Origin of the sequence: Streptococcus australis, assembly GCF_019930045.1 — a bacterium.
GTDB lineage: Bacteria > Bacillota > Bacilli > Lactobacillales > Streptococcaceae > Streptococcus > Streptococcus australis_D.
Genome location: NZ_JAHZQQ010000002.1, coordinates 1 through 57,671, shown reverse-complemented (window position 1 = coordinate 57,671; position 57,671 = coordinate 1). Strand labels below are relative to the sequence as shown.

51 protein-coding genes and 1 pseudogene (1 of these 52 running past the window's edge) are annotated in these 57,671 nt (G+C 42.3%); 15 read left to right on the top strand and 37 right to left on the bottom strand.

What is annotated here, in order from left to right; translation table 11 throughout:
• A protein-coding gene (gene prfB, locus K1J10_RS01020; protein WP_125329848.1) for a peptide chain release factor 2 occupies positions 1-775 on the bottom strand; the annotation gives its coding sequence in 2 pieces (ribosomal slippage) (positions 1-702 and positions 704-775; 1,095 coding nt in all) (it extends 321 nt beyond the left edge of the window).
• A 197-nt stretch (positions 776-972) separates the two neighbouring features.
• Here prfB and K1J10_RS01015 point away from each other — a divergent pair.
• On the top strand, positions 973-1,830 hold the full coding sequence (locus K1J10_RS01015) for a metallophosphoesterase (protein ID WP_061564178.1): 858 nt from the start codon (positions 973-975) through the stop codon (positions 1,828-1,830).
• A 56-nt stretch (positions 1,831-1,886) separates the two neighbouring features.
• Here the strand turns inward: K1J10_RS01015 and K1J10_RS01010 are convergent, their stop codons facing one another.
• The 3 genes from K1J10_RS01010 to K1J10_RS01000 all read right to left on the bottom strand — a co-directional run bounded on the left by K1J10_RS01010 (position 1,887) and on the right by K1J10_RS01000 (position 5,941).
• Complete coding sequence (locus K1J10_RS01010) at positions 1,887-2,555, bottom strand: MIP/aquaporin family protein (protein ID WP_006595935.1); 669 nt, start codon at positions 2,553-2,555, stop codon at positions 1,887-1,889.
• A 123-nt stretch (positions 2,556-2,678) separates the two neighbouring features.
• A complete protein-coding gene (locus tag K1J10_RS01005; RefSeq protein WP_223355589.1) occupies positions 2,679-5,363 on the bottom strand; it encodes a cation-translocating P-type ATPase in 2,685 nt (894 codons plus the stop codon).
• Between the two features lie 194 nt (positions 5,364-5,557).
• Positions 5,558-5,941, bottom strand: a complete 384-nt coding sequence (locus K1J10_RS01000) for a DUF1934 domain-containing protein (protein WP_061564180.1) — start codon at positions 5,939-5,941, stop codon at positions 5,558-5,560.
• A 110-nt stretch (positions 5,942-6,051) separates the two neighbouring features.
• Here K1J10_RS01000 and K1J10_RS00995 point away from each other — a divergent pair, with 110 nt between their 5' ends.
• The 4 genes from K1J10_RS00995 to K1J10_RS00980 are packed head-to-tail and all read left to right on the top strand — an operon-like array spanning position 6,052 to position 10,559.
• On the top strand, positions 6,052-7,362 hold the full coding sequence (locus K1J10_RS00995) for an HD domain-containing protein (RefSeq protein WP_061564181.1): 1,311 nt from the start codon (positions 6,052-6,054) through the stop codon (positions 7,360-7,362).
• Positions 7,352-8,161 (top strand): sugar-phosphatase, encoded by an 810-nt coding sequence (gene yidA / locus K1J10_RS00990; RefSeq protein WP_061564182.1) that lies wholly within the window; start codon positions 7,352-7,354, stop codon positions 8,159-8,161. The genes K1J10_RS00995 and yidA overlap by 11 nt, the downstream gene beginning before the upstream one ends.
• Entirely contained in the window at positions 8,161-9,375 is a 1,215-nt protein-coding gene (locus K1J10_RS00985; RefSeq protein WP_223355588.1) for an aminoacyltransferase, read from the top strand. Before yidA ends, K1J10_RS00985 begins: the two co-directional genes overlap by 1 nt.
• A gap of 8 nt (positions 9,376-9,383) precedes the next feature.
• The gene (locus K1J10_RS00980) at positions 9,384-10,559 is read left to right on the top strand and encodes an aminoacyltransferase (RefSeq protein WP_223355587.1); all 1,176 of its coding nucleotides are present in this window, start codon (positions 9,384-9,386) and stop codon (positions 10,557-10,559) included.
• A gap of 233 nt (positions 10,560-10,792) precedes the next feature.
• Here K1J10_RS00980 and tpiA read toward each other — a convergent pair whose 3' ends face one another.
• The 4 genes from tpiA to ftsW all read right to left on the bottom strand — a co-directional run bounded on the left by tpiA (position 10,793) and on the right by ftsW (position 17,314).
• A complete protein-coding gene (tpiA, locus tag K1J10_RS00975) occupies positions 10,793-11,551 on the bottom strand; it encodes a triose-phosphate isomerase (protein ID WP_006595928.1) in 759 nt (252 codons plus the stop codon).
• A gap of 163 nt (positions 11,552-11,714) precedes the next feature.
• Positions 11,715-12,911 (bottom strand): elongation factor Tu, encoded by a 1,197-nt coding sequence (gene tuf, locus K1J10_RS00970; protein WP_048717371.1) that lies wholly within the window; start codon positions 12,909-12,911, stop codon positions 11,715-11,717.
• A 310-nt stretch (positions 12,912-13,221) separates the two neighbouring features.
• Positions 13,222-16,047, bottom strand: coding sequence for a phosphoenolpyruvate carboxylase (gene ppc / locus K1J10_RS00965; protein WP_223355586.1), 2,826 nt, complete (start codon positions 16,045-16,047; stop codon positions 13,222-13,224).
• 28 nt (positions 16,048-16,075) lie between these two features.
• Complete coding sequence (gene ftsW / locus K1J10_RS00960) at positions 16,076-17,314, bottom strand: cell division peptidoglycan polymerase FtsW (protein ID WP_048717375.1); 1,239 nt, start codon at positions 17,312-17,314, stop codon at positions 16,076-16,078.
• Between the two features lie 256 nt (positions 17,315-17,570).
• On the opposite strand from ftsW, the gene K1J10_RS00955 reads away from it, so the two are divergent.
• The 3 genes from K1J10_RS00955 to K1J10_RS00945 all read left to right on the top strand — a co-directional run bounded on the left by K1J10_RS00955 (position 17,571) and on the right by K1J10_RS00945 (position 19,632).
• Complete coding sequence (locus K1J10_RS00955; RefSeq protein ID WP_223355585.1) at positions 17,571-18,434, top strand: GH25 family lysozyme; 864 nt, start codon at positions 17,571-17,573, stop codon at positions 18,432-18,434.
• Positions 18,435-18,520: 86 nt separating this feature from the next.
• Entirely contained in the window at positions 18,521-18,994 is a 474-nt protein-coding gene (locus K1J10_RS00950) for an aminoacyl-tRNA deacylase (protein WP_223355584.1), read from the top strand.
• 14 nt (positions 18,995-19,008) lie between these two features.
• Positions 19,009-19,632 (top strand): histidine phosphatase family protein, encoded by a 624-nt coding sequence (locus K1J10_RS00945; protein ID WP_223355583.1) that lies wholly within the window; start codon positions 19,009-19,011, stop codon positions 19,630-19,632.
• 36 nt (positions 19,633-19,668) lie between these two features.
• Here the strand turns inward: K1J10_RS00945 and lysS are convergent, their stop codons facing one another.
• From lysS to K1J10_RS00925, 4 genes are all read right to left on the bottom strand, one after another.
• Entirely contained in the window at positions 19,669-21,159 is a 1,491-nt protein-coding gene (gene lysS, locus K1J10_RS00940) for a lysine--tRNA ligase (protein WP_048717380.1), read from the bottom strand.
• A 183-nt stretch (positions 21,160-21,342) separates the two neighbouring features.
• Positions 21,343-22,695, bottom strand: coding sequence for an ABC transporter permease (locus K1J10_RS00935; RefSeq protein ID WP_129821891.1), 1,353 nt, complete (start codon positions 22,693-22,695; stop codon positions 21,343-21,345).
• The gene (locus K1J10_RS00930; RefSeq protein WP_006595919.1) at positions 22,695-23,390 is read right to left on the bottom strand and encodes an ABC transporter ATP-binding protein; all 696 of its coding nucleotides are present in this window, start codon (positions 23,388-23,390) and stop codon (positions 22,695-22,697) included. The genes K1J10_RS00935 and K1J10_RS00930 overlap by 1 nt, the downstream gene beginning before the upstream one ends.
• Entirely contained in the window at positions 23,374-24,531 is a 1,158-nt protein-coding gene (locus K1J10_RS00925) for an efflux RND transporter periplasmic adaptor subunit (protein WP_223355582.1), read from the bottom strand. Before K1J10_RS00925 ends, K1J10_RS00930 begins: the two co-directional genes overlap by 17 nt.
• A gap of 200 nt (positions 24,532-24,731) precedes the next feature.
• Between K1J10_RS00925 and gorA the strand changes: the two genes are divergently transcribed.
• The gene (gorA, locus tag K1J10_RS00920; RefSeq protein ID WP_223355581.1) at positions 24,732-26,081 is read left to right on the top strand and encodes a glutathione-disulfide reductase; all 1,350 of its coding nucleotides are present in this window, start codon (positions 24,732-24,734) and stop codon (positions 26,079-26,081) included.
• Between the two features lie 211 nt (positions 26,082-26,292).
• Here the strand turns inward: gorA and K1J10_RS00915 are convergent, their stop codons facing one another.
• Both K1J10_RS00915 and K1J10_RS00910 read right to left on the bottom strand, forming a co-directional pair.
• Positions 26,293-27,024 carry a cyclase family protein gene (locus tag K1J10_RS00915; protein ID WP_048689477.1) on the bottom strand — a complete coding sequence of 244 codons (732 nt, stop codon included), beginning with the start codon at positions 27,022-27,024 and terminating at the stop codon, positions 26,293-26,295.
• A 338-nt stretch (positions 27,025-27,362) separates the two neighbouring features.
• Positions 27,363-27,575, bottom strand: coding sequence for a YdbC family protein (locus K1J10_RS00910; RefSeq protein WP_006597402.1), 213 nt, complete (start codon positions 27,573-27,575; stop codon positions 27,363-27,365).
• A gap of 90 nt (positions 27,576-27,665) precedes the next feature.
• Between K1J10_RS00910 and K1J10_RS00905 the strand changes: the two genes are divergently transcribed.
• The gene (locus tag K1J10_RS00905) at positions 27,666-27,995 is read left to right on the top strand and encodes a hypothetical protein (RefSeq protein WP_040803002.1); all 330 of its coding nucleotides are present in this window, start codon (positions 27,666-27,668) and stop codon (positions 27,993-27,995) included.
• A 40-nt stretch (positions 27,996-28,035) separates the two neighbouring features.
• On the opposite strand, the gene K1J10_RS00900 is transcribed toward K1J10_RS00905, so the two are convergent.
• Together K1J10_RS00900 and K1J10_RS00895 are read right to left on the bottom strand one after the other, a co-directional pair.
• Complete coding sequence (locus K1J10_RS00900) at positions 28,036-29,322, bottom strand: peptidase U32 family protein (RefSeq protein ID WP_223355580.1); 1,287 nt, start codon at positions 29,320-29,322, stop codon at positions 28,036-28,038.
• 162 nt (positions 29,323-29,484) lie between these two features.
• The gene (locus K1J10_RS00895) at positions 29,485-30,414 is read right to left on the bottom strand and encodes a peptidase U32 family protein (protein WP_223355579.1); all 930 of its coding nucleotides are present in this window, start codon (positions 30,412-30,414) and stop codon (positions 29,485-29,487) included.
• A gap of 131 nt (positions 30,415-30,545) precedes the next feature.
• On the opposite strand from K1J10_RS00895, the gene K1J10_RS00890 reads away from it, so the two are divergent.
• Entirely contained in the window at positions 30,546-30,842 is a 297-nt protein-coding gene (locus K1J10_RS00890; RefSeq protein ID WP_223355578.1) for a DUF3270 family protein, read from the top strand.
• A 102-nt stretch (positions 30,843-30,944) separates the two neighbouring features.
• Here the strand turns inward: K1J10_RS00890 and K1J10_RS00885 are convergent, their stop codons facing one another.
• From K1J10_RS00885 to K1J10_RS00855, 7 genes are all read right to left on the bottom strand, one after another.
• A complete protein-coding gene (locus tag K1J10_RS00885) occupies positions 30,945-31,415 on the bottom strand; it encodes a YtxH domain-containing protein (RefSeq protein ID WP_223355577.1) in 471 nt (156 codons plus the stop codon).
• A 15-nt stretch (positions 31,416-31,430) separates the two neighbouring features.
• On the bottom strand, positions 31,431-31,814 hold the full coding sequence (locus tag K1J10_RS00880; RefSeq protein ID WP_223355576.1) for a DUF948 domain-containing protein: 384 nt from the start codon (positions 31,812-31,814) through the stop codon (positions 31,431-31,433).
• Positions 31,815-31,825: 11 nt separating this feature from the next.
• Complete coding sequence (gene lgt, locus K1J10_RS00875) at positions 31,826-32,608, bottom strand: prolipoprotein diacylglyceryl transferase (protein WP_135782580.1); 783 nt, start codon at positions 32,606-32,608, stop codon at positions 31,826-31,828.
• On the bottom strand, positions 32,605-33,537 hold the full coding sequence (gene hprK / locus K1J10_RS00870) for an HPr(Ser) kinase/phosphatase (RefSeq protein ID WP_223355575.1): 933 nt from the start codon (positions 33,535-33,537) through the stop codon (positions 32,605-32,607). The genes lgt and hprK overlap by 4 nt, the downstream gene beginning before the upstream one ends.
• A gap of 390 nt (positions 33,538-33,927) precedes the next feature.
• The gene (locus K1J10_RS00865; protein ID WP_048689503.1) at positions 33,928-34,203 is read right to left on the bottom strand and encodes a PspC domain-containing protein; all 276 of its coding nucleotides are present in this window, start codon (positions 34,201-34,203) and stop codon (positions 33,928-33,930) included.
• A gap of 60 nt (positions 34,204-34,263) precedes the next feature.
• Complete coding sequence (locus tag K1J10_RS00860; protein WP_223355574.1) at positions 34,264-34,716, bottom strand: SprT family protein; 453 nt, start codon at positions 34,714-34,716, stop codon at positions 34,264-34,266.
• Positions 34,703-36,829 carry a Tex family protein gene (locus tag K1J10_RS00855; RefSeq protein ID WP_223355573.1) on the bottom strand — a complete coding sequence of 709 codons (2,127 nt, stop codon included), beginning with the start codon at positions 36,827-36,829 and terminating at the stop codon, positions 34,703-34,705. Before K1J10_RS00855 ends, K1J10_RS00860 begins: the two co-directional genes overlap by 14 nt.
• A gap of 119 nt (positions 36,830-36,948) precedes the next feature.
• On the opposite strand from K1J10_RS00855, the gene K1J10_RS00850 reads away from it, so the two are divergent.
• From K1J10_RS00850 to zwf, 4 genes are all read left to right on the top strand, one after another.
• Positions 36,949-37,095, top strand: coding sequence for an SPJ_0845 family protein (locus tag K1J10_RS00850; RefSeq protein WP_223355572.1), 147 nt, complete (start codon positions 36,949-36,951; stop codon positions 37,093-37,095).
• Positions 37,092-37,997 (top strand): permease, encoded by a 906-nt coding sequence (locus K1J10_RS00845; RefSeq protein ID WP_223355571.1) that lies wholly within the window; start codon positions 37,092-37,094, stop codon positions 37,995-37,997. The genes K1J10_RS00850 and K1J10_RS00845 overlap by 4 nt, the downstream gene beginning before the upstream one ends.
• On the top strand, positions 37,994-38,809 hold the full coding sequence (locus tag K1J10_RS00840; RefSeq protein ID WP_223355570.1) for a TIGR03943 family putative permease subunit: 816 nt from the start codon (positions 37,994-37,996) through the stop codon (positions 38,807-38,809). Before K1J10_RS00845 ends, K1J10_RS00840 begins: the two co-directional genes overlap by 4 nt.
• A 164-nt stretch (positions 38,810-38,973) precedes the next feature.
• Positions 38,974-40,440, top strand: coding sequence for a glucose-6-phosphate dehydrogenase (gene zwf / locus K1J10_RS00835; RefSeq protein ID WP_223355569.1), 1,467 nt, complete (start codon positions 38,974-38,976; stop codon positions 40,438-40,440).
• A 64-nt stretch (positions 40,441-40,504) separates the two neighbouring features.
• On the opposite strand, the gene ftsY is transcribed toward zwf, so the two are convergent.
• From ftsY to ccpA, 14 genes and pseudogenes are all read right to left on the bottom strand, one after another.
• Positions 40,505-42,166, bottom strand: coding sequence for a signal recognition particle-docking protein FtsY (gene ftsY, locus K1J10_RS00830; RefSeq protein WP_223355568.1), 1,662 nt, complete (start codon positions 42,164-42,166; stop codon positions 40,505-40,507).
• A complete protein-coding gene (locus K1J10_RS00825; protein ID WP_223355567.1) occupies positions 42,166-42,987 on the bottom strand; it encodes a Cof-type HAD-IIB family hydrolase in 822 nt (273 codons plus the stop codon). The genes ftsY and K1J10_RS00825 overlap by 1 nt, the downstream gene beginning before the upstream one ends.
• Positions 42,984-43,781 carry a Cof-type HAD-IIB family hydrolase gene (locus tag K1J10_RS00820; protein ID WP_223355566.1) on the bottom strand — a complete coding sequence of 266 codons (798 nt, stop codon included), beginning with the start codon at positions 43,779-43,781 and terminating at the stop codon, positions 42,984-42,986. The genes K1J10_RS00825 and K1J10_RS00820 overlap by 4 nt, the downstream gene beginning before the upstream one ends.
• On the bottom strand, positions 43,771-47,316 hold the full coding sequence (gene smc / locus K1J10_RS00815) for a chromosome segregation protein SMC (RefSeq protein ID WP_223355565.1): 3,546 nt from the start codon (positions 47,314-47,316) through the stop codon (positions 43,771-43,773). Before smc ends, K1J10_RS00820 begins: the two co-directional genes overlap by 11 nt.
• A complete protein-coding gene (gene rnc / locus K1J10_RS00810) occupies positions 47,307-48,008 on the bottom strand; it encodes a ribonuclease III (RefSeq protein WP_223355607.1) in 702 nt (233 codons plus the stop codon). The genes smc and rnc overlap by 10 nt, the downstream gene beginning before the upstream one ends.
• A gap of 158 nt (positions 48,009-48,166) precedes the next feature.
• The gene (locus tag K1J10_RS00805) at positions 48,167-48,529 is read right to left on the bottom strand and encodes a YbaN family protein (protein WP_023023915.1); all 363 of its coding nucleotides are present in this window, start codon (positions 48,527-48,529) and stop codon (positions 48,167-48,169) included.
• 85 nt (positions 48,530-48,614) lie between these two features.
• Complete coding sequence (locus K1J10_RS00800; RefSeq protein WP_223355564.1) at positions 48,615-49,424, bottom strand: MBL fold metallo-hydrolase; 810 nt, start codon at positions 49,422-49,424, stop codon at positions 48,615-48,617.
• Positions 49,425-49,432: 8 nt separating this feature from the next.
• A complete protein-coding gene (gene vicK, locus K1J10_RS00795) occupies positions 49,433-50,779 on the bottom strand; it encodes a cell wall metabolism sensor histidine kinase VicK (protein ID WP_223355563.1) in 1,347 nt (448 codons plus the stop codon).
• Complete coding sequence (yycF, locus tag K1J10_RS00790; protein WP_048689541.1) at positions 50,772-51,473, bottom strand: response regulator YycF; 702 nt, start codon at positions 51,471-51,473, stop codon at positions 50,772-50,774. Before yycF ends, vicK begins: the two co-directional genes overlap by 8 nt.
• 230 nt (positions 51,474-51,703) lie before the next feature.
• On the bottom strand, positions 51,704-53,647 hold the full coding sequence (thrS, locus tag K1J10_RS00785; RefSeq protein ID WP_223355562.1) for a threonine--tRNA ligase: 1,944 nt from the start codon (positions 53,645-53,647) through the stop codon (positions 51,704-51,706).
• A 33-nt stretch (positions 53,648-53,680) separates the two neighbouring features.
• Positions 53,681-53,865: pseudogene (locus tag K1J10_RS10790) on the bottom strand (hypothetical protein).
• A gap of 165 nt (positions 53,866-54,030) precedes the next feature.
• Entirely contained in the window at positions 54,031-55,353 is a 1,323-nt protein-coding gene (locus K1J10_RS00780; RefSeq protein ID WP_223355561.1) for a glycosyltransferase family 4 protein, read from the bottom strand.
• 1 nt (position 55,354) lies between these two features.
• A complete protein-coding gene (locus K1J10_RS00775; RefSeq protein ID WP_006597024.1) occupies positions 55,355-56,353 on the bottom strand; it encodes a glycosyltransferase family 4 protein in 999 nt (332 codons plus the stop codon).
• Between the two features lie 95 nt (positions 56,354-56,448).
• Entirely contained in the window at positions 56,449-57,453 is a 1,005-nt protein-coding gene (gene ccpA / locus K1J10_RS00770) for a catabolite control protein A (protein ID WP_117744504.1), read from the bottom strand.
• Between the last annotated feature and the right edge of the window lie 218 nt (positions 57,454-57,671).

Sequence of the window (57,671 nt, the reverse complement as noted above, 5' to 3'; positions counted from 1 at the left end):
AACACCTGTAGAAACCTTGTTGACATTTTGTCCACCAGCTCCACCCGAACGGAAGGTATCCATCTTGATATCATCATCTCGGACTTCCACTTCAATGGTATCATCCAATTCTGGCATGACTTCAACTGATGTGAAGGAAGTATGGCGACGTTTAGCTGAGTCGAATGGCGAGATCCGTACCAAACGGTGAACGCCCATTTCAGATTTCAACAAGCCATAGGCATGCGGTCCTTCGAAAGACAAGGTAACGGATTTAATCCCAGCCTCGTCTCCTGCCTGGTAGTCCAAGACTTCCACCTTGAAACCATGAGAATTTCCGAAGCGGGTATACATCCGAAGAAGCATATCTCCCCAGTCCTGAGCCTCAGTACCACCAGATCCCGGATGGATTTCCAAGATTGCATTATTATTATCATAGGGTTCTGATAAGAGAAGCGTCATCTCATAACTGGTCATCATCTTATCCAACTCTGTCAACTTCTCTTCTAGCTCTTCGTGAACGGATTCATCTTCTGAGAGAAACTCAAGAAGGATTTCGGATTCATCAAACAAGTCTGTCATTTGATGGAAATTCTCATAGGTTTGTTTCAACTCATTTAATTCCTGGGACGTTTTTTGCGCCGCAATATTATCATCCCAAAAATAAGGTTCTGTCATTTTGTTTTCCAAAATGGCAATTTCTTCTTCCAGACCCTCTAAGTCAAAGAGACCCCCTGAAAGAAGCTAATTTTTCACGATTCGCGTCAATTTTCTGACGGATTTCTGAAATATCCATAAGTACCTCTTTCTAAGTATCAGTCTATTATACCACAAACCCCGTCATTTGCACATAGTAAGAGATAGTAAGGATGGTTTACCCTACAAAAATCGCATAAAACCAGGTCGTTGTCACCTCCCTTGTTACATAATTGTTAGATTTGTTACATGTTGGTTACCTTTCTCTTTCTCATCAACTTATGATACACTAGTGATATGACACGTATTGGTTTTATGAGTGACCTGCACCTGGATTCCAATCAGTTTGGCGAGGCCGAACGCATGCAACTCCTGCAGGTCCTACAAGAAGAACAGATTAATCACCTTCATCTAGCTGGTGACATTTCCAATGACTTTAAACAGATAAGCCTTCCCTTCATTCGGGACATCCAAAGACAGCTTCCTGTCTCCTTTAACCTGGGCAATCACGATATGCTATTTCTTTCAGAAGAAGAAATCAAACAGTACGATTTTCAGGTCCAGACCTTTGGGGATAACCATTTAGTATCTCTTGCTGGATGGTACGATTATAGCTTTGTTCCTGAAAAGAGCAAGGAGGCCCATCTACGTACCAAGAATACTTTCTGGTTTGATCGAAGATTGGAACGTCCTTTAGATGATCCAAGGATCACTCAAGAAGTCCTCTTCCGATTAGATCAGCTCCTCGCTTCTTTAGATGGTAGAATCATCGTCGCTCTTCACTTTGTCCCCCACAAGGACTTCCTCGTTAGCCACACCTACTTTCAGAAATTTAATGCCTTCTTAGGTAGTCAAGCTTTTCACGATCTCTTTGTAAAGCACGAGGTAGCGGATGTCGTCTTCGGACACTTGCATCATCGCCATCCTTCGAGAGCCATCGATAACGTCCATTATCACATGCGGCCTCTTGGCTATATTCGAGAGTGGCAACTGACAGAAGACTTTTTCAAGGCCTATCCACAGTACAAGATCCCTGACATGTATCGTCTTCATAAACGCTACAACGCTGTGAAAGACTTACCTGAATTTCATCAATACAAAAGACAGCAGTTAGCAAGCGAATTTCGTCAGGCTTTAACCATCCTTGACTGCTAAAAAGAAAAAGATTTCGACCCCACAGGGAATCGAAATCTTTTTTTCGTTAAAATGGCTTAAGCTTCTGTTTCAAGGAGATTCTTTGCAACAAGCGCTGCCAAGACACCACCAACAATTGGAGCAAGGATAAAGATCCAAATTTGTTGGAGGGCTGCACCACCTACAAAGAGTGCAGGAGCCAAGCTACGAGCTGGGTTAACAGAAAGACCTGTAATGTTCAAACCAACAAGAATAATCAAGGTCAAGCTCAAACCGATGACAAGACCAGCAATCTTCCCGTTTCCTTTAGAAGCTGATGTCACTGTCATGATGACCAAGATAAAGATAAAGGACGCGATTACTTCAAACAAAAAACCGCCAAATGGAGTTACTCCTTTAGCCAAGGCATTTTCACCAAGACTAGCTGTTGACATCCCTGAATTAGACAAAAGGAAGAAGACAGAAGCAGTCGCAAGGAAAGCTCCTACTACTTGTGCTACAATGTAGTTAACCAAGTCTTTAGATGACAAGCGTTTGTTGACAAACATAGCAATCGAAACAGCAGGATTCAAGTGAGCACCAGAAACAGTCCCGATAGAGTATGCAGCTGCAACAATTGACAAACCAAATGCCAAGGCAATTCCTAAATGCCCAAGACCTTCAGTTCCATTTCCAAAAACAACAGCGCCGGTCCCGATAAAGACAAGCATAAATGTGCCGATTACTTCAGCAAAAAACTTTTTCATAATATAAGTTTCCTTTCTTCAAACTGTTGTCTAGTTTATCAAAAATCTAGTCTTGCCTCAAGAAATATGCCCAGACATTTCTGTACACAAAAAAGCCATCCGAAGATGACTTTTCATAATTGTTTAAATAGCGTTTTTATCTTTTCCAAGTGCTCGTTGGACTGCTTTAACAATCTCAACAAGGACTACAATCATAAGCGCTCCTACAGCGACCACCATCCATTGAGTCAAACTCAAATGTGACACGTGGAAGAGATTATTAAATCCAGGAACCAAAATTGTCACCACAAAGAGGACGAAGGCAACTGGGATAGACCAGTTAAATGTCTTGTTCGTAAAGAGTCCCACTTTAAAGATAGATTGGTAAACCGACTTAACGTTAAAGGCATGGAGCAATTGGATCAAACCGAGAGTTGCAAAAGCCATGGTAAGGGCATCCGCATGGATTTCAGTATGACTTTGGTGCTCTGGGAAGAGAAGAGCCCAACCATAAACACCTAAAACGAGCATGGTTTGGAAGATCCCTTGATAAATGATTGCTCCGAAGACACCACCATCAAAGAAGTTAGACTTACGCCCACGAGGTTTGTGAGTCATGACGCCTGGCTCAGCTGGTTCCACACCAAGGGCGATGGCTGGGAGCGTATCTGTTACCAGGTTAATCCATAGCAAATGCACTGGTTGAAGCACATCCCAACCCAACAAGGTTGCAAAGAAGATGGTGAAAACTTCAGCCATATTAGCAGACAAGAGGTATTGGATGGATTTTTGGATATTCGAGAAGACCTTACGTCCTTCTTCTACCGCTACGATAATGGTTGCAAAGTTATCATCAGCAAGGACCATATCAGAAGCTCCCTTAGAAACTTCTGTACCTGTAATCCCCATACCGATACCAATGTCAGCTGTCTTAAGTGAAGGCGCATCGTTGACCCCATCACCCGTCATAGCGACAACCTTACCTTCATTTTGCCATGCTTTCACGATACGAACCTTGTGCTCAGGTGATACACGAGCATAAACAGAGTATTGCTTGAAGACTTTTTGGAATTCTTCATCAGTGAGTTCATTCAACTCAGCACCCGTGAAGACATGGTCTTCTGTATCATTTGGATCGATGATTCCCAAACGTTTGGCAATGGCTTCAGCTGTATCTTGGTGGTCACCTGTGATCATGATCGGACGGATACCTGCTTCCTTAGCGACACGAACAGCTTCTGCTGCTTCTGGACGCTCAGGGTCAATCATGCCGACCAAACCAGAGAAGATGAGGTCAGACTCAACGATTTCAGATTCCAAGGTTGGGATTTCCTTGCTTGTCTTATAAGCCATCATCAAGACACGAAGGGCTTGTTTGGCCAAGTCTTTATTGGTTGCAAGAATAGCTTTCTTGTCTTCTTCTGTGATTGGGCGAACTTCCCCATTGACTTCAATACGCGTCACACGCTTGAGCAATTGGTCAGGCGCACCCTTGACAGCGATAAAGTAAGAACCGTCTGCTTCCTTATGAATGGTAGACATGAGTTTACGGTCTGAGTCAAATGGCAATTCAGCTACACGTGGCTCATCCTTCAAGACTTCACGAACATCAAAGTTGTGGTCCAAACCAAACTGTACAAGAGCTGTCTCCGTTGGATCCCCAATCAGCTTTCCAGATGGATCCACCTTGGTATCGTTGGCAAAGTTCATGATACGTAGCGTATTGTTGTTAGCCGCAATTTCTGTTGCAGAGCTTTGCAATTGACCGTTGGTATAAACTTTTTCAACCGTCATTTGGTTCATGGTCAAAGTACCTGTTTTATCAGATGCGATGATTTCTGTTGAACCAAGAGTTTCAACCGCTGGTAATTTACGAACAATCGAATTACGTTTGGCAAGGGTTGTTGTTCCCAAAGATAGAACGATGGTTACAATGGCAGGGAGACCTTCTGGAATCGCAGCAACCGCAAGAGCAACCGCAACCATCAAGCCTTCTAATGGATGTTCACCACGAACGAATACACCAACCAAGAAAGTAATAACGGCAATCACAATAATCAAGTAAGTCAAGGCCTTAGATAATTGTTCCAAGCTTTGCTTCAATGGTGTTTCAGTTTCGTCTGCATTGGCTAACATATCCGCAATCTTACCAACTTCTGTATACATACCAGTGTTGGTCACGACCCCAATACCACGACCGTAAGTTACGTTTGAGTTTTGGTAACCCATGTTAACACGATCCCCGATACCAGCATCTGCTTCAACAAGTCCTGTCACATCTTTTTCAACTGGGACAGATTCCCCTGTAAGAGCTGCTTCTTCGATTTTAAGGGAAGCTGCTTCAAACAAGCGCATATCAGCAGGCACAACATCCCCTGCTTCTAGCAAGACGATGTCCCCAGGCACCAATTCTTTTGAGTCAATCTCAATGACATGACCATCACGACGAACACGGGCCATCGGGCTAGACATATTTTTAAGCGCTTCAATAGCTGCTTCAGCTTGACCTTCTTGGTAAACCCCAAAGGCTGCATTCAAGACAACTACGGCCAAGATAATAAGAGCATCTGTTAAACCATCCATTCCTTCTGTAATGACAGAAAGTGCCGCAGCCGCAAGCAAGATAATAATCATCAAATCCTTAAATTGATCAAGGAATTTAGCTAGTAGGCTACGTTTTTCGCCCTCTTCCAACTCATTACGACCATAAGTCGCTAGGCGTTCTTGAGCTTGAGCAGTTGACAAACCTTCGATAGATGAGTCCAAATTCTTTAGGACTTCTTCTGAGGTCTGTGTATAAAACAAGTCTTTATTTTGTTCTTTTGACAAAATAGTCTCCTCCTTCTTGGCCTCTTTTTACAAAAAAAGAGACCTGTTTTTTAAAAAAACAAGTCTCGCTGTTTAATATAGTGCCGGAAATAATTCGGAATGACGACACTATCGCGGGAAATCCGCCAGCTACTCCCTTGAGTGGTTTCATTATACCACACCTTGTAGAAAAATCAAGAAAAACTACTGATAAACTAGTCTCCCCATGTCAATTCTAAGCGATAGGTTGCGAATTGTTGACTTCCATCTGCCGTTAACAACTGATAGGACAAACCAAGCTTATTTTGCTCCAATCTATATTCCTGAGTATCAATCACAAACTGCTGCATGCCTAGGGGAGTTGGAATGAGCGCATGACCTTTCTCTGAAACTATAAATTTCATGATGGATTTTGGCGTTGAAAAGCGAGTCATAGTCAATTCTTGATCATGAAATTTCAAAGCGACTTTTTCCCCTTCTTCGTTGGTGTAAAGCAGATAGTGATAGCCGCCTTTTTCCTTCCATTCCCCTTCGTAATATTGGTCCATCACTTCCAGTTGATCATCAAATTGAATCTGATTTTGTATTCTAATCTTCAAAAGTTCCCATCCTTTCCCTCTTTCCTTTATTTTACCAAAAACTTCTTTCTTTTTGCTATTGCAACCATCTCTCGATACCAATTTAGGCCGTTTTCTGCTATAATAGAGGCATGAATGAAAAAGTATTTCGGGATCCTGTGCACAACTATATTCACGTGGATCACCCAGTCATTTACAAGCTCATTAATACAAAAGAATTTCAACGACTACGTCGCATCAAACAGTTAGGAACCTCTGGGTTTACCTTTCATGGGGGCGAGCATAGTCGTTTTTCGCACTGTCTAGGAGCCTATGAAATTGCTCGGCGCATCCTATCAATCTTTGATGAGAAATACACCGACCAATGGGACTCAAGCGAATCCCTTCTCACCATGGTTGCCGCCTTGCTCCATGATATCGGACACGGCGCTTATTCGCATACCTTTGAAGGGCTATTTGATACTGATCATGAAAAAATGACCCAGGAAATTATTACCTGTCCTGAAACAGAAATCTACCAGATATTAATTCAAGTAGCACCAGACTTCCCTCAAAAGGTAGCTAGTGTTATCGACCACACCTACCCTAATAAACAAGTGGTGCAGTTAATCTCTAGTCAGATTGATGTCGATCGCATGGATTACCTTCTAAGAGACGCCTACTTCACTGGGGCTTCTTACGGTAATTTTGATTTAACTCGTATCCTGCGTGTCATTCGCCCAGTAGAAAACGGAATTGCTTTTCAGGTCAATGGGATGCATGCGGTTGAAGATTATGTTGTTTCTCGCTACCAAATGTATATGCAGGTCTACTTTCATCCAGCTACCAGAGCAATGGAAGTCCTATTGCAGAACCTGCTCAAGCGGGCACGTCATCTCTACCTTGCGCATAAAGAGTTCTTTCAAGTGACTTCTCCTCGACTGATTCCTTTTTTTGAGCACCAAGTTAGCCTGGCCGATTACTTGGCTTTGGACGACGGCGTTATGAATACCTACTTTCAATCTTGGATGGAGAGTCCTGATTCTGTTCTCTCTGATTTGGCCCAGCGTTTTATCAATCGCAAGGTTTTCAAATCCATTCTCTTTCAAGATAAGGATGAAAAACAATTAGCTGCTCTCAAACAACTGATTCAAGAGGTTGGTTTTGATCCGATCTATTATACAGCTATCCATCGAAACTTTGACCTTCCTTACGACGTTTACCGACCAGATTCAGAAAAACCTCGTACTCAAATTGAGATCATCCAAAAGGATGGTAAATTAGCTGAGCTATCCTTACTCTCTCCTATCGTTGCTTCCTTAGCCGGTAGCAGACAAGGTGATAACCGCTTCTATTTCCCAAAAGAAATGTTGCTTGAAAATAGCTTGTTTACACCTCAACTACAATTATTCCAGTCCTATATTGTTAACGATACCTTCACAGGAGAAAAAGATGAACATTAAACTTGTTGCCCTTGATATCGATGGGACCCTTTTAACATCTGACGGCCAAGTAACCCCCGAAGTTTTCCAAGCCATCCAAGATGCCAAAGCTCAAGGGGTCCATGTTGTCTTAGCAACTGGTCGTCCTCGTTCTGGTGTCCTTCAATTGTTAGAAGAACTTCATTTGGATCAGCCGGGTGATCTCGTCATCACCTTCAATGGAGGGCTCATTCAAGACGCCCACACTGGTGATACTCTCTATGAAGAACACCTCTCCTACAATGACTATTTAGATATTGAAGCACTAGCTCGCAAATTAGCTGTTCCTATGCACGCTAGTACCAAGTCTGGCATTTATACAGCTAATCGTAACATTGGTACCTATACCGTCCATGAAGCCAAATTGGTCCACTCTGATCTTTTCTACCGGACTCCAGAAGAAATGAAGCAGCATACGGTTCTCAAGTGTATGTATGTCGACGAACCGGAAGTCTTAGAAGGAATCATCTCCTCTATTCCAGATAGTTTTTACGACCGTTTTACGATTGTGCGTTCCGCACCTTTTTACCTTGAAATCTTGCCTAAAACAGTTGATAAAGGCCGGGCGCTCTTACACTTAGCGTCTAAGTTACACTTAAGTCCAGACCAAGTGATGGCGGTCGGCGATCAAGAAAACGACCAGGCCATGCTAGAAGTTGCTGGCTTCCCAGTCGCGATGGACAACGCTAGTCCTGAATTAAAAAAGATTGCGAAAGTTGTTACGCGATCCAACGATGAGTCGGGTGTTGCTTACGCCCTTAGAAAGTGGGTACTCCATTAATGTATACATACAAAATCGGCATTACTGCCGAAGAACATGATGAATTCGTTAAAACTAGCCCCCAAACCAATTTGCTTCAGAGCTCCGATTGGGCAAAGATCAAAGACAACTGGGGCAATGAGCGCCTTGGCGTTTACCAAGATCACAAACTAGTCGCTGTCGCAAGTATTTTAATCCAGCCACTTCCACTTGGTTTTACCATGCTCTATATCCCACGTGGACCTATTATGGATTACAAAAACAGTGAATTAGTAGCCTTCATGCTCCAATCCATCAAAACATATGCTAAAAGCAAGCGTGCTGTCTTCGCCAAGTTTGATCCCTCTCTTTTCCTAAGAAAAGGATTAATCGGCCAAGAAACAAGTGATCAAGAGGCTACTTTGGCGATTATCCAATCCTTAAAAGAATGTGGAGTGGAATGGGTTGGACGGACAGAAGACATGGGAGAAACCATTCAACCACGTTTCCAGGCCAATATCTATAAGGAATACTTCACTGAGGACCAACTGTCCAAATCCACCAAGCAAGCCATTCGGACTGCTCGAAATAAAGGAGTTGAAGTCATCTTTGGAGGCACTGAACTCTTAGACGAATTTGCAGCTCTGATGAAAAAGACAGAAGCACGAAAAGGCATCCATCTTCGTGGAAAGGACTATTATGAGAAACTGCTAACAACCTATGCAGGACAATCTTACATCACTCTATCAAGAATTAACTTGGCTCAACGCCTTGCTTCACTCAAAGAGCAACTTGAAAAAAATCAAGCAGAAGCTAGTCGTTTTAACGAAAAAACAAAACCAGGCAAGATTGACAACAACCGTCAAGAAAAAGAACGTTTGGAAGAAGAAATCCAATTTCTCCATCAAGAGCTAAAAGGCGGCCAAGAAATCGTTTCTCTTTCTGGAACCTTGACTCTTGAATTTGGAGGCACTTCAGAGAATGTCTATGCAGGGATGGATGAGAACTTCCGCCGTTATCAACCAGCCATTTTGACCTGGTATGAAACAGCCCAGCATGCCTTTGACCGTGGAGCTGATTGGCAAAATATGGGAGGAGTTGAGAACCATTTAGATGGAGGACTCTACCACTTCAAGTCAAAATTTAATCCAATGATTGAAGAATTTGTTGGCGAATTCAACCTCCCAACAAGTATTCTTTATCCCCTTGTTAACAAGGCCTATCAATTACGAAAAAAACTAAGAAATAAACAGTAAGGTGACCTATGACATTCAATATTATTAGTAGGGAAGAATTTTACCAACACTCTCTCACTACTTCCAATCACTCTTTTTTACAGAGTATTGAAATGGCTGATTTGCTTCAAAAAAGAGGCGCAACTATTCAATATATTGGATGGGAAGAGCAAGGAACATTAGCTATCTCTGCCATTTTATATAGTCTACCCATGACGGGAGGCTTGCATTACGAAATCAATAGTGGACCAATCGTGACGGATGCTCGCTACCTACCAGATTTTTATAAAGCATTACAGGATTATGTAAAAGAAAATGGTGGTATCGAATTTCTTTTAAAACCCTATGACCACTATCAAGTTTTCGATAGCAATGGAAACCCGACCGAAGAAGAGCAAAAACAACTTCTCCATTCATTACTGGATCTTGGCTATCAATTTGATGGCTTACAAGTAGGCTATCCGGGAGGAGAACCTGTTTGGCATTATCTGAAGGACCTAACTGATTATGATGCGAAATCTCTCCTAAAATCCTTCAATAAGAACTGTAGCCGGAATATCACGACTGCCCTCAACTATGATATTTCCATTCGAAATATTAGGAGAGAGGAAATCCCTCAGTTTAAACAAATTATTGAGGAAACTGGAAAACGTCAAGGCTTTGAAGACAAGAGCCTGGACTACTACTACGATCTCTATGATACCTTTGGAGACAAGGCAGAATTTCTCATTGCTGAAATCAATACAGCAGATGCACTCGCTTACTTAGACCAGAAGATTTCCTTGCTCAATCCTTCATCCAAACAATATGAGCAACAATTGCAAAAATTAGAGAAACAAAAGACAATTGTCCGGGAGACCTTGGCGGACGAAACAGCTGAAACAGTGCCCTTGGCCTGTGCCCTAATCATCTATAATCCATCAGAAGTGACCTATTTGTTTGGTGGTTCGTATACCAAATATCAGAAATTCTCTGCAGCCTTCTTGATTCAATACCATGCCATGAAGCGTGCACTAGAAAAAGGAATCACCTTATACAATTTCCTTGGTATTCAAGGGATCTTCGACGGTTCAGACGGCGTTCTTCGTTTCAAACAGAACTTCAATGGCTACATCGTCCGTAAGATGGGAACCTTCCGTTATTACCCAAATCCTCTGAAATTCAAAGCCTTGTCCTTGATCAAACGAATCTTAGGACGCTCATAAAAAAACAAAACCAGCCTTCTAGCTGGTTTTTTTAAGACAAGAAAAGAGACTGGGACAAAAGTCCTAGCCTCTCAATTGTTTTTGGATTGTCGAGCAAGACGCAGTGGTTGAGTGGGCTCTACTACGCTGATTTCATCAGCTTTTACAGCCCTACTCAACTGTGCGAAGGTGGGACGACGAAATCGAATTCTAACGAATTACCGATTTCTGTCCCACTCTCTTTTTATGTTCGATTAGTTTACGAAGTTCAACAATGCCAAGAAGCTTTCTGGATCAAGTGATGCACCACCAACAAGAGCTCCATCAACGTCTGGACAAGCCATGTATTCAGCAACGTTTTCAGGTTTCACTGAACCACCATATTGGACACGTACTTTGTCAGCTACTTCTTGACCGAAGTCAGCAGCTACAACGTCACGAACCACTTTACACATTTTTTGTGCATCGTCTTGTGATGCAGATTTACCAGTACCGATCGCCCAGATTGGCTCATAAGCGATAACAGATGCAGCTACTTGCTCAGGAGTCAAACCAGCCAAAGCAGCAGATACTTGAGCACCTACGAATTCAGCCGCTTTACCAGCTTCGTAAGTTTCAAGGCTTTCACCACAACAGATGATTGGAAGCAAACCATTTGCAAAGATAGCTTTTGCTTTTTTGTTGATGTCTTCGTCTGTTTCGTGGAAGTAATCACGACGTTCTGAGTGCCCGATCACAACATAGTCAGTACCGATTTCTTTCAAAACTTGTGGGCTAGTTTCACCAGTGAAGGCCCCAGCGTTTTCAAAGTAGCAGTTTTGAGCAGCAACTTTAAGGTTTGAACCTTTAGCAGCAGCAAGAACAGTTGTCAAGTCAAGTGCAGGAGCTGCAATCCCAGCTTCAACAAGATCAGATGAAGGAAGTTTTGATGCTACTGCTTCAACGAATGCTTTTGCTTCTTCTGGATTTTTGTTCATTTTCCAGTTACCAGCAATAAATGGTTTACGTGACATTTCACATACCTCGTTTTTCTAATTTTATACAACCTATTTTACCATAAATTTCGTCATAATGAAAGGTTGCACAAACTCTTTTACTTTTTAAAACAATAAAAACCCCGTCTTCACGGGGTTTTCTGTCTGTCTATATAATTGTTAATCTGGGAACTAGATCGAATTAAGCTTCGATTTCAGTAACCATACCTGAACCAACAGTACGTCCACCTTCACGGATAGAGAATGTAGTACCTTGTTCAACGGCGATTGGGTGGATCAACTCAACGTCGATAGTCACGTTATCACCAGGCATTACCATTTCAGTTCCTGCTGGAAGTTCGATAGATCCAGTTACGTCAGTTGTACGGAAGTAGAACTGTGGACGGTAGTTGTTGAAGAATGGAGTATGACGTCCACCTTCTTCTTTAGTAAGGATGTATACTTCACCTTTGAATTTAGTGTGTGGGTTGATTGAACCTGGTTTAGCGATAACTTGTCCACGTTCGATTTCATCACGTTGGATACCACGAAGAAGCACACCAACGTTGTCCCCTGCAAGACCTTCGTCAAGTTGTTTACGGAACATTTCAACACCAGTAACAACCGCTTTTTGGATTTCTTCTTTAATACCAACGATTTCGATTTCGTCGTTGACTTTAACGATACCACGGTCGATACGTCCTGATGCTACAGTACCACGTCCAGTGATTGAGAATACGTCTTCGACTGGAAGAAGCAATGGTTTGTCAGTATCGCGTTCTGGTTCTGGGATGTACTCATCAACAGTGTTCATCAAGTCCATGATGATGTCTTCGTATTTAGAATCACCTTCAAGAGCTTTAAGAGCTGAACCTTGGATAACTGGAAGGTCATCACCTGGGAAATCGTATTCTGAAAGAAGGTCACGGATTTCCATTTCAACCAATTCAAGCAATTCTTCATCGTCAACCAAGTCAACTTTGTTCATGAAGACGATCAAGTGTTTAACACCAACCTGACGTGAAAGAAGGATGTGCTCACGAGTTTGTGGCATTGGTCCGTCAGTTGAAGCTACTACAAGGATAGCTCCGTCCATTTGAGCGGCACCAGTGATCATGTTTTTAACGTAGTCCGCGTGTCCTGGAGCGTCGATGTGAGCGTAGTGACGTTTTTCAGTTTCGTACTCAACGTGCGCAGTGTTGATGGTGATACCGCGTTCGCGTTCTTCTGGAGCAGCATCGATAGACGCATAGTCTTTAGGTTGGTTAACTGATGAAGGCAAGCGACGTGCCAAAACAGTTGTGATAGCTGCAGTTAGGGTAGTTTTACCGTGGTCAACGTGTCCGATAGTACCAATGTTAACGTGTGGTTTACTACGATCGTATTTTTCTTTTGCCATTTGAGTAAAAGCCTCCAATAAAATATATTTTATAGATAGACAGTAGGCAATACAGTCTAACTTTCCTTACTATTTTATCAAATTTCGTCTAAATTGCAAGTGTTTTACTAGCTTTTTTTCTTATTTCTTTTTTCTTAAAGGAATTTACCCAAATGAAAGTTTGTGAAATCTTATTTCCACTTCTTTTTTGAAATAAACAGCTAGATTTTTCATTTTTTGCGACCAATTTTCGAGTTTTTTCACAATCATTTTCACTTTATTCCAGTAAAAAACCAATCCCTTTAATCGGGATTGGTTTTATGGTTCACGATTAACCAGAATTACGCAATCCTGTCGCGACACCATTGATCGTGATATGAATCAACTTGTCCTGATCAGCAGGCAATTCACCGCGTCTTTGGCGTTTAATTAATTCTAATTGAATATAGTTCAGAACATTAAAGTATGGCATACGATAATCTAAACTATCTTTTAGATAAGGGTTCTCAGCCAAGAGTTCATCGTGACCTTCAATCTGTAAAATAACATCCTTAGTCAATTGCCACTCGTCCAGGATAATATTGAAGATGTCACGAACCTCCTCTTCTTCACACAGCTTGGCGTATTCAAAAGCAATGTTCATATTGGCTTTTGAGAGCACCATGTCTACGTTTGAAAGAAGAGACTTGAAGAATGGCCATTTTTGGTACATATAACGCAAGGTTTCAATGTTTTCTGGATCTGCATCGATAAATTCCTTAAAGCTAGAACCAACACCGTACCAACCAGGGAACATCACCCGACTTTGTGACCATGAGAAGACCCAAGGAATGGCACGCAGGCCACCGATTTCTTTGATGGTCTTACGGGCTGCTGGACGGGAACCAATATTGAAACTAGAAATCGCCTTAATCGGACTGGATTCGAAGAAGTAATCATAGAAATGCTCATTACCAAACACCAGTTCACGATAAATATCGTAGCTACGATTGACAATCTGGTCCATTATCTCATTGTACTGATCGGACATGCTCTTTTCACTCTTCTGCTTAGCAATCATCCGGTTAATCGTTGCAGATACCAACATTTCCAAGTTGTAATAAGCTGCATCCTTGTTCCCATATTTATTGCCAATTACCTCACCTTGCTCAGTCAAACGAATGCGGTCATTAATGGATCTCAATGGTTGTGAGGTGATGGCTTCATAGGTTGGACCACCCCCACGACCAACCGTTCCCCCACGGCCATGGAAAAAGGTAATTTTGACACCAAACTCGTCGCCAATCGCTGTTAATTGTTGCTGGGCCTTATAAAGAGTCCAACAAGAAGATAGATAACCACCGTCTTTGTTACTATCTGAATAACCAAGCATAATTTCTTGGTAGTTATTCTTAGAAGCAATCCAGCGCTTAGCAATTGGAAGTGATAGATACTTTCTCATTGTATCTTCTGATTGATCCAAGTCTTCGATGGTCTCAAAAAGAGGAACAATTTGCACACGTGCGCTTTCTTTGTCAATCAGTCCCACTTCTTTCAACATGATAGCCAACTCAAGCATATCCGATACACTGGTTGCGTGAGAAATAATGGTTTGGCGAATGACATCTTCTCCTAAGCGGTCTTTTAATTCACGCGCTGTTTGGAAAATAGCTAATTCTTTTTCAAGCAATTCTGATTTTTCTGCATGGGTAGCAGATAAAATCCGAGGATCTTCTAACAACTCTTGTAAAAGCAACTCGCACTTTTCGTCTTCTGACAAATCACTATAATGGTCATTGATTCCAGCTTCTTTGAGAAGTTCCGCAACACAGGCTTCATGTACACTCGAATCTTGACGCATATCGATTGAAGCCAAGAAGAATCCAAAGACTTCTACTGCTTCTAATAACTCAGCAAACTCTCCTGAGATTAAGGCTTCTGCCTTATTTTCAATCAATGATTCTTGAATAAGGGTCAAATCCTGTTTAAATTCTTCAACTGTTTCGTAATAAGGAGGACGATCTTCTGCCAACTCTTGGATAGCTCCACTGATGCGATTACCAATATAATCAGAAACCACTCCTTGTTGATGGGTGTGAGCACCGAGAAGACGTTCAACCGGATGACGGTCATCTACTGTTGAGCCAACGACAGACCATTCCTTAATATTCAATAAGGTTTGGACCAACTTGGATTGAATATAATGGAAGGCCCGACGGTAAGGCTCCTTCTCTCTAAAGACAGATGTATCACTGGAACGAGCTGCCATCTCTTCAACCGCTTGACTGGTTTTTGAAAGATTGGTAGAGAGGGAGAAGTTCCGATAAAGACTAGAGATTTTCTGAATATAATAGTTCAGAATGACTTCACTTTGAATCGTAGCTGATCGCTTCAAGGTCTCTGCAGTTACAAAAGGATTCCCATCCCGGTCTCCACCGATCCACATTCCCATCGTAATCGGTTTGGGGTGTTGCAACTCAATCCCTTGCTCTTTGGCAAGACGTTTGTATTCCAACATTAAGTTGGGAACAGCCTGAAGGAAGGAGCTATTATAGTATTCCATGACGTTGGTAATCTCATTGGTTACCTTGAGTTTCTTTTCACGGATCATATCGGTTTGCATCATAATTTCAATATTACGACGCAAATTATTGTACCATTTGGTCTCGTTCATCAAGCCAGCTTTTACATCCCGGTGTTGGCGCAAAAGACTGTGAATGTGAGTGGTTAAGTCCAACATGGTTTTCCGTTGTACTTGGGTCGGATGAGCGGTCAATACCGGTACCACATTGAGGTGTTCCAAGATTTCCTGAGCATTTTCAGTCTCAGCCACCTGGCGAATGGTGGACGACAGCTTTCCAAGATAGTCTTGTCCCACATTATTTTGATGATTGATTTCAAAAGCCAAATCGACGTCTTCAGAGATATTAATCAACAAGGGAAGAATGGCAAAGTAGCGAGAAATCACAGTCATCTCTTCATTTGATAGATCTTTGACAATTTGATCCAAATTTAAATAATCTTTTGAAACAGATAGTTTTTTCAATTCAAGAATCTTATCAAAGGTTTCTGGACTCACCAAATTTTTAGCAATATCTTCTAAAATAGTTGTTAAAATCTCAGCTTCTTCTTTGATAATCTCTTTGTTGGTGTAGCTCTCTAGTTTTTGTAAAGTCATGATAACTCCTTTCTTTACTCACTCCGATTTAGTAATAGCTCTGAATTTTCTGAGGCTTCTCGTAAGAAGGGGCCTCTTGAGTAGCTAGGGCGCGCTTTTCACTCGCATCAATATTCAAGACAAGGGCAATCGCAATGGATAAGACCCACAAACTATTTCCTCCTTGTGAAAGGAAGGGGAAGGTCACCCCTGTCGAAGGAATCAGCCCAGAAATCCCACCAATGTTGATGAAGGTTTGGGTCAGGAGCATCCCTCCTATACCAATCGCCATCATTGAATTAAATGGATCTCTTGCCCGAATCCCGACAAGAATAATGCGTAAAATTAAGAAGAACAACAAGGCTAGGATGAGACTAGCTCCCACAAAACCAAGTTCTTCAATAACGATTGAAAAGACAAAGTCTGTATGAGCTTCTGGCAAGTACCCTTGCTTTTCAATCGAATTTCCAAGCCCAAGGCCAAACCAGCCCCCATTACTCATGGCGTAATAAGAATTGGCTAGTTGGTGTCCCGAATCTGATAAATCATTAAAGGGGTTGTAAAAAGCACTGAATCGTTTCGCTACATATCCAAAGACAGGGATTTTAGAGAAACGCTCTACCCCGATAAGCTGAATAGAATAAAGAAGAACGGTTGAACCTCCTACGAGGATAGCTAATAAGCTTGAGAACCAGCGGTAAGCTATGCCACTTGCACTAATCATAATTAAGGTTGTCAGTGCAAGAATGGTCGCATTTCCTAAGTCTGGCATGATGACCACAATAGCAATCAGGAAGAGCACCATCCAACGCCAATCCGACAAATCTCGAGGAAGCCATTGATTGTGGGTTAACGCTTGGTAATCATATCGTTGAATTTCTTCTTGCTTTTTAGAGAAGACCAGGGCCAAGTACCAGACGATGATAATCTTCAAATACTCAGCTGGCTGAATCGAGAAACCTCCGAAACTCAACCATCCATGCGCACCATTCACCGTATCTGTGATGAAACGCGATAGCAAAAGAAGGATCGTCTCAGCTATAATGAAAATTCCAATGAAGCCCTTTTTCTTAAGGACATTTAATTTCACCTTATAGGTAATCAGAATAGTGATCAAACTTAGAACAAAAAAGATCCCCTGGCTTCTGATCATTCCGAAAGGACTAACCCCTTTTTGGATGGCTAAGGCACTCGTTGTCGAGTAGACTACAATCAATCCCAATACTGACAAAAGGAGGTAAGGGATCAGGATTGAATAGTTTAAAAAATGACGTTTTTCTAATTTCATGTAACACCCATACTTCTAATTTTCAAATTTCATTATATCACCTTTCAATTGTAAAAAAAAGGAAAGACCAAATAAGATTCGGTTTTCACTTTCAAAAGATGATCAAACAGACCAGTCTAACTCTTATTTCTACTTCAACTATTGTGAGGAAGCAAGGAAAATCAATCCTCTGATTCACTATAATATCATCTTGTTTTTCCTGTTTTCGGACCCTTTGTTTTGCCTTTTTCCATCTTTTACGGTAAAATGATTCTGTATGAGAAAAAGGATTAAACCAATTGTCCTCTTTGTCTTTTTCGCAAGTATCTTTTCCTTTTTGATAATTTCTAAAACAGTAGCAGATATCCAAAGGAATCAACTTGCTAGAAACAAGACCCTACAAGAGGCAAAGACAACCAATCAAACAAAAATCCCATCTTCCTCTTCTTCTGACTCAGTTGAAGAATTAGATCAAGAATTTTTGAATCGACCAATTATTGATATCTCTGGTTGGCAATTGCCAAGCGAGATTGATTATGATCTCTTAGCACAGAATGTTTCTGGAGTCATTGTTCGAGTTCATAGTGGCGCTCAAGCTAAAAAAGAAAATGCTGCGACTTATTTAAATGGAATTGACAAATCATACGAAACTCATATTAAAGAGTTTCAAAAACGAAATATTCCAGTTGCGGTATATGCTTACGTAGCTGCCAAGGACAAAAAAGAAATGGAAAAGGAAGCAGAAGAGTTCTATCAGGCATCCAAAAAATACAAACCAACCTACTATTGGCTGGATGTAGAAGAAAAGACGATGGGTGATATGAACGCTGGAGTGGAAGCCTTCCGTGCCAAGCTAGAATCATTGGGAGCCAAAAATATCGGAATCTATATTGGGACCTATTTCATGGAAGAACATAGTATCTCCACTAATAAATTTACCGCCCTCTGGATTCCAACTTATGACTATGATGACGGCTACTACAATGCAGCCCCATCTACTGATGACGAGTATGATCTTCATCAGTACACCTCTCAGGGGCAATTGAATGGCTTCACCCACTACTTGGACTTGAACCAGATTGCGCCCACACAAGATCAAGAAAAAATCTACCGAAAACTATTTACTATAGAAAAGAATTAAAAGAGGCAACTGCCTCTTTTTCTCTTGAACGGAAACTCAAAGAGTATGATATAATGTTAGGAAATTAAGAGAAAGAGAAGAGTGAGATGGCAAAAAAACAAAAAGTAAAAAAAACATTGGTTGAACAAATACTGCAAAAAGCAAAAATCGACCATGCAGGATTACAAATCAATGTCCTTGAGGGAATCATTCCAGAAGGGATTACGACTGACCAAATCTATAAGACACTAGCCTTAACAGGTGATAAAACTGGTCCTGTCATCGGAATTGTTCCCATCTCTGCCCATTTGTCAGAGAAAAAATTAGCCAAACTATCTGGCAATAAAAAAGTTAGTATGATTCCGCAAAAAGATTTAGAAAAAACGACGGGCTATGTCCACGGGGCTAATAATCCTGTTGGAATTCGACAAAAACACAACTACCCTATTTTCATTGATCAATCCGCCCTGGACCTAGATCAAATGATTGTCTCTGCAGGTGAAGTTGGTCACAGTATTCAAATCAAGGCGCAAGATTTAGCTGATTTTGTCAAGGCTAGCTTCGAGGACTTAGTCGAATAAAGGATAAAACCAATATGAAATTATATTTTGTCCGTCACGGACGTACTGAGTGGAATGAGGAGGGCCGTATCCAAGGGGCAAATGGCGACTCTCCGCTGTTAGAATCTTCCATCCAGCAGTTGGAAGCCTTGGGCCAGCATCTATCTCAAACATACTTTGACGCAGCTTATTCAAGCGACTTGCCAAGAGCCGTCCATACTGCTCAAATCCTCCTCAAACAAAATCAGCATCCCATCACCCTTCAAGAGGTTCCTGCTCTCCGGGAATGGCGACTTGGTAGGCTAGAAGGTAGAAAAATTAAGGAGCTGAAAGCTCTCTATCCGGAGGAAATGAAGGCCTTTCGTCATAATTTAGCTGAGTTTCACCACGATATTTTCGGAGCAGAATCCGTTGAAGAAACCACCCAACGGACCGGAAATTTTATCAAAAGTTTAAAAGACCAGTCTGGCGAGGCCATTCTAATTGTTGGCCATGGCGCTAATTTAACAGCTTCTATTCGGACTCTTCTAGGCTATAAACCAGAGGAACTCCGAAAAAATGGCGGTCTCGACAATGCCAGTGTGACCATTTTGACAACAGATGATTTTGAGCACTTTGATCTCTTACAATGGAATGATACTTCTTATTTGGAAGACTAAAAAACACTGATCTTGTGATCAGTGTTTTCTTTTAGCTTATTTCATAGTTGGGAAGAGCAATACGTCACGGATAGTAGTCGTATCAGTAAGGAGCATGCAGAGACGGTCGATACCGATTCCCAATCCTCCTGTTGGTGGCATACCATATTCAAGAGCTTCTACATAATCGTAGTCAATTCCAGTTGCTTCGTCGTCTCCCAATTCTTTGGCGCGTGCCTGCGCTTCGAATCGTTCCAATTGGTCGATTGGATCGTTCAATTCTGTAAAGGCATTAGCATATTCCTTGGTCATGATGAAGAGCTCGAAACGATCTGTGAAACGAGGATCCTCGTCATTCTTCTTAGCCAATGGTGATACAGCTACAGGGTGTCCATAGACAAAGGTTGGTTGTGTCAAGGTTTCTTCCACATATTCTTCGAAGAAGGCATTGATAATATGCCCCACTTCAGTGTAGTGTTTTTCAACTGGCACATGTTTTTCTTTAGCAAGGGCTACTGCTTCTTCAAAGCTCATTTCCTTCCAGAAGTCAACACCAGCAATTTCCTTGATCGCATCCACCATGTGGACACGCTTGAATGGTTCATTGATCTTGATTTCAGTTCCTTGGTAGTTAACAGGACCATCCCCATGAATAGCTTTCGCAGCGTGTTGGATAATCCCTTCCGTCAAGTCCATAATATCTTGGTAGTCAGCATAGGCTTGGTAGACTTCGATGGAAGTAAATTCTGGATTGTGGGTAGCATCCATCCCTTCATTACGGAAGATCCGTCCGATTTCATAGACGCGCTCCATTCCACCAACGATCAAACGTTTCAAGTGAAGCTCGGTCGCGATACGAAGGACCATGTCAATGTTTTGGGCATTGTGGTGAGTGATAAACGGACGCGCAGATGCTCCACCAGCTTCATTGTGAAGAACAGGGGTTTCTACCTCAAGGAAGCCTTGACCATCCAAGTAACGACGGATTTCTGAGATGATTTTCGAACGGGTAACAAAGCGGTTAAAGCTTTCACGGTTCGAAATCAAATCCAAGTAGCGTTTGCGGTAGATGGTTTCCACATCAGACAAGCCATGGAATTTTTCAGGCAAGGGACGAAGGGCTTTAGACAAGTGTGTGATGTGAGTAGCTTTGATGGAAAGCTCACCCATATCGGTCCGCATCACTTCTCCTTCTACCCCAAGGAAATCTCCAAGGTCAGCCTTTTTGAAAATTTCATAATTTTCTTCACCAACTGCGTCTTTCCGAACGTAAATTTGGATCTGACCTTCACGGTCTTGAAGGTGGGCAAAACCAACCTTCCCTTTACCACGTTTGGTCACAAGACGGCCTGCAATAATGGCTGTTTCGTTCAAGTCATGAAGTTGTTCTTTATCTAATTCTGAATATTTTTCTTTCAATTGACCAGAATCTGCAGTTCGTTCGAATCGCTTTCCAAATGGGTCGATTCCTTGTTCACGAAGGGCCGCCATCTTTTCACGACGGACAATCTGCTGGTCATTTAATTCTTCCATATGTTCAGTAGTCATTTGGAACCTCCTAAGTTATTCTCCCCTATTTTATCATATTTGACGGGGAAATACACTATTCTTGAGCAGGAAAAATGAAAAAAGGAATGGAAGGAAAGGGTTCCTTCTCCCTTTTCCATCACATTCCATTCATTCATAATCAAATTTTACTTCATCCGAGTCAACAATATAGGTCATTCATCCTTATTCATAGCGAAGAGCTTCAATCGGATCGAGTTTTGATGCCTTGCTTGCTGGTAAGATACCAAAGACAATTCCGACACAAGCTGAAAAGATGATACTTCCGATAGCCACTGACATGGAGACGACTGGTGGTCCTTCTAGAGCACCTGCGGCAGCTGTGGCGATGAGGGCATTGACACCATAAGCCAATCCCAGACCGAGAATTCCTCCCATCATGGTCAAGACCATGGATTCGATGAGGAATTGAATCAAGATTTTTCCACGAGTAGCTCCAAGAGCTTTTCTCAGACCGATTTCACGTGTCCGCTCAGTCACAGATACCAACATGATATTCATGACCCCAATCCCACCAACGAGAAGGGAGATTCCTGCAATCGCTCCGATGACTGTTGTCATAATACCGAGCATTTGATTGGTCTGCTCCAAGATACTATCCATGTTAAAGATTTGGAATTCTCCTTGGCGAACTCCCGATAACTCGGTTAATTTTTTCGCCGCTTCGATCCCAGTTGGTTTAATCTGTTTGACATCCGGGATATGCACCACAATAGTAGAAATTTCTTCTGTTCCAAATTCTGAAGCTACTTGGGTATTGGCCATCAAGGCACTTCCTCCAGAAGAAACCCCGTATAATGCAGATCCAGCATTTGGGTCCTTGAAGATCCCTACCACCCGATAGTTGTTGTCTCCGACAGCAACCACTTGGTTGAGGGCACTTTCCGTCCCAAATAAGGTCGAAGCTAAGCCTTCATCCAACATGATGACCCGTGAGAAACTCTGATAATCTGAAGGATTCAGTTTTCTTCCTGAAACCAATTCAAATTTTCTTACTGAGAAATAAGTATCATTGACCCCCATGATATTGACCCCTTCAGATTTTTTCTTCTGATAGGAGATCGTGGCATTAGCCGTATTACCAACATAGTAGCCATCAATGCCAGGAATCTTGGTCAATTCCTTGACCCATTCTTCTTGAACGACGGGTGGTGTTTCAAGGATTGGGTTGTCAACGTCTTCGCTACTTTCCTCTCCATAGCCAGCTGGCGGTGACATTCCTTGGTCTTCTTCACTGGCAACACCGCCTTCGCCACCACCTTCTGCGCCTCCTTCTTCTGAGACAGGTTCTGGTCCAAGATTAAAACCAGTCATGTAGCCACTCTTTCGGGCGGAATAGGAAATCTGAACATATTGTTGATCCTTGGTAAAGGTCTTAGTCACTCCCGCTTTCATCCCATCTCCGAGAGCCATGATGACAACGACTGAGGCAACCCCGATGATAATCCCTACCATGGTTAAGAACGATCTCATTTTATGTCCCATAATGGAACTAATAGCGAATTTCCAGTTCTGCATCAGGCCCTCCTTTCGTTGCGGCTATCCGAAGAAATCACTCCATCTCGAATGACAATCTGACGTTTGGCATAGGCAGCAATCTCCGTTTCATGGGTCACCATGATAATGGTTTTGCCTTCTTGATTGAGGGCTGTCAAAAGCTCCATAATCTGATCGCCGGTCTTGGAGTCAAGAGCTCCTGTTGGTTCATCCGCTAAGATAATAGAAGGATGATTGACCAAAGCACGCGCGATGGCCACCCGTTGTTTTTGCCCTCCAGACAATTCCGAAGGAAGGTGGTGCATCCGCGTATCTAGCTCAACTTTCTTTAAAAATTGTTCAGCTAATTCCTTTCGTTTAGAAGGATTTACTCCTGCATAAATCAAGGGAAGCTCGACATTTTGAAAGGCATTGAGTTTTGATAGGAGAAAGAATTGTTGGAAGACAAAGCCTATTTGCTCATTACGAACCTGGGCCAACTTTTTCTCACTAAGATTTCCAACTTCTTCCCCTTCCAAGCGGTATTCGCCACTGGTCGGACGATCCAGAAGACCAATGATATTCATTAGGGTAGATTTCCCAGACCCGGAAGGTCCCATAATAGCTAGAAATTCCCCTTCTTCCACATCTAAATGGATATCCTTTAATACCTGCAAGGTTTGATCGCCATTTTGATAACTTTTATTGATGTTTTTCAGCTCAATCAATTTTGTCATATTTTCCGACCTCTTTCCCATCTTCCAAATCGCCAGAAGGGTTGATGATCACTTGCGCATCTTTCTTCAAACCAGATAAGACTTCTTGATTTTCTGCATCTGCATTTCCTAAGGTAACATTGACTTTTTTAGCCTTGCCAGCTTCAATGGTCCAAACATAGCTTTGATCGCCGTCTGATAAGACACTTGTCACAGGAACTAAAGGATGGATGGTTGAACTTTTTACTTCAATATTGACAGAAAAACCTTGTTTCAAATCACCAATCTCACTGGTAATATCTACCGTAAACGGATATTTAGCTCCCCCTGTTCCTTGTCCAGAACCTGCGGCATTCGCACCAGCCTGACCAGCATCTGTCGGATAGTTGGCAACGTAGCTAATCTTTCCAGTCCATTTTTTTCCAGGATAGACCTTAGAGGTTAAGGTCACTTCTTGACCAACTGAAATGTTGGCTAGATTGTATTCAGACAACTCACCTTTTACTTGAAGGTTACCGTTGCTGACGATATGAACCAGGGTTTGGTTGGTTCCGGTTGTTGATTTGGAAACGTCTTTATTGACTTCTACAACCGTTCCATCTGTACTACTTTTTACGGTTGTAGCATCCAACAAAGCTTTAGCTTTTTCCATATTGGCTACAGCATCCGCACGGGCATCGCGCAAATCACCCACTTGTGTGTCCAAAGAGCGTTGGGCTTGAGAGGCTGATTTGCTATCTGCTTCCTCATCCCCTGTTGTATCAATGGTCACTCCATTGGTCATGAGATCGTTCAATTGACGATCTGCCTTATTGACCGCACGTACCGCCGCGTCATAGGCAGATTGCGCTTCTGTACTACTATATTGAACAATAGCTTGGCCGGCGGTTACTTGATCCCCGACATTCACTAGGATGGATTGCAAATCTCCTTTGGTTCCGTCAAAATAAATATATTGTTCTTGATTGGCTGTGACCTTACCTGTCAATAAAACAGAGGAAGCAATCGAACCTTCTTTCACGGTTTGTACCATAGGTGTCATATCGACCATTTCTTCAGGGCCACTACCTGATTTTCCAAAAGCAAGCCAGCTCCCCATTCCTACAACTGCTATAGCAGCACCAGTCGCTGTAATAATTTGCCATTTTTTAAATTTCTTCATTTCTTTCCTCCAATATTCGAAAGCGTTTCAAATTATAAGTTTAGTATATCATATTTCCTCATTTTTCAATTCAGAATCATCTGTTTTGCACGTTTTTTTTGCTATCTTGTTTTCTCTTCCTGTTCAACGATGGCAATTTCTTGATTTTTGTAACCTTTGTTGTTACAATGAAAGTGTAAATCAACAAAGGAGTACTAATCATGAAAGAATTTGATATTATCTCCATTGGTGGAGGTAGCGGAGGGATTGCTACCATGAACCGAGCTGGAGAACATGGAGCCCGAGCTGCTGTTATTGAAGAAAAGCAACTAGGTGGGACCTGTGTCAACAAAGGATGTGTCCCTAAAAAAATTATGTGGTATGGCGCCCAAATTGCTGAAGCCATTCGTGATTACGGTCCAGATTATGGGTTTACTTCTGAACAGACCAATTTTGATTTCGCAACCTTAAGAAAAAATCGCGAAGCTTATATTGATCGGGCTCGTTCTTCTTATGATGGCAGTTTTAAACGAAATGGTGTGGAGTGTATCCAAGGTCGTGCTCGCTTTGTTGACGCCCATACAGTAGAAGTCAACGGGGAAACCATCAAGGCTAAACACATTGTGATCGCTACAGGGGCTCATGCTTATATCCCAGATCTACCTGGAGCAGATTTAGGAGAAACCTCTGACGATGTCTTTGCTTGGGAAGAACTACCAAAATCAGTTGCCATTATTGGCGCTGGCTACATTGCGGTAGAACTAGCCGGTGTTCTCCATGCCCTTGGTGTTAAGACAGACCTCTTCGTTCGAGGGGATCGTCCCTTAAGAAAGTTTGATTCTTACATTGTCGATGGCTTAATGGAGGAGATGGATAAACAAGGATTGCCTCTCCATCCTCACAAGGTTCCTGTTCAACTCACGAAGGAAGAAAATGGTCAAATCCGAGTTTATTTCGAAGACCAAACATCTTTTGTCGCTGATCATGTCATCTGGGCGACCGGACGAAAACCAAACGTCCAAGACCTCCATCTAGAAGCTGCAGGTGTCACCTTAAATGAAAAAGGATTCATTGCAGTGGATGAATACCAGAATACGGTTGTTCCTGGCATCTATGCTCTTGGGGATGTCACGGGCGAAAAAGAATTAACTCCTGTCGCTATCAAGGCAGGGCGTACCCTATCCGAACGTCTCTTTAATGGAAAAACCAATGCTAAAATGGACTACGCAACCATTCCGACCGTTATCTTTTCCCATCCTGCTATTGGTACAGTCGGTCTCACTCAAGAAGAAGCTGAAAAACAATATGGAAAAGAAGCTATCAAGGTCTATACTTCAAGTTTCGCCTCGATGTATTCAGCTGTGACCCAACATCGTCAGTTGGCTAAATTTAAACTCATCACTGCAGGACCGGAAGAAACCGTTGTCGGTCTCCATGGTCTTGGGTATGGGGTGGACGAAATGATCCAAGGATTTGCTGTTGCTATCAAGATGGGAGCCACAAAAGCCGATTTCGATGCGACCGTCGCTATTCATCCAACTGGATCCGAAGAATTCGTTACCATGCGCTAATATCAGAAAAGGTTTGTTCGACAAGCCTTTTTCTTCTGTTTATATTTTAATGGATCATCATTGGAGCTACCATAGTCTAATCTTTCATTTTAACTTTCTTTCCTTACATTTTTGTAAGATAAGAAGGTTTGATAAGATAACCATCAGATTCACTAATAGATTTCAACATCCATATAAAAGAGCCTGAAGATACGCTTCAGGCTCAGTTTTTTTAAGGCAAGATAGCAATGGCACGGACAGGTGAACCAGTTGCCTTGTCCCAGTGAGGGAAAGCAATTGAAATCAAGGCACCTACTGCTGGCACTTGATCCAAGTGGTTTAAGACTTCTACTTGGTAGATATTTTGCTCCAAAAGGTAGTATTCATTGACCAAGCCATGTTCTGCTGCTGGAATACCAGCATCTGTATCAAAAGTCTCGTGACCTACAGCCTTAACATGACGTTCATGAATCAAGAATTCTAGAGCTTCACGGCTCCATCCTGGACTTTGTTGAACCCCATTTTCATCCAGGTTACGCATAGCATCTTGATCTGGCCAACGTTTTGACCAATCACTACGGAAGGCAACAAAAGCACCCTCAGCAATTTGTCCATGCTCTGCCTCAAAGTCTAAGATATCTTGTTTGCTCAAGATAAAGTTTGGATTCGCAGCAACTTCTTTAGACTTGTCGATAACATAGAGTGGCAAGAGGAGATCTTTGAGGTCAATCTCATCCAACCAACGACCACCTTCTACAAAGTGAATCGGTGCATCGATATGCGTTCCGTATTGACCAACTACTGTAAATTTTTGGACATGGAATCCATCTTTCAATGTGAAGAGGTCTTCTTGTTGCAAGGCAGGAAGGGCAGGGAAGTGTGGACTTTCTGCATTGATTTGGTGACTCAAGTCCACCCATTTTTTTGCTTGCAATTCTTTATAAATACTTAGTAAATCTGACATATGGATTCCTTTCCTATAAGTGCTACATGAGATAAACGAATAAGGTTATTATAACAGTCCATCCCATCATCCACAATGATTTGCGTTAATCTTGTTTTCTTGAATAGGATATAGTTTCAAGCTATAATTATTGAAAACATCAAAAAAGAGGCCGGGACAAAAGTCCTAGCCTCTCAATTGTCTTTGGATTATCGAGCAAGACGCAATGGTTGAGTGGGCTCTACCACGCTGATTTCATCAGCTTTTACAGCCCTACTCAACTATGCGGAGGTGGGAAGACAAAAACGAATTCTAACGAATTACCAATTTCTGTCCCACTCTCTTTCTTACTCAGTCTATTATTGTTTAAATGCATCTAGCAGAACTTGGAATTCTTCATTGGTGAGCGTGATCCCCTTGCCCATCTTCGTATGGTCTGGGCTCCAAGTTCGGATATCATACTTGGCAGGTGCTCCATTAAAGCTAACCCGGTTTAACTCCTTGGTCCATCCTTTTTCATTTTCAGATAAGACCAAGAGTTGTTCTTCAATTTCAAAACTAAAATCTGCCATTTCATACTCCTTTCAATGTCTTTCACCTTAATAATTCGTAAAAAATTTTACAAAATGAATGAAATTTTCTATAATATATTGTATCAACTTATGGAGAATTATGCTATGAAAAGATTTCTTGAGCTTCTCAAGGACCGAGCAAATGAATTTTTCAACGATAAAACCTCTCAACCAGCTCCTTTAGAGGATGGTAAAACGATTCAGATTATTGAACTGGCCCTTCGAAAAAAACAAGGAGTCCATGTCATCTTCCAAAATAAGAGTTTTACAGGCGATATCGTGAAATATGATCAGGAACGAAAACAACTCATTGTCAAGAATTTTAAAAAGAGTATGTCAACCATCATTCGAATTTCTGACATTCAAAAGATTAGTCTCGTTCCACATACGATTCGAATCGCACAACAAAAAACACCGTAAACTTCCAAGCTCGGGAAGCATGCGGTGTTTTTTTTACGTTTTATGCACGAACTGTTTGGCTGGTTCCATCCTCTTTATAGAGGTTGATCAAGCCTTCTTTAAGAGCACGGATCATATCACCTGGTTCAACTGGTGTTGGCATATGAATGGTCAATAACTCCATCGGATTTGGAGCCCGATCAATTTTATTACCCTTGGCATCATGCAAATCTTCAATGACTGTTTCAAAATGACGGAACCCAGGTCCGTAAAATTCTACTTGGTCTCCTTCATTGATGACATTTCTTTGTCGAATGGTCGCAATTTGCTTGTCCGCATCATAGGCTACCACTTCTCCGACAAACTTGTACTCTGGAATCTTCCGACGAGCCCCAAACAGTTGCTCGTTTTCAGATGGTGTTCCGTAATAGAATCCTGTAGCCAACTCACGTTGGGCTACCTTCCACATCTCATCAATCAAGTCTTGCTTAATCGCTTCAAACTTCTCAGGACTTTCCAAATAAGCATCAACAGCTGCCTTGTAGCAGTTCGTTACGGTAGAGACATAGTGAATGGACTTCATCCGACCTTCAATCTTGAGGCTGTCCACTCCATTTTCAATCATATCAGGGATATGGTCAATCATCGACATATCCACAGCTGACATCGAGAATTCTTCCGGGATTTCCCCTTTGAGACTCTTACGTTCTTGGCCAAATGGCATATCATAGAGATCATACTTCCAACGACAAGATTGGGAACATCCTCCACGGTTGGCATCCCGCATACTCATATGATTGGACAAGGTACAACGGCCAGAGTAGGAAATACACATTGCTCCGTGAACAAAGGCTTCAATTTCAACGTCCGTCCGCTTACGAATTTCCGCTAGTTCTTCCATTGAAACTTCCCGAGCCAAAACGACCCGTGTCAAGCCCAAGTCTTTCCAAAACTCTAGAGTTTCATAGTTGGTGGCACTAGCTTGGGTAGAGAGGTGAATTTCCAAGCCAGGTGCTTCTGTCGCTGCGATGGTAATCAAGGCAGGGTCTGAAACAATGACCGCTGCGATTTCGATATCCCGTAAGCGACGGAACCATTCACCAGCTCCAACTTCATTTCCTTCATGCATGACCATATTGGCTGCAACATAGACCTTGGCACCATACTTGGCCGCAAATTGGACACCTTCTTCCATTTGCTCAAAGGTGAAGTTTCCTGCACGGCTACGAAGACCATAGGCCTGACCACCAATGAAGACTGCATCCGCACCATAGCGCACAGCAACCTTTAGTTTTTCAAGTGTTCCCGCAGGTGATAGAACCTCAGGACGTTTCAATTGTTTTGTCATCATATCTCCTAGTATATTACAAGTATATTAGTTAGATTATCAATCTTGTCTATTTTATAGCAAATCCAGTCGAAAGGCAATGGTTTGGAAATTGTTTTGACAATTCTCATTCTTTACCATCACCAAAAAGGAAGGCCCGCACTTTTGGCAGGCTTTTCTCCTTTATTTAACCATGTCTGGATCGTAATCATAAAATCCAGTGTCAAGGAAACGATTCTTAGGATGCAATTGGTGAATCTGCTCATCCAATAAGAAGGCTTGATCAGATGTGAAAGTCCCAGTTTCTAGAAGCTCACGTGCTTTCACAAAACACTTGGCAATTTCCACAAAGTTTTGACCAGGTGTGTAAATTCCCTCCAACTTCCAATGGGTAAAACCATGTTCAACCAGCTCTGGTAGTTTGGTCATCAAATCCAAGTCATTATTGGCAAAGATATGAGTTCCATGTTTGTCTTCAAAGATGGAGTAATGGCTATCTGGATCTCCAGGTTCGGCAAGAAAGAGGTCACGTTCTCTCGTCTTCTCGTCATCAATATGAGTAAAATTATAATAATTTTGCAAGAGAGGACGTTTAGAGTGGTGAATGACACTCGCCCCATAAACCAATACTTCAGCAGGAATCTCTAAGATTTCTGGCATCTTGAAGAGCTCTGCAGATGGGATTTCTCGAGCAAGAACAGCTTCAGAAGCACCAGCCTTTTGTCCCCAGAAATTGATCTGACGGCTACTTGTCACCATGGTAGAAGCATCATAAATGGTTTTAAAGCTGTAGCCATCCCGCTTCAATACATAAAAGACGCCGGCATCTCCTACTGTAATATAATCCACCTCAATGGATGCAAGGAAATCTAAAAAAGGTTTGATATTGTCCATCATATCTTGGTGCATCAAGGCATTGACGGCTACTGTTAATTCTTTTCCAGCCTCATGAACCAGCTCAGAAATTCGACTTAATTCGTCATACGAAAAAGTATGGGGAAGTCGTAATCCGTACTCTTTTTCACCAACATAAATACGGTCTACCCCTGCTTCTAGAAGGGCTTGAACCTGTTCGATACTCTCAGCTGTAGCTGTAATAATAATCTTATTCATGAAAACTATTATACCAAAAAAATAATTTGGCTATTTAAATTTCTTAATTTTGTAAAAATTGTAACATTTTTGTAACATTTATAAGCTCAAAAACATGTTAAAATAAGAGAGTACTGTTAGGAGAGAGAAATATGCCCGCAAGAAAAATACGAAAGTTTGAAGATTACGACTATCTCGAAGTCCCTCTTCAACAAGAGAATACAACAACTAATTATGATTTTAATCTTGATACTGAACCAGCTCCGCAATTAAGCGAATTACTATTTTTCCTTAATATTGCTGTCTTCTGTATCTTAACCGTTTTGTTTAGCTTCATCTTTTTATCAACGAAGATGAATACCTTCTTTGCTTTTGCCCTAGCAATTGTATCTAGCTTCGGAAGTATCCAAGCCTTCCGCATCTTCAAGCTAAAACGCAAAAAGGACTAAGAATGAATTTTTTAGCCTCCTTCGGGAGGTTTTTTAGCATTCTCTGACTTCTAATCTATAGGATTAAAACAAGAACCCTCACCACTAGGTGAGGGTTCTTGTTTATTCGGCTTCTACATCATCTTCAACAGTCGTTTTTACTGCTTCTGAAGCTACTGGCTTATCTTCTAAATCTAAAACGATTTCTTCACTTTCTAACTCTGATTTAGAAAGTAAAGGAGCTACTTGACTTCCTGTCTTTTGTTGAATTTTATCTTTAATCGTTTGGATAGCATCTTGGGAGAAGTCTACAACCTCTTGGGTTTTATCTTTAACGGTTTCCATCACCGTTTCTTTTGTAATTTCTCCTTTTTCTACCTTCTCCTTGGTTTGCTGAATCGCATCTGTAGCTTGTTTAGAAAAATCTACTGCAGTTTGTTTTACGGACTCATGGACATCTTGTGGGTGTTCTTGGTATTCTTTGACAAATCCTTTGACTTTATTTGTCAATTCCTTCCCTTTCTTAGTCGTTAAAAAGTAGGCTGCAGATGCCCCTGTGATCGTTCCAATTAATAATGATGATAAACGTCCCATACTCTACCTCTTTTCCTATTTAAATAATTTCATAGCCATGCGAGCAGCTTTTAAACCAACTGACGTTTTGATGGTCTTTTCACCCGCTACAACGGCTTTTTTACTAATTTGACGAGCTTGATCATTAAGATCCGATACCGATACGGACAAATCCGCTACCGCTGTAAAGAGCGGATCGATGGTTGCAACCTTTTGATTCAAATCTTCTGTCAATACATTGACTTTTGCTAATAATTCGTTGGTATGATGCAAGGTTACATTGACATCAGAGGTCAATGTTTTAATCGTAACCTGAGTCTCATCCACAACCTTTCCAATCTTGGAAAGGAAAAAAATCAAGTAGATGACCAAGGCCACCAGAGCCAATCCTAAAATTCCATAGGCAATTTCAATAAACATTTCTTTTCTCCTTAACTTGTTTCAATTTGATAAAAGGACGCCTTCTTTTTCCTTTGATAAATAATGATCCCAAGACCCAACATAATGAGGAAGAGGGAGAGCCATTGAGAGACTCGAAATCCTAAGAACATCAGGCTATCCGTTCGCATGCCTTCGATGACCATCCGTCCAAAACCATACCAGATTAAGTAGAAGGCTGTGATTTCTCCTTTTCGGAGAAAATATGGACGCCGTCGAAGAAGGATTATGAGCACAAAGCCAAGTAAATTCCAGCTAGATTCGTATAAAAATGTTGGCTGTCGATAATGCCCATCAATATACATCTGGTCTCGAATGAAAGCAGGCAAGTAATCTAAGTTCTTCACAATAGCCCCATAAGCCTCTTGGTTAACAAAATTACCCCAACGGCCAATGCTTTGAGCAATCATGACACTCGGTGCCGCGATATCTAAAAAATCAACCGGGTCAATCAAACGACTGCGTGAAAATAGGTAGAGGACTAGAGCCCCTGCAAGGAGTCCACCATAGATAGCAATCCCACCGTTCCATACGGCAAAAATCTCTCCTGGATTTTCCCTGTAATATGACCATCGAAAAATAACATAGTAGAGACGGGCACCTATAATCGCTACTGGAAAAGCAATTAGAATGAAATCAATGATATCGTCTGACTCTATCCCTTTACGAGGGGCTTCTTTCATAGCAAGGATGACCGCTAGGATTAAGCCAAATACAATACAAATTGCGTACCAACGAATACTGAAGGGACCAAATTGAATAGCCACAGGATTCATTCTTTCACCTCATTCTGATCAATCAACCGGGTCAATCGATCTTCAAAGGTTTTGGTAGCATCATATCCCATTTCCTTAGCACGATAATTCATAGCCGCTGCTTCAATGACAACCGAAATATTGCGACCTGTTTTAACGGGGATGCGAATTCTTGGTATGGTCACTCCACAGAACTCAATTTCTTCCGCATTGTTTCCTAAACGATCATAGGTTTGTTCCTTGGTGTAGTTTTCCAAGTAGACAGCGATTTGAACCTGTGAAGAATCTTTCACTGCACTGGCACCATAGAGACTCATGACATCAATGATCCCTACTCCCCGAATCTCCAACAAATGGCGTAGAATTTCAGCAGGCTCACCCCACAAGGTCATCTCATCACGAGCAAAGACATCTACTCGGTCATCCGCCACCAATCGATGGCCTCGTTTGACGAGTTCTAACCCAGTCTCACTCTTCCCGATTCCGCTATCTCCTTGGATGAGAACCCCCATACCATAGATATCCATCAATACTCCATGGACACTGGTTCGTTCAGCAAGGAGAGAATCTAGGTAGCTTGATAGTTCACCCGACAAGCGACTAGTTGGAACGCGACTGCTTAGAATGGCGATTTGCTTTTCCTCTGCAGCTAGGAGCATTTCTTCAGGAACCTCTAGATCCCGCGCGATAATGAGTACGGGCGTTTCCGGCTGAAACATCTTTCTCAATACTTGGTGTCGATTGTGGGAGGTCATCTTGATGAGGTAAGACCACTCTTTCATCCCAACCAATTGAATCCGCTCTGGAGTATAGTAATCAAAATATCCTGTCATTTCAAGTCCAGGTCGTGAAATATCTGCCGTTGTAATCTCCTTATCAAAGAGACTTTCATTGCCATAAATAACCTTCAAACGAAGCTTTTTAATTAAATCTCGGACTGTTATTGCCATAGGCTTCTCCCTTTTTCTTTTCTCTTTCTATTATAGCAAATTATTCCCTTGGAGGAGTTGCTCAAGCATCATTTTTTAGTATCGAAACTGAGGCTATTATTCTCACACGCATTCCAGTACCCTTTGATTTCCCTATTTATCCTTTTCTCCCATTTTTCAATCGTTTCTTCTTTTGATAAAAAAAGATGAGAGTGGGACAGAAATCGGTAATTCGTTAGAATTCGATTTCGTCGTCCCACCTCCGCACAGTTGAGTAGGGCTGTAAAAGCTGATGAAATCAGCGTAGTAGAGCTCACTCAACCACTGCGTCTTGCTCGATAATCCAAAGACAATTGAGAGGCTAGGACTTTTGTCCCAGCCTCACATTCTTATTCGATTCATGAAAATTCTTTAAAAGAATGGATCATCGTCTTTGATTACTTGTGCATCCTTCCGTTTGCGAGGTCCGAGGCCATACTTTTCTCTTTCAAGGTCTTCTTTATACGGCAAGGAGAAGGCACACAGGCAATAAATAGCCAAGCCTACAAGCCCATAAGCATGAAAGATACTAAAGAGCACAAAGAGAAAACGCAATAGGTTTGCATCGAGCCCAAATCGATCCGCTAGTCCAGCAAATACTCCGAAAACGATTCTGCCTCGACGTAATTTATAAAAAGTTGGATTCAAGGGCCTACCTCCTATTATTTTAGAACAGTATATCCCGAAATCAAGTCACTGTCATCCGACTCAAGGCCGATTTCCTGAATCAATTGTTCCTTGATACTTAAGTAGTCCTCGACACCGCCCACAGCGGTACTTTTGCAGATCAATCTGCCGCTTTCTCCTGAATTCTTGCCCACAGCTCGTACAAACATAAATCTTATAGTTTCCCTTATCAACTGAAGGGGCATACCGCAAGCCGTCTACCTTTTTGAGTAAGGCCTTGAAATCTTGATCCTGATGGCGATAGCCCTTTTTCATATAGTAGAGATGGTAGTGACACAACTCATGGCGGACAATCTTTCGAAAAATCTCCCAGCCAAATGTCTCTAGAATTCTGGGATTGAAATCCAGATGGCCATCTTTAGGAAAGAAGCGACCGCCGGTCGAACGCAAGCGAGGATTCCAGATAGCTTGGTGAAGAAATGGGCGACCAAAATCTTCCAGCGATACTTCTTGAACGTATTTAGTCAGATTCATGTGGTGCCAAGAGGGAAAGATTTACTTTTTCCCGTTCTAAATCGATCTTGTAGACCCAAACGGTCACTAGGTCACCAACTGAAACAACTTGACTTGGATGCTTGATAAATTGCTGGCTCATCTGTGAAATGTGGATCAAACCATCTTCATGAATCCCAATATCGACAAAGGCTCCAAAGTCAACAACATTGCGGACAACTCCTTCTAGTTTTTGACCAATCTTCAAGTCTTTCAAATCAAGAACATCCTGGCGAAGGACAGGAGCATCAAAAGAATCACGTAAATCGCGACCTGGTTTGAGAAGATCTGCGACAATATCTTTCAAGGTTTCAGGGCCAATTTCAAGTTCCTGGGCCATAGAAACCGTGTCAATTTGTTTCAATTTAGCTTGGGCCTCTTCATCCATTTCCCGAATCCCTAGTAAGGTAAAGAGCTTCTTCACTGCAGGGTAACTTTCTGGATGGACCCCTGTCCGATCGAGGAAATTCTCACTTTCTGGAATCCGTAAGAAACCAGCTGCTTGTTCAAAAGCCTTGGCTCCTAGACGAGGAACCTTTTTAATCTGTGCCCGAGAAGTGATCAAGCCTTCTTCTTCCCGGTACTTCACGATGTTCTCAGAAATGGTTTTATTGAGACCAGCCACGTGAGACAAGAGAGCTGGACTAGCGGTGTTAATGTTGACACCAACTTGGTTTACCACGGTATCGACTACGAAATCAAGGCTTTCAGATAATTTCTTCTGGCTGACATCATGCTGGTACTGGCCGACTCCGATAGATTTTGGATCAATCTTAACCAACTCAGCCAGTGGATCCTGCAAACGACGGGCAATGGAGATGGCTGAACGCTTTTCAACTGTCAGTTCTGGAAACTCATGGCGAGCCAATTCACTAGCTGAATAGACAGATGCCCCGCTCTCGTTCACAATGACATAGCTGACATTTGGAACTTCCTTGAGAACTTCCGCAACAAAGGCTTCGCTCTCTCGACTAGCCGTCCCGTTCCCGATTGCAATGATTTCCACGCCGTATTGACGAATCAGCCGTTTCAGTTCTTCTTTGGCCGCTTCAATTTGTGCTGGTTTAGCCGGCGCAACAGGGTAAATCACCTGGGTGGTCAACATCTTTCCTGTCTGATCGACAACAGCTAATTTAGCTCCTGTCCGAAAAGCTGGGTCAAATCCCAAGACCACGCGCCCCTTGAGGGGAGCAATCAGCAAAAGGTGACGAAGATTTTCAGAGAAAAGCTGAATGGCTCCATCTTCTGCCACTTCTGTCAGTTCTGTCCGAATTCGACGCTCCATTGCTGGTAGCATTTTCTTTTTCAGAGCCTGATTAATGACTTCTTCAATGTAGCTATTCTTCGATTTAAATCGGGCTTCAAAGTGACGAATCAAACGGTCTACAGGATGCTCAAATCCAACCTTTAATACCCCTAATTTCTCTCCACGGTTTAAGGCAAGGGTTCGGTAGCCCTGCATGTTTGCAATCTTCTCAGAAAAATCATAATAGATTTGGAAGACTTGCTTCTCGTCTTTGCTTTCATCCTTCAAGCTAGAGGTGATCAAAGAGTGTTTGCGAATCTCCTGATAGGTAAGGTTGCGCAATTGTGGGTCTTCTGCAATGGCTTCGACCAAAATATCAATTGCTCCAGAGATTGCATCCTTTACAGTTGGAAATCCTTCTGATAAGAATTCTTCTGCTGCTGTTTCCAAGTCCTTTTGATCTTGCAGAATCATCCGAGCAAGTGGAAAAAGTCCTGCCTCACGCGCAATGGTTGCCTTGGTCCGGCGTTTTTCCTTATAGGGAAGATACAATTCTTCCACATCCGCCAATTTTTCAGCTTGCTCAATCGCTTCTTTTAAGGCTGGGGTCAGTTTCCCAAGCTCTTCAATCTTAGCGAGAACAGTTTCTTTCCGATCGGCTAAGGCTGTTAAAGACTTGTCCATGTCGATAATAGCTTTAATGGCTACTTCATCTAAATTCCCTGTAGCATCTTTTCGATACCGAGCGATAAAGGGGATGGTGGATCCCTCTGCTGTCAAGGTCAAAACAGTATCAATTTGTTTGAGACTGACGCCCAATTCTTGGGCTATTTTTTCATATTTTTCCATAGCTTCTATTATACCATAGAAGGCCTTCTATACTGCTTTTTCATCTTACTTTTGGACTTGATTTTCCCCTCTTTTTTGAGAATTTGATATAATGAGAAAAAAAGAAAAGGAGGCCTATCATGGCGATTAAATTTTCAAAAACAGACGATTTAGACAAACTCTTTGAGGAATTTGCTGTCTTACCAGATCCCCCTCAAGTCACTTTACCAGATGACAAGAAGAATGAAACAGCAGGGGAAAAAGAGCAGAAGGATTCTAACAAATGAGTTTCTTCCAACAGTTGCCAACCAGTGTCCTTCAGGCTGGAGCGATTTTTCTTTCGATTATGATTGAAGCCCTTCCCTTTGTTTTAATTGGAAGTATCATTTCAGGGGCGATTGATGTCTACATCACCCCTGAAAAAGTCTACCGAGCCCTTCCCAAAAATAAATGGGGGAGAATTCTATTTGGGACCTTGATTGGCTTTATTTTCCCTTCCTGTGAGTGTGGTATCGTCCCCATCATCAATCGCTTTTTAGAGAAGAAGGTGCCTAGCTATACAGCTGTGCCCTTCCTAGTGACAGCCCCGGTTATTAACCCCATTGTCCTCTTTGCCACTTATTCTGCCTTTGGCAATTCTATTCAAATGGCTCTCTTACGAGCAATCGGCTCTATCCTGGTAGCGACTGTTCTGGGGATTTTCCTAGGATTTTTCCAAACAGCTTCTATTCAACGGGCCAACCGCAAGGAAGTCCATCTTCATGACTTTTCAAAACTATCTGCTGGCCAACGCTTCTTCCAAATATTTGTGCAGGCCATTGACGAGTTTTTCGACACTGGGCGCTATCTGGTCTTCGGTTGTTTATTTGCCAGTGTGGTTCAGGTTTATGTGCCAACTCGCGTGCTAACTTCTATTTCAGCGACGCCACTCCTAGCCATACTCCTCCTTATGCTTCTCTCCTTCCTCCTCTCCTTGTGTAGTGAGGCGGACGCCTTTATCGGCTCTTCCCTTCTCTCGAGTTTTGGCTTAGCTCCCGTTTTAGCCTTTCTGGTTATCGGACCTATGCTAGACGTCAAGAACCTTTTGATGATGAAGAATTATCTGACCAATCGCTTTATTGTCCAATTCATTAGCATCGTCAGTCTCGTTGTATTGGTTTATGCTTGGTTTGTGGGGGTGGTCCTATGATTCGATTTCTCATTTTAGCAGGCTATTTCGAAATTACTATGTATATGCAGCTATCTGGTAAGCTCAACCAATACATTAATATGCATTATTCCTATTTAGCCTATATCTCTATGATTCTTTCCTTCCTCTTGGCTGTCGTTCAGCTCTATATTTGGATGAAGAATCTGCCCGTTCATAGTCACCTCACCAGTAAAAAAGCCAAAGTCATGAGTATTCTTCTACTCCTGATTCCCTTGATTGTAGGGATTGGCTTCCCGACAGTGACCTTGGATTCCCAAACGGTTTCAGCCAAGGGCTATCATTTTCCCATCGCGGCTGGCTCTTCCAAAGATATTCAAAATGATGAGGGGACAACCAACCAATACCTCAAGCCAGATACTAGCAGTTATTTTACCAAGTCTGCTTATGAATCTGAGATGAGGGCTGCAGCCAAGAAGTACCTCAAGCAAGATCATATCCAGATCACGACAGAAAACTATATGGAAGTCATGGAAGTGATCTACGACTATCCAGATGAATTTGCTGGAAAAACCTTTACCTTAACCGGCTTCATTTATAAGGATCCCCAGGATCCGGGCAGTCAGTTCCTCTTCCGTTTTGGAATTATCCACTGTATCGCCGATTCAGGAGTCTATGGTTTGTTAACCAAAGGAGCCTCCCAAACCTATGACGATAACACCTGGGTCCAGGCTACTGGAACTCTCAGGATCCAATACCATAAACAACTTGGCCAAACCCTTCCTATCTTAGAAATAAAGGAAGCCCACTCAGTAGAAAAACCTACGAATCCTTATGTCTATCGGGTCTTCTAAAGGACATTAAACATCTCTCGGTTGTGACCTTTCGGTCCAACCTTTTTTAGTGGCTTCTTCCACTTTCATTCTCTTTTAAAGTCCGAATACTTTTACTTTCAAAGAGAAATTTTCTGAATTTTATGGTAGAATATGGTTTATCAAGTTAGAAAATAGGTATGAACATGTCTTCAAAAGTAATTGTAACCATTTTCGGGGCCAGTGGAGATTTAGCTCAACGCAAACTCTACCCTTCCCTTTTTAGACTCTATAAAGCTGGAAATCTTTCCGAGCATTTTGCAGTGATTGGAACTGCTCGTCGACCTTGGAGCAAAGAATACTTTGAATCCGTTGTCGTTGAATCCATTTCGGATTTAGCAGACAGTCCTGAACAGGCGCAAGAATTTGCCAGCCATTTTTACTACCAAAGCCACGATGTCAATGACACGGAGCACTACATCAAGCTTCGTGAACTTCAAAATCAGCTCAACGATACCTACCAAGCTGACCACAATAAACTCTTCTTCCTATCCATGGCACCTCAATTCTTTGGTACGATTGCCAAACATTTGAAATCTGAAGGCATTGTGGATGGAAAAGGCTTTGAGCGTTTGATCGTTGAAAAACCATTTGGAACGGATTTGGAAACAGCTAGTCAGCTCAACAAAGAATTGGAAGAAACCTTTGAGGAAGAGCAAATTTTCCGGATCGACCATTATCTTGGTAAAGAAATGATCCAGTCCATCTTTGCCCTCCGCTTTGCCAACCTAATCTTTGAAAACATCTGGAACCGTGACTATATCGACAATGTTCAAATCACTTTTGCAGAACGACTAGGAGTCGAAGAACGTGGTGGCTACTATGATGAATCTGGTGCCCTCCGCGACATGGTCCAAAACCATACCCTTCAACTGCTTTCTCTCTTAGCTATGGATAAACCAGCCTCCTTCACCAAGGAAGATATCCGTAAAGAGAAGGTGAAAGTCTTTGAACAATTGGTCAACCCATCTGATGAAGAATTAAAGAAACTATTTATCCGAGGTCAATACCGTTCTGGAAAAATTCAAGGGAAAAAGGACATCTCTTACCGTAGTGAACCAAATGTCAACCCTGAATCCATGACCGAGACCTTTGCCTCTGGAGCCTTCTTTGTGGACAGCGATCGCTTCCGTGGAGTACCTTTCTTCTTCCGTACAGGAAAACGTCTGACCAAGAAGGGTACCCATGTCAATGTCGTCTTCAAACAAATGGACTCTATTTTTGGTCAAGAAATTGCACCAAATGTGCTCACCATCTACATTCAACCAAATGAAGGTTTCTCTCTCAGTGTCAACGGAAAAGAAGTTGGCGAGCAGTTCCAGATTGCTCCCATTTCCTTCGACTATGTAACAGAAGCTACCGCAACCGGTGCATCTCCAGAGCCTTACGAAAAGTTGATTTATGATGTCTTGAACAATGACTCAACCAACTTTAGTCATTGGAACGAAGTTAGAGCCTCTTGGCAGTTAATTGACCGAATCGAACACATGTGGGCTGAAAATCAAGTCCCTCTTCATGAATATAAATCTGGAACCATGGGACCTCAAGCTTCCTTTGACCTCTTGAAGGATTACAATGCGGAATGGGTCTGGCAACCAGCAATTGAAGAATAAATTGTCCGACTGACTAAAAGTGCAACTTAAAAACTCATCTCTTTCTTGAGATGAGTTTTTTTGTTTATATCAAGCCTTCTAACAAACCACGCATAAAGTTTTCAGAGTTAAACTCACCGATATCATCGATTTTTTCACCAAAACCGATTAATTTCACTGGGATATCCAATTCTTCTCGAATGGCAAGAACCACTCCTCCTCGAGCTGTTCCATCAATCTTAGTAAGGACGATTCCAGTAATCGGCGTGATCTTAGAGAATTCCTTGGCTTGGACCAGGGCATTTTGTCCTGTAGACGCATCCAAGGCCAAGAAGGTTTCATGAGGGGCTGTAGGATCCACGCGCTTGATAATGCGACCGATTTTTTCTAATTCAGCCATCAGATTGTCTTTATTCTGAAGGCGACCAGCCGTATCAATCATCAAAACATCGACTTGCTCTGCCACTGCTCGTTCCATCCCATCAAAGACCACACTTGCAGGATCTGATTTTTCAGGACCTGTGACAACGGGCACATCCACACGGCGTCCCCATTCAGCCAATTGAGCAACAGCTCCTGCCCGGAAGGTATCTGCTGCGACTAGCATCACTTTTTTCCCTTCCTTCTTGTACTTATGAGCCAGTTTTCCGATAGAAGTGGTTTTCCCAACGCCATTCACTCCGACGAAGAGCATGACGGTCAAGCCGTCCTTAAAGTTGATTTGCTCATTGTATTGGCCATCTTTTTCATAGAGATCCACCAATTTTTCAATAATCACGCGACGCAAGGCATCCGGCTTCTTGGCATTTTCCAAGCGTGCTTCATAGCGGAGCTCTTCCGTCAGATTCGAAGCGACTTGAACTCCGACGTCACTCATGATCAAGAGTTCTTCTAAGTCTTCAAAGAATTCTTCATCGACAGAACGGAAGTTAGCAAAAAATGCATTAAGCGCAGCACCAAAGCCGGTCCGAGTTTTCTTCAAGCTTCGATTGTATTTTTCTTGAGCCGTTTCTGTTGGTTGAGCAAGCTCTGGCTCACTTGTCGTTTCTTCTACTTCAGTCTCTTCTTCAACCTCTTCTGAAATTTCAAGTTCGCTAGCAGCTTCCTCTACTGGGAATTCTGCTTCAAGCTCTTCTGTATCTTCAGATTCGCTAGTTGTTTCTTCTACTGGAGTGTCTTCTTCAAACTCTCCTGTATCTTCTTCTGAACTTTCAGTAGTTGCTTCTTCAATTACTTCCTCGGGTTCTTTGGAAAGAATTGAAGTCTCATCTTCTGTTTCATTTTTTACAAGAACTTCTTCTTCAAGGACTTCTTGGACAAGATCTGATGAAGAATTCAGAGGCTCTTCATCAAGACTCTCTTCTTGTAACGTTTCTACTTCTATAGTCTGTTCTTCAGGAACAGGAGCAGGTTCGGTTACTTCCTCAGGAGAGGTAGCTTGCTCTAGTTGAGAAGAGCCCTCTTCCTCGATAGCTGTTTCCTGATTTACAGGCTCTTCTGAAGGAACTTCTTCTTCAATGGATGCTGTCGACTCCTGCGCTGATTCGGTAGCCATCCGCTCTTTCAATTCCGCATAGTAGGCTTCCATTGCCGAGATCTTAGCTTCATCACTTTGTGAAGCCTTTTGTGATATCGGCTCAGCTGGCGAACTTGCTTCTTTCTCGCTTCCCCCAATCTCTTCTGTAAGTTCTTGGGCTTTTGGTTTTGTTTCTTCTTTTCTTCCAAATAGTCGGTCAAATAATCCCATTATTGACCCTCCTTCAATACATATTCTTCAATCGCTCTTCCGACTGCAGCTTCATCATTGGTGTAGTCCGAGACTAGTGTGGCAATCTCTTTCACCTCATCCACCGCATTGGCCATAGCGATTCCTAGTCCTGCCCATTTTAACATGCTGGCATCGTTGGCTTCATCTCCACACGCCATGACTTGGCTAGCATCGATTCCTAAATACTCCACCAAAGCTTCCAAGCCTCGATCCTTTTGAACGCCTTTGGGGCACCATTCCAAGAGCATGTCTCTGGATTTAAAAATCTCAAAACGCTCCCTTAATTCAGGAGAAATCTTTGGAATAGCGCCATCCAAATAGTCCTGTTGAAAGGCCGTCACACACTTATTGTAGGAAATCTGACTGGACAAATCTTCAATAGAAACGGGAATAAAATTCAAGTAAGGGTTATAGAGAGGGTAAAGAGATTCTTGATCAGATACCAGTGTATAAACATCCCCTTCGCTGATGGCATCTAGGGGCAAACCAAGGGCCTCTGTCTCCTCATAAATGCGGACGACATCATCTCGAGAGAAAACTGTCTTCGCAATGATCTCCCCTGTATTCTTTTGTACCAAGCCACCATTAAAAGTAATGGTGTATTCATCTGACAAGCCGACAGTCCCAATCTCTTGAAGCAGAAAATCCATAGCCTTGAGGGGACGACCCGTCGTCAAAACTACCTTGACCCCTTTTTCTTGAGCTGCACGAATGGCAGCTAAATTCCGAGGGGAGATTTTCTTCTCTGAGTTTAAGAGAGTACCGTCCAAGTCTAGTGCGATAACCTTAATCTGACTCATAATTCTTCCTCCATATAGCGAAGGACCGATCCTGTCGAATGGTGGGGCAATACGGTTTCAGCCAATTCCAAAATCTCTGGACGGGCATTTTCTGGTGCAATTGGATGGCCAACAACCTGCATCATATGAAGATCATTGAGATTATCCCCAAAAGCTAGGACTTGATCTCGACTAATGCCTAGCTGATCCATTAGGGCTTGGATGGCGACTCCCTTGTCCACATAATCCAAGACAATATCAATGCACTCATAACCCGTCGTCATGGCCTTAACACCCTCAACATTTTGGGTAACCCAGGCTTCCCCTTCCGCTAATACTTCTTGGTCAAAATTGGTGGTCATCTTAAAGACAAGATCATCAATTTCTGAAAAATCAGACACCATTTGAATATTTTCATTGTAGTTTTGCGAAGCAGCTAGATAGTCTGGATCAACGGTCTTTAAAACATAGCTCCCGCGTTTTCCCGTTAACAAGCACTTATTTTTATCGAAATAAGGACTTTCTTGTAACTTGGCAAACATGGCTTGGTAAAATTCAGGACTCATGGTCGCTTCATAGACATCTTCACCATGAAACTCAACAACACTGCCGTTTTCAGCTATAAAAATAATCTGATCCTGAACCTCTTTAAAGATTGTCTTCAAAGAGAGGAGAGACCGACCACTTGCTGCCGCAAAGTAGATCCCTTTTCCTTGAAACTTCTTTAATACCTTTAGGAATAAAGCTTGATCAAATTGATGATTTTCATCCAAAAAGGTCCCATCCATGTCTGTTGCGACTATTTTAATTTCCATTATCCATTCCTTCTATATCTTTCAGCTTCACAGATACAATCTTAGAGACTCCAGATTCTTGCATGGTCACTCCATAGATGGAATCTGCTGCCGCCATGGTTCCCTTACGGTGGGTAACCACAATAAACTGACTTTCCTTATCAAAACGATTGAGGTAATCCCCAAAACGTTTAACATTGGCCTCGTCTAGAGCCGCTTCTACCTCATCCAAGATGACAAATGGAATAGTCTTGACACGAATGATTGAGAAAAGCAGCGCCAATGCTGACAAAGCTTTCTCCCCACCACTCATCAAATTCAAGGATTGAATTTTCTTACCAGGCGGTTGAACAGAAATCTCGACCCCAGCTGACAAGAGATCCCCATCCGTCAAGATGAGATCTGCTGATCCTCCCCCAAACATCTGTTTAAAGGTGATTCGGAAGGATTCACGAATTGCTTCAAACGTAGACTTAAAGCGTTCTTTCACCTCATCATTCATATCATTAATGGTTTCAAGAAGAAGATTCTTCGCTGCCAAGACATCTTCTCGTTGACCGGAAAGGAAATCAAACCGAGTCTTGACCTCATCGTATTGTTCGATAGCATCAATATTGACAGGTCCTAAGGCTTTAATCGCTTTCTCCAAGTCTTTTAAGACTTGCTCAGACTGGGCTAGATTTTCTAGTTCGTTGGCCTGATTAGATGCCTCTTCAAAACTCATCTTGAATTCATCGGTCAGAGCTAACATCAGTTTATTTAGCTTATCTGCCAAGCGATCACGATTGGATTCTGCTTTGGCCTGTAGGCGAATCCACTCCTCATTTTGACGACGGGCTTGTTCCATATGACCCGCTACATCTTCAGACTGGCCTTCCAAATCCTCTAATTCAAATTGCTTACGAATCACAGCTTGCTCCAGAGCGGTTTTCTCTTGAAGGGTTGCTTGCAGTTGTTTTTCAAGGACAGAAACATCAATTTGCTCATGTCGATCTTCTCCCTGCTCAATCGCATATTGGAGAGCTTGGATTTCCCGTTCAGTAGAAGCCAACTCTTGCTGCAAGCGTTCGGCATCTGTCTGGTCATAGGTCAATCGACTCTTCAACTCTGTTTTCTGTAATTGGAGCTTGGCAATGGCTGCTCGTAAATTTTCAATTTTCTCAACAACGACATCTTTATTGAGCTTGACTTCTTCAATCTCAGCAGTGACTTGCTCTTTTTCCGCCTCAATTTCTTTCAGTCGCGCTTGCAAGTGATCCCGTTTTTGGAGGAGCTCCTGGTCGCTACCTTCATCCAGCTCTGTACGGATAAGTTCTAACAGTTCTTGGGCATCCAAGAGTTGCTGGTGAGCTTGCTCAAAAGCCAATTGAAGTCGTTGCTCTTCTAGTCGCGCCCCTTCTCCTTGGCCTTTCAAAGATTCTAGTGTTTCTTGTGATTGGGTCACTTGGTCCTGTTGCTCTTGAACCTGCCCTTCTACTTCTCGCAAATTCTTCTGAAGAGAGGCCAATTCTTGGTGCAAGCGATCCAGTTCTGGCTTAATAAAAATCGAATTATTGCTTCGATTTGCACCCCCTGCATAGGAACCACCTGTGCGCAGTTCAGTTCCATCCAGCGTCACGATACGAACTTGGTAGGCAACCTTGCGAGCAGCCGCCTTGGCGTGCTCAATCGTATCAAAAATAGCTGTGACACCTAAAAGGTTTTGGAAAATCGACTCGAGGGAAGGATCATAGTCCACCAAACTGCTAGCCATCCCTAGGAATCCTGGACAGGCTTCAATCAGTTCTTGATTCTTTCCTGCAAGGTAGCGTGGTTTAATGGTTGTCAATGGAAGGAAGGTTGCCCGACCCGAGCGATTCTTCTTCAGATGTTCGATTGCCCGTGTTGCTGCTCCTTCGTCTTCTACGATAATATGCTGACTGCTAGCTCCTAGAGCAATCTCTAAGGCAGTCTGATACTCTGGTGAGAAGGAAAGTTTTTCACTGACAGCTCCCACGATTCCACCTAAGCGAGACGCTTCTTGCAAGACACTCTTTACGCCCGCATAAAAATTACTATGATTTTTTTGAATCGCCTCTAAACTGTTAATGCGAGCCTGTTTTTCCTTGCTTTGATCCAGTAAATCAAACATCTTGGCTTGCGCTTCTTGATAAGCTTGGTGAGCTTCCTCAAACCGTTTTGCCTCTGATTGATAGGTCTCAAGCAAGTGTTTCAGATGCTCTTGAGCTCCTTGATAAGCTTCTTGAGCAACCTGCTCTTTTTCCTGCAATTCTGTCACCATTTGGATTTGATTTTGGTAATCTTCCTTTTTACTTTGTGACAATTGAGCTGAGGCTTCCAATTGATTTTCAATGGTTGTTAATTCGTTTGATCGCTCCGCTTCATCCTGCATCAAGGCCACGTATTTTTCACGTAAATAATCGATCACCTGATCTGGATCTTCTGAGAAGCTGGCCAACTCTTTCTCCAAACCTTCCAGAGCTACTTGGCTCTTTTGTAGTTCTTCTTGAAGACTCTTTGTATTAGCTTGTTTTTCTTCCAACTGGGTCCGAAGAACTTGTAGACGCTCTTCCAGACTATTGACCCGCTCTTGATTTTCCTGACGACTTCGAGCGACCTGTTGCGACTCCAAGCGTGCCAATTCGATTTGTTTCTCCAAATCACTTAAGAGACGAGTCAATTCCAAGAGGCTAGCTTGATCATCTGACAATTGGTGTTGAAGGGTCTGGCGACTCTGTTTCAATCGGAGACTTTCCGCCTCATACTCTTCTCTTTTCTGGTAATAAGCCTTTAATTGCTCTTGAATGGAGGCTTCTTCCTGGACAGCTTGATCATAGTCTTTTTTATTGACTTCAATTTGTGCAATCAAAACATCCAAATAAAGAACTTGGCGTTGTTGATCCAATTCTAAGAAACGTTTGGCCACAAGGGCTTGCTTCTCAAGAGGTTTGATTTGCCCCTCTAACTCAAAAATAATGTCTTCCAGACGGTCCAAATTATCCTGGGTCTGAACCAACTTAGATTCTGTTTCCTTGCGACGCGTTTTAAATTTAAGAACCCCAGCGGCTTCCTCAAAAATAGCCCGTCTCTCTTCTGGTTTGGAGTTGAAGATTTCTTCAACCTTCCCTTGGGAAATAATAGAGAAAGAATCTCTACCAAGTCCAGTATCCATAAAGAGATCATGGACATCTCTCAAACGAACTTTCTTACCATCAATCTTGTACTCACTATCACCCGAGCGATAAATATGACGCTCCACTCGGATTTCCTTAGCAGCATGTTTGATAAAAGCGTCCCGGTTATCCAGTACTACCGTTACGCAGGCGTAGTTCAAGGGTTTCCTAGTTTCAGTCCCTGCAAAAATCACGTCCGGCATCTTGCCACCACGTAGGCTCTTGACACTCGATTCCCCTAAGGCCCAGCGCAGACTTTCTGTAATATTTGATTTTCCAGATCCATTAGGGCCAACCACTGCGGTGACCCCTTGGTCAAAGATAACTCGGGTCTTATCTGCAAAAGACTTAAATCCTTGAATCTCAATTTCCTTTAAATACATGAGGGATCCACCTTATTTTCCACTGCTTTTTTTGCTGCTTCTTGCTCTGCAGCCTTTTTAGACCGGCCGCGTCCTTGACCGATTATTTTCCCATTGACAGACACTTGCACTTCAAATTCTTTGGCATGAGCTGGTCCTGACTCACTCGTCACCTCATAGGTAATCAAGACATCCCCATGGATTTGAAGAATTTCTTGCAAGCGCGTCTTATAGTCAATCACTTGCTCAAATTGACCTGCCTCGACTTTAGGAATCATGACTTGCTGAATGAAATCCCGAACAGTCTCCACACCCTTATCCAAGAGCAAGGCTCCTAAAAAAGCTTCAAACAAATCTCCTAAGATGGTGTCGCGGTTCCGTCCACCAGATTTTTCCTCTCCCTTGCCAAGTTTGATAAATTGATCGAAACCACAATCACGTGAAAAACCTGCCAGGCTTTCCTCACGAACAATCATGGAACGCATTTTTGACAAATCACCCTCTGGCTTACTTGGGTAGAGGGCAAATAAATATTCGGAAATCACTAACTGGAGAACAGCGTCTCCTAAAAATTCCAAACGTTCATTATGTGAAATTTTTAAGAGGCGATGCTCATTCGCATATGAGGTATGTGTAAAAGCTGTTTCCAACAATTCTGTATCGTCAAAAGTCAGACGAAATTTCTTAGCAAGGAGGTTATATAAGGCTTGCATCACGTTACTACTTTCTTTCTTCATTTATGCATCTGGATCGAATCCTGTAACCTATTCTGTCCAAAAGATACACCCCTCTATTATACCAAAAAAGAGTGCGTATCGCACTCCTTTCCCTTGTTTTCACGATAGGATTTAGGACCTATTCTTTCCTTATATCATTCTTCTTTATCCGGAATCACTTTGAACAAATAATAGCTTATAAAAATAGTTAATCCCACTAGACCCAATTTCACAAACCAGAGTGGAGCCAGGTAAATGGAAATCCCCATCAAAAGATAAATTTGTAGAATAATTCTTTTTTTCCGCTTTTTTGAGATCGACTTGGTTTCCCGATAATCCGCTACATAAGTTTGGTACAACTTGGTCCCATGCAACCATTTTTCAAAGCGTTGAGAGCTCTTGGCAAAACAAGCCATAGCTAATAAAAGAAACGGGGTCGTTGGTAAAATAGGTAATGGAATCCCAATAATCCCTAATCCTAAGGAAATAAACCCTACTGTTATATACACATATTTCAAACTAACTGCTCCTATCCTTTTCACTCATTTCAAGCCTACACTACTGACCTAAAAAGGAGATGAGCTCATCTCCTTTTTTAATCATCTAGATATCTACTAATGGAGTCGCTGTATCTGGAGATGTATCCAAGACGTCAAAATCGTGCCCCACTGCTAGATCTGCTCGAGCCAGTTGATTAACCATGGTCATATGGGCCAATTCCTTGATATTGTTTTCCTTGGATAAGTGGCCCAGATAAATCTTTTTGGTCTTATTGCCTAGGGTCCGAATCATAGCATCTGCGCCATCTTCATTAGAGAGGTGGCCCAAATCGGATAAGATCCGTTGCTTTAATCGCCAAGCATAAGAGCCAGCTCGTAGGATTTCCACATCGTGGTTGGACTCGATCAAATAGCCATCTGCATTTTCAACAATCCCCGCCATCCGATCACTGACATAGCCTGTATCCGTCAGCATGACAAAGCTCTTTCCATCCTTCATGAAACGATAGAACTGGGGAGCCGCAGCATCATGGCTAACACCAAAACTTTCCACATCCAAATCCCCGAAGGTTAAGGTCTTGCCCATTTCAAAAAGATGTTTCTGGGAGTCGTCGACCTTCCCAAGGTACTTGCTTTCTTCCATGGCCTTCCAGGTAGCTTCATTGGCGTATAGGTCCATCCCGTATTTACGAGCTAGCACACCAACGCCATGAATGTGATCCGAATGTTCATGTGTGATTAAAATAGCATCAAGATCTTCGGGTTTGCGATCAATCTCTGCAAGCAAACCTGTAATTTTCTTCCCGGACAAGCCTGCATCTACTAGAATTTTCTTCTTAGGAGTCTCTAAGTAAAACGAATTACCACTCGATCCTGAAGCTAAAATACTATACTTAAACCCTTTTTCATCCATTAGTTTTCTTATTCATCCTCATTATCCCATCCATCATCCAGGATAGCATCTTTGTCATATGGTAGGACAATCGTGAAAGTAGAACCTTTTCCATATTCACTCTTGGCCCAGATAAATCCTTTGTGTTGCTTGATAATTTCCTTGGCAATGGCCAGTCCTAAACCAGTCCCACCTTGGGCGCGACTACGTGCCTTATCCACGCGATAAAAGCGGTCAAAAATTCGTGGGAGATCCTTTTTAGGAATCCCTAAGCCCTCATCTGAAATCGAGATAATCAACTGGGCATCTGTCGTTTTCATTCCCACACGAATTTCCCCACCATCTGGGGAATATTTGATAGCATTATTTAAGATATTGTCTAAGACCTGTGTCATCTTGTCTGTATCAATTTCAACCCAGACAGGCGAAATTGGATAATCACGAACAATATCATATTTCTTCTCACCAGCCTGGTTCTTCATCTTATCAAAGCGGTTCAAAATGAAGGTGATAAAGGCTGTAAAGTTGGTCAACTCAACATCCAATTGACTGGTTCCATTATCAATCCGTGAAAGACTCAATAGATCCGTCACCATCCGCATCATCCGGTTGGTCTCTGTCAAAGATACTTTGACAAATTCCGGTGCAACTGGCTCCGAAATGGCTCCGTCATCCAAGGCTTCCAGGTAAGATTTAACACTGGTCAGTGGTGTTCGGAGTTCATGACTAACGTTGGATACGAATAAACGACGTTCCCGCTCTTCCTTGTCCTGTTCGGTTGTGTCATGCAAGACGGCTACCAAACCCGAAATGAAACCAGACTCTCTCCGAATCAAAGCGAAGCGAACCCGTAAAGAGATGTACTCCCCATTTTCATCCTGCGAATCGATAGTCAATTCTGGAACATTGGTAATCAAGTCACGCAGTTCATACTCTTCACTAATGCCAAGCAGATCTAGAATACTGATATTCATGACCTCTTCGACCACGACATTAAGCTGTTTGGCAGCCATTTCATTGACCAGGATAATCTGTCCCCGACGATTGGTCGCTAAGACCCCATCTGTCATATAGGAAAGAATACTGGTCAAGCGCTTGGTTTCTTGTTCCAGATTTTCATGCGTCAAACGAATCACTTCAGATAAATCATTGATACTGTTGGAAATCTCTGTTAATTCAGGACCCCCTTGTAAATCAATGATATCGGAATATTCTCCAGCAATCAAACTCTTAATCTTATCATTCAACAAGCGTAGCTTCATGTTATCCCGACGATTTTCTAGGATCAGCAAGGCTACCACGAAAATGAATCCAAGAGTGATTAAAATAAAAACAAAATTATAAGAGGTCATGACTTCTTTGATGTGATTAATCATTGTTTCTCATATAGTAACCGACGCCACGGCGCGTTAAAATATACTCCGGACGACCTGGAATATCTTCGATTTTTTCACGCAAACGTCGAATCGTTACGTCCACTGTCCGAACATCACCAAAATAATCGTAGCCCCAGACTGTTTCCAGTAAATGCTCACGAGTCATGACTTGGCCTACATGGGTCGCCAAGTGATAGAGCAACTCAAATTCGCGATGGGTCAACTCAAGCTCTTTGCCTTTTTTCTGAGCAAGGAAGGCATCCGGAATGATTTTCAAATCACCAATCACAATCTCTGAATCTGATGTAGACTCTGTTTGTGATTCTACCGTTAATTCTGTCCGACGCAACAGGGCTTTGACACGCGCTTGCAGCTCACGATTTGAGAATGGCTTGGTCACATAGTCATCCGCCCCAATTTCAAGACCGATGACCTTATCAAATTCTGTATCCTTAGCAGATAAGACAATAATCGGCACATTACTAGTCTTTCGAATGGTACGCGCCACTTCCAAGCCGTCAATTTCAGGAAGCATGAGGTCCAAAATCAAAATATCTGGGTTCTCAGCTTCGAAAACAGCCAGTGCTTCTTTCCCATCGAAGGCAGTCAAGACTTCATAGCCTTCTTTGGCCATATTGAATTTTATAATATCCGAAATCGGCTTTTCATCATCTACAACAAGAATTTTCTTCATACATGTACCTACTTCTATTTTTTCTTTGCTTCTTCAAATCTCTGTCCTTTCATTATAGCAAATTTCTTTGAAAAATGGGAGTTATACTTTGATTTGTAAAGAAAGAGAAAGAAAAAGGTTATGCAATGGAAAAAATAATTATCACAACATAGGGGTCACTAAAACAGCGCTTGAATAATTATTTTCAATCCACAAAAAAAGCTAGGTTTAAAGCCTAGCTTTTCTATCTGTTAGTTTGCTACACGAGATTTATTTGCAATATCTGCAAGGATCAATTCTACAAATGCATCTACCGGCATGGTTTCTGTTTCTTTTTGACCATAGCGGCGAACATTTACCGCCTTCTCTTCCATTTCCTTGTCACCAACGATTAATTGGTAAGGAATTTTTTGAGTTTGAGAAGCACGGATCTTGAACTGCATTTTTTCATTGCGTTCATCCACATCGGCACGGACACCACGGTCACGAAGTTTCTTCGCTACTTCCCAAGCGTAGTCCACATGTTTCTCGTTCGAAACTGGGATAAGAGTTACTTGGTGTGGGGCCAGCCATGTTGGGAAGGCCCCCTTGTAGTTTTCAATCAAGATAGCTGTGAAGCGTTCCATGGTTGAGATAACACCACGGTGGATCATGACTGGACGGTGCTCTTCACCATCAGCTCCGATATATTTAAGGTCAAAGCGTTCTGGAAGCAAGAAGTCAAGCTGGATGGTAGAAAGGGTTTCTTCTTTACCAAGGGCAGTCTTCACCTGGATATCCAATTTTGGTCCGTAGAAGGCAGCTTCCCCTTCAGCTTCAAAGTAGTCCACGCCCATTTCATCAAGCGCAGCTCGAAGCATAGTTTGAGCATTTTCCCACATCTCATCGTTATCGAAGTACTTGTGAGTATCTTGAGGGTCACGGAGAGAGAGACGGAAACGATACTCATTCAAGTTGAAGTCTTCGTAGACATCGATGATTAATTGAAGGGCACGTTGGAATTCCTCTTGGATTTGTTCTGGAGTCACAAAGAGGTGACCGTCGTTGAGTGACATTTCACGCACCCGTTGAAGACCAGTCAGAGCACCAGATTTTTCATAGCGGTGCATCATACCGATTTCAGCGATACGGATTGGCAATTCACGGTATGAGTGAACATGGTGTTTGAAGACTTGAATGTGGTGTGGGCAGTTCATTGGACGAAGAACGAATTCTTCCCCGTCTCCCATATCCATTGGTGGGAACATATCTTCACGGTAGTGTTCCCAGTGACCAGAAGTCTTGTAAAGTTCTACAGAAGCAAGTGGTGGAGTATAAACGTGTTGGTAGCCAGAAGCCAACTCTTTGTCGACGATGTAGCGTTCCAATTCACGACGGATAGTCGCCCCATTTGGCAACCAGAATGGAAGACCTTGACCAACTTCTTGAGAAATCATGAAGAGATCCAATTCTTTACCAAGTTTACGGTGGTCACGTTCTTTGGCTTCTTCACGCATTTGAAGGTAGTTCTTCAAGTCTTTCTTGTCAAACCAAGCTGTACCGTAGATACGTTGCATCATGGCATTGTCGCTATTGCCACGCCAGTAAGCACCAGCTACATTGAGAAGGTGGAAGATTTGGATGCGACCGGTTGATGGGACGTGTGGGCCACGGCAAAGGTCCACATACTCACCTTGACGGTAGATGGTCAAGCCACCTTCGTCTTCTGAGTGCTCTTCAATCAACTCCAATTTGTATGGATCGTTTTTGAAGATTTCACGCGCCTCGTCTTTAGTCACTTCTTCACGGATAGATGGGAAGTTTTCCTTAACGATTTTTTGCATTTCTTCTTCGATACGTGGAAGGTCTTCGTTAGAGATTTGACCAGCTTCATTGTCAGTATCGTAGTAGAAACCATCTTCGATAGCTGGACCGACACCCAAGTGGATATCTGGGAAGAGGCGACGAGCTGCTTGGGCAAACAAGTGAGCCGCTGAGTGACGCAAGATTGGAAGGGCGTCTTCGTGATCAGGTGTCACAATTTCGATGCTCCCGTCTTCGGTGATAGCACGAGTGGTATCAATCAATTTGCCGTTGAATTTACCAGCAAGAGCTTTTTTAGCTAGGGAATTGCTGATAGATTGAGCAATTTCAAAAGTTGTAACGCCAGATTCGAATTCACGAACAGCGCCATCTGGGAAAGTAATCTTAATCATAATCTTCTCCTTATAAATTTTTAAATATCTTAGTTATAGTGAAACTCTTTTTGATTTCTTCATCAAAAGAAACAAAAAAGCGACCTCCTCGAAAGGACGTCGCAACGTGGTTCCACCTTCATTTATGTTCCTCAAAAAAGAGGAACACCTCTGATTGGCTCTAACGTGGCCACCGTTTTATGTTTGCATAAAAGTATCTCGAGTAGTCCCAAACCTATCCTCTACGCGATTTCCAGCCCCACGCGCTCTCTTTCAGATTTCCTAGATTTGATATGTCTCTGACTAGTATTATAGCACGATTGAAATATTTTGCAAGAGGAAAAAGCTTCCTATCCACTATGCCAGAAGCCTTTCTTTAGGACCCCTAGCTTCTGAGATGAACTCTAATCCAATAACTTGGTAATGTTGCGTATCTTTTTCACCTGTTTAAAGGAGCCTTTCATGATTCTCACAGACCCATTTACTGGCATAGCAATGACCTTTTGTGGAATTTTCACAATAGACTTGGTTACCCGTTTGGTACGGCTTTCCTCAGGATGACGTTCATTATAAAAATCTTTCGAAATAATGGCATCCAGATAGAATTCATAGACCCTGCGCCCAAAGTTTGTCGAAGAAATTTCATACAGCTTCTCCTCCCACTTAGCCTCATCCTTTTCTGGTGTGGCTAAGGTCGCTTCTAAAATAGCTGCTGCCAAATCTTCTTCCTGGTCATACAAGATTCCGAACATCCGATCATTGATCACATTATCTAAGTAAGGATTACTCTGAGCAATTAGGGGTGTCCCACTAGCAATACTCTCTAAATAGGTCAAGCCTTGCGTCTCACTAGTCGAAGCTGAAATGAAGAAATCTGCCGCCTTATAGTAAAGAGCTGTTTCATTTGGTGGAATCATTCCTGTGAAGACCACCGCATCTGATACACCAAGCTTGGCCGCTTGTTTTTTTAAATCATCCAGGTAAGGCCCATCTCCAGCCACAATCAATTTAATATGCGCATTTTCTTCTAGCACTTTAGGCAAGGCCGCAATAACGGCTTGGATATTTTTCTCGTAAGAAACCCGTGACAAGCTCAAGAGCATGATTTCACCCTCTTGAATGCCTAATTTTTCATGAAGGGCTTGCGTTTCCACTTGTGTGATTTCAGGGCGTTCAAACTTCGCCAGCTCAATTCCTGTCGGAATAATCCGTTTTTCAGCCTTGACCTTATATTTCAGAAGGAGGTCATAGACAATCTCACTCGGGCAGATGACTCCATCCAAGTCATTCATATAACCACGGACAATGTACTTGACCATACTTGGTCGGATAACCATCCCCTTGGCAATATAACGCACATAATCTTCATACTGGGTATGATAGGTATGAATCACTGGAATCCGAAGCTCCTTAGCAATCCATACCCCAAGTAGTCCTAAAGAAAACTCCGTCTGTGTATGGATCATATCCAGCTTGTATTGTTTGGCAATGGCCAAAGCCTTGGTAAAGCCACGATAAGCAATCCGCCGATCCTTAAAAGCAAAGAAAGGGATACTTGGAATGCGGATAATTTGCCAGTCCTCATAGCGGTTGACATCCTTATCCGTCGTCGTAAAGATAAAAACAGTATGTCCCAACTTTTCCAATTCTGTTTTAAGGGTTCGAATACTGGTCGCAACCCCCGATACCTGCGGAAAATAAGTATCTGTAAATAATCCAATACGCATATTACATCTCCAATACTTGCTGATAGGCTTTCACTAGTTGATCGGCTACCAAATCAATTGAGCGACTTTGAGCGACCCGGTCTCCCGCATCTCGCTTGTCTACTTGACCAGACAAGACTTTTTCAAGAGAGTCCACAAACTCATCCACTGAATGACACAATTCTGCTGACTCTTGGTCCACCCAACCATGATAAACTGGAATATCCCGGAGGACAACATGCTGGTGACCCGCTAAGGCCTCTAGGACAACAATCCCTTCCGTTTCCTCATAAGACGGGAAGAAGAAGGCATCCGCACCTGTCATTGCCCCTTGGAATACAGCTCCCTTAAAATAGCCAGGGAATTCCACGTTGCTCGGATGATCTTTTTCGACCAGACGACGAATAGCCCGAGGGATCAACCATTTATTTATCGACCCCAACCAAATAAAGCGGACATCTGGCATCCGACGAGCCACCTCTACAAAGTCTTCAATCCCTTTTCGTCTAAAGTAGAGACCCGCACATAGAACGACTTTCTCTCCTTCTTGGATATTAAAGTGCTTCCGAAAAACCTCTTCTTTTTTGGGATCTTTTTTATATTTAGACAAATCAATCCCATTGGAAACAGCGACAATTGGAGTCTTGACCCCATAGGACTGAATCAGCTGTTTCGAATACTCTGAAGGGGTAATAATAAAATCGGCTTTTTTATACATATGAGCCAAATATTTGCCAAATAAGGGAGCAAACAAATTGGACCCGATAAATGAATTTTGGAAATCTTCCCGTGTGGAATGTCCATGCATAATGACCTTTTTACCCCGACGTTTAGCAGCATGTAACAGCAATAAACTCCGAGGACCATAGGTATTAATATGAACGACATCGTAGTCTCCTAAAATATCTGTAGTGTAGGGGATTCCAGCCAAATCCAAGGCATGCATCTGGTGTTGGAGGGCACGACCAATCCCCGATTTTTGTAAAACAGATTTTCCTTCTAGATACAGTAAAACTTTCATACCCTCTATTATACCTGATTTAGTAGACCCCTTCAAGTTTTACCGGAGATTCATACAGAGACAAGAAAAAAGGAAGCCTTGGCTTCCTTTGGTTTTTACTTCTTCGTAGTCCCACGATGATTGATAGTATGGGCAAGAAGAACTTCTCTTTCTTCCAATTCTTCCTTATGCATAATTTTGGTCAACATCCGCATACTGATAGCTCCCAAGTCATAAAGTGGTTGACCTACAGTTGATAGGTTTGGACGAGTGTAGCGTGTAATTTGTGAATCATCACTAGTAATCAACTCAAAATCTTCCGGTACTTTCACACCTTGATCAGCTAGACCATTGAGCAAACCTGCTGCCAATTCATCCCCAGTTACAAAGGCCGCAGTTGCTTTCGATGCAATAATGCGTTCAGCCAAATTATAGCCTTCTTCATAGCGGTATTTGGACTCAAAGACCAAACCTTCACTGTAAGACAATTTCTTTGCTTTTAAAGCATCTTTGTATCCAGCCAGGCGAATTTTTCCGTTGATATCGTCCACTAATGGTCCGCTTACAAAAGCGATCTTTTTATTTCGTTTAGCCAATAGTGTAACCGCATCTACTGTCGCTTGCTTGTAATCGATATTGACACTAGGTAATTGATGTTCGACATCGACTGTCCCAGCAAGGACTACCGGCGTCCGAGAACGAGAGAATTCAGAACGAATCTTTTCTGTCAAGTGGTAGCCCATGAAGATAATCCCATCGACCTGTTTTGAGAAAAGAGTATTGACAACAGAAACTTCTTTATCATCGTCTTCATCGCTGTTGGCAAGGACGATGTTGTACTTGTACATTTCCGCAATATCATCGATCCCCTTTGCCAGAGTAGAGAAATAACTATTGGTAATATTTGGAATTACAACACCTACTGTTGTGGTTTTCTTACTCGCAAGCCCACGAGCTACTGCATTCGGACGATAGTCCAAACGTTCAATGACTTCCAATACTTTTTTACGAGTATTTTCCTTAACGTTCTTATTTCCGTTCACGACACGGCTAACAGTCGCCATTGAGACACCCGCTTCTCGGGCAACGTCGTAAATGGTTACAGTATCGTCTGTGTTCATAATACTTCCTTTCTTTATTGAAAATTTCGCTTTCAGTCTTCTATAACAACCATTTTATCACTTTTTGTAAACACTTTCAAGCATTTTAACATCTTTTTGCAAACTCTTGATTTTTTAGGAAAAATCTGACAAAATATTATCAAGCCCTGTTGTAAAATGAAGTGCAACACAAAAGACACGTTCATCTGATATACTAGAATTGCGAAAAACAGCATAAA

Bases quoted from the DNA above. Each gene is read 5' to 3' on its own strand.
- smc (WP_223355565.1), bottom strand. From the start codon at position 47,316: ATGTATTTAAAGGAAATTGAGATTCAAGGATTTAAGTCTTTTGCAGAT.
- K1J10_RS00860 (WP_223355574.1), bottom strand. From the start codon at position 34,716: ATGAATCTGACTAAATACGTTCAAGAAGTATCGCTGGAAGATTTTGGT.
- K1J10_RS00880 (WP_223355576.1), bottom strand. From the start codon at position 31,814: ATGTTTATTGAAATTGCCTATGGAATTTTAGGATTGGCTCTGGTGGCC.
- ppc (WP_223355586.1), bottom strand. From the start codon at position 16,047: ATGACTTTACAAAAACTAGAGAGCTACACCAACAAAGAGATTATCAAA.
- vicK (WP_223355563.1), bottom strand. From the start codon at position 50,779: ATGATTAATCACATCAAAGAAGTCATGACCTCTTATAATTTTGTTTTT.
- K1J10_RS00925 (WP_223355582.1), bottom strand. From the start codon at position 24,531: ATGAAGAAATTTAAAAAATGGCAAATTATTACAGCGACTGGTGCTGCT.
- K1J10_RS00935 (WP_129821891.1), bottom strand. From the start codon at position 22,695: ATGCAGAACTGGAAATTCGCTATTAGTTCCATTATGGGACATAAAATG.
- K1J10_RS00850 (WP_223355572.1), top strand. From the start codon at position 36,949: ATGGCGATTAAATTTTCAAAAACAGACGATTTAGACAAACTCTTTGAG.
- ftsW (WP_048717375.1), bottom strand. From the start codon at position 17,314: ATGAAATTAGAAAAACGTCATTTTTTAAACTATTCAATCCTGATCCCT.
- rnc (WP_223355607.1), bottom strand. From the start codon at position 48,008: ATGCAAGCCTTATATAACCTCCTTGCTAAGAAATTTCGTCTGACTTTT.
- K1J10_RS00825 (WP_223355567.1), bottom strand. From the start codon at position 42,987: ATGAGTCAGATTAAGGTTATCGCACTAGACTTGGACGGTACTCTCTTA.
- K1J10_RS00780 (WP_223355561.1), bottom strand. From the start codon at position 55,353: ATGCGTATTGGATTATTTACAGATACTTATTTTCCGCAGGTATCGGGG.
- ccpA (WP_117744504.1), bottom strand. From the start codon at position 57,453: ATGAACACAGACGATACTGTAACCATTTACGACGTTGCCCGAGAAGCG.
- K1J10_RS00950 (WP_223355584.1), top strand. From the start codon at position 18,521: ATGGCAAAAAAACAAAAAGTAAAAAAAACATTGGTTGAACAAATACTG.
- K1J10_RS00855 (WP_223355573.1), bottom strand. From the start codon at position 36,829: ATGGAAAAATATGAAAAAATAGCCCAAGAATTGGGCGTCAGTCTCAAA.
- ftsY (WP_223355568.1), bottom strand. From the start codon at position 42,166: ATGGGATTATTTGACCGACTATTTGGAAGAAAAGAAGAAACAAAACCA.
- yycF (WP_048689541.1), bottom strand. From the start codon at position 51,473: ATGAAGAAAATTCTTGTTGTAGATGATGAAAAGCCGATTTCGGATATT.
- lgt (WP_135782580.1), bottom strand. From the start codon at position 32,608: ATGAATCCTGTGGCTATTCAATTTGGTCCCTTCAGTATTCGTTGGTAC.
- tuf (WP_048717371.1), bottom strand. From the start codon at position 12,911: ATGGCAAAAGAAAAATACGATCGTAGTAAACCACACGTTAACATTGGT.
- K1J10_RS00845 (WP_223355571.1), top strand. From the start codon at position 37,092: ATGAGTTTCTTCCAACAGTTGCCAACCAGTGTCCTTCAGGCTGGAGCG.
- K1J10_RS00885 (WP_223355577.1), bottom strand. From the start codon at position 31,415: ATGGGACGTTTATCATCATTATTAATTGGAACGATCACAGGGGCATCT.
- hprK (WP_223355575.1), bottom strand. From the start codon at position 33,537: ATGGCAATAACAGTCCGAGATTTAATTAAAAAGCTTCGTTTGAAGGTT.
- yidA (WP_061564182.1), top strand. From the start codon at position 7,352: ATGAACATTAAACTTGTTGCCCTTGATATCGATGGGACCCTTTTAACA.
- K1J10_RS00820 (WP_223355566.1), bottom strand. From the start codon at position 43,781: ATGGAAATTAAAATAGTCGCAACAGACATGGATGGGACCTTTTTGGAT.
- K1J10_RS01015 (WP_061564178.1), top strand. From the start codon at position 973: ATGACACGTATTGGTTTTATGAGTGACCTGCACCTGGATTCCAATCAG.
- K1J10_RS00900 (WP_223355580.1), bottom strand. From the start codon at position 29,322: ATGACAAAACAATTGAAACGTCCTGAGGTTCTATCACCTGCGGGAACA.
- zwf (WP_223355569.1), top strand. From the start codon at position 38,974: ATGTCTTCAAAAGTAATTGTAACCATTTTCGGGGCCAGTGGAGATTTA.
- K1J10_RS00955 (WP_223355585.1), top strand. From the start codon at position 17,571: ATGAGAAAAAGGATTAAACCAATTGTCCTCTTTGTCTTTTTCGCAAGT.
- K1J10_RS00890 (WP_223355578.1), top strand. From the start codon at position 30,546: ATGCCCGCAAGAAAAATACGAAAGTTTGAAGATTACGACTATCTCGAA.
- gorA (WP_223355581.1), top strand. From the start codon at position 24,732: ATGAAAGAATTTGATATTATCTCCATTGGTGGAGGTAGCGGAGGGATT.
- K1J10_RS00775 (WP_006597024.1), bottom strand. From the start codon at position 56,353: ATGAAAGTTTTACTGTATCTAGAAGGAAAATCTGTTTTACAAAAATCG.
- K1J10_RS00930 (WP_006595919.1), bottom strand. From the start codon at position 23,390: ATGACAAAATTGATTGAGCTGAAAAACATCAATAAAAGTTATCAAAAT.
- K1J10_RS00910 (WP_006597402.1), bottom strand. From the start codon at position 27,575: ATGGCAGATTTTAGTTTTGAAATTGAAGAACAACTCTTGGTCTTATCT.
- tpiA (WP_006595928.1), bottom strand. From the start codon at position 11,551: ATGTCACGTAAACCATTTATTGCTGGTAACTGGAAAATGAACAAAAAT.
- K1J10_RS00800 (WP_223355564.1), bottom strand. From the start codon at position 49,424: ATGGATGAAAAAGGGTTTAAGTATAGTATTTTAGCTTCAGGATCGAGT.
- K1J10_RS00980 (WP_223355587.1), top strand. From the start codon at position 9,384: ATGACATTCAATATTATTAGTAGGGAAGAATTTTACCAACACTCTCTC.
- lysS (WP_048717380.1), bottom strand. From the start codon at position 21,159: ATGACTACTGAACATATGGAAGAATTAAATGACCAGCAGATTGTCCGT.
- K1J10_RS00915 (WP_048689477.1), bottom strand. From the start codon at position 27,024: ATGTCAGATTTACTAAGTATTTATAAAGAATTGCAAGCAAAAAAATGG.
- K1J10_RS00905 (WP_040803002.1), top strand. From the start codon at position 27,666: ATGGAGAATTATGCTATGAAAAGATTTCTTGAGCTTCTCAAGGACCGA.
- K1J10_RS00895 (WP_223355579.1), bottom strand. From the start codon at position 30,414: ATGAATAAGATTATTATTACAGCTACAGCTGAGAGTATCGAACAGGTT.
- thrS (WP_223355562.1), bottom strand. From the start codon at position 53,647: ATGATTAAGATTACTTTCCCAGATGGCGCTGTTCGTGAATTCGAATCT.
- K1J10_RS00840 (WP_223355570.1), top strand. From the start codon at position 37,994: ATGATTCGATTTCTCATTTTAGCAGGCTATTTCGAAATTACTATGTAT.
- K1J10_RS00995 (WP_061564181.1), top strand. From the start codon at position 6,052: ATGAATGAAAAAGTATTTCGGGATCCTGTGCACAACTATATTCACGTG.
- K1J10_RS01010 (WP_006595935.1), bottom strand. From the start codon at position 2,555: ATGAAAAAGTTTTTTGCTGAAGTAATCGGCACATTTATGCTTGTCTTT.
- K1J10_RS00945 (WP_223355583.1), top strand. From the start codon at position 19,009: ATGAAATTATATTTTGTCCGTCACGGACGTACTGAGTGGAATGAGGAG.
- K1J10_RS00985 (WP_223355588.1), top strand. From the start codon at position 8,161: ATGTATACATACAAAATCGGCATTACTGCCGAAGAACATGATGAATTC.